Origin of the sequence: Enterococcus sp. PF1-24, from assembly GCF_029893325.1 — a bacterium.
Classification (GTDB): domain Bacteria; phylum Bacillota; class Bacilli; order Lactobacillales; family Enterococcaceae; genus HY326.
Map to the genome: position 1 here is coordinate 1 of NZ_JARXWL010000024.1, position 49,598 is coordinate 49,598.

Consider the following 49,598-nt stretch of genomic DNA (forward strand, 5'->3'; position numbering starts at 1 on the left):
GCTATCTAACTCCACAGGAGTTTGAAGACCTGTCAAAAAAGAAATTGGCATAGCCGTCTCTACTAAAATGTGTCCAAGATATTGACTCAAATCCAATCTGATACAGAGTTTTTTTATGAACATATCATATAACGGAGTTATTTATTACGTAGCAAATTTAAATGATATTCAATATGCGTTAAAGGGGCAATTTGAAACTCTTAATAAAAACTCACGACATACAATAACTTTAATGTCGTGAGTTCTTTGCTATTTACTTAATGAAAATGGTAATTCTTCAGCAGTATATTTTTTAGAATTAGGGACAATACCTAATTGATAATTGATTTCGCCGCCATTCATCAAATCTTGATGTTGGAAGAATAAATTGTGATGTGTTTCACCATTGCGTTTGATTTCATGAATAAATTGTTGCTGTGGTTTATTTGGTGTAGATTCAATAGATAAGTCTTTACCATTGGATAATTTAAGCGTGACTTTATCTAGTAAAGGCATACCAATTACATATTCTCCAGAGCCAGGTGTTACTGGATAAAAGCCTAGACAATTGAAAATATACCAGCCAGCCATACTACCGTTGTCCTCGTCGCCGGGATAACCATTGATTGAATCATCAAAAGTTTGTGTTAATAATTGTTTAATTAGTGGTTGCGCCATTTCTGGTTTACCTAAATAACTAAATAAATAAGGATAGTGGAAACTAGGTTGGTTAGAAATAGCTAACTGCCCAAATTCAATTGCCGCCATTTCGCTCATTTCATGAATTTCAGAACCATAACCTTCAACATTAAAGCTAGGTGATTGATTACATAACTCGATTAATTTTTGTTCAAAAATTTCTGAGCTACCATAAGCTTCGATCAAACCTGCAAAATCTTGATAAACAGCAAAACTACTTTGCCAAGCGCTACCTTCAGCATAATCTTTTCCCCAACGAGTAGCTAAGAAACCTTCACGGAAATTACCTTCTGTATCTTTTGCCCGCATAAATCCTGTTTCAGCATCAAAAATATTACGGAAGTTGCCAGCTTGTTTTTGATAATAGTTAACATCGTCAGTTTCACCAAGGGTTTTGGCAACTTGAGAAATACAAAAATCACTGTAAGCATAATCTAAAGTATGATTAACAGATTCATGATATTGACTAGGTACATAACCGTATTTTAAATAATCTGTTGTTCCTTGGCGGCCATAATTTTTATTTTCACTTTGAATAGTCGCACCTTTTTTCATAGCCTCTAAAAATTCAGGCATCAAATCACTGCCAATGCCCTTAACAGCTGCATCAGCGATTACGGCATCAATTAAAGTGCCAGGCATTAAACCACGTTCATCTGGTGATAACCATTTTGGCAAGAAGCCAGTTTCTTTATAACTATTTAAAAAGCCTGCCAACATTTCTTGATATTTTTCTTGGGCGATTAAGGAATATAAAGGATAAACGGTTTTATAAGTATCCCAGAAACCATTGTTGGTATATAAAATACCTGGTCGAACTTGCTGACTATAAGTATCGTAATGAATTTTTTCACCAGCTTGATTTACTTCATAAAAAGTTTGTGGGAATAAAAATGTTCGATATAAATTATGGTAAAAAGTGCTAAGTTGTTGTTTATTTTGATGCTCCACTTGGATTCTATCGAAATAATTTTGCCATTCATTTTGGCTGTTGACTAAGTAGTCAGGAGCAGTTTGCTGAATTTCTCGCTGCAAATTCAGTTCAGCTTGCTCTAAACTAATAAAAGAAGTTCCTAATTGAATCGTTTGTTTAACAACATCACCAAATGAGCAGGGGATAAAGCCATTTTCGCCATGAGCTTTGGTGATTTCTGTTTGTAAAGGCTCAGAAAAATGTAAAGAAAAATAGAATTTTAAATCAGGATCTTCGCAGCCATGATGATTAATCACATAGCCTTTTAGTTGATAAGGTGTCGTGCTTTCAATAAAATATTTTCCAGGTAAATGTAAAAGAAAACTATTTTGTTTTTGTTGATAGTTGATAGTAAAAATACCACCATACATACTTGGTATTAATTGCGAAGTAATTTGATAGCGTTGTTGCGTAATCTGTAAATGAGTGGGTTGAAAAATACTGTCTTCAGGGCGATAAGAACTTTTAACGTGTTCAAAATCATTTTCCACCAAATTGCCACTATAAGGAGTCAAAACGAGCTGACTGAAATCAGCCATCCAAGGACTTGGTTGATGGGTTAAACGATAACCTAAGAAAGTATGATCTTCTGGATGAAACCACCAACGTTCTTCTTCTTTGGTTTGCGGACAAAAATAATTCATGCCAAACGGCACACCTGTATAAGGTAGGCAATTTCCATGAGAAAAACTGTAATGATTAGCAGTGCCATGACGTGTATCAATTTCGTGAATTTTCATAAAATAGGCTCCTTTTAAATAGCGGTAAGAACTTATCGGAAAAATTTAGATAATTAGTTCTGACGGCTAAAATGTAAAATGATATATCATATTTATATTTTACTATAATACGAAATAGAATGATAGCGTTTTTGTCACTGAGTTAATAAAAAAACACAACTATAACGTTATGTTTTTTAGGATATATCAATTTTTATATTTGCGATTTATCTTGAAATACATTCTCAAAATTCAATGCTGCACCAATCAAGTTTGCATCATTGTGGAATTTGCAGGTAGTAATTGTTGGCATAATCGAACCAACTGTTGCTTCATCCAGCATCTTTTGTAAGCGCGTCGCTAGTTCTTCAGCAATATCTTCACGAGCTGAAATGCCACCGCCTAAAACAATCACCTCAGGATCAATCGAAACTTGAATATCATAGAGTGATTCTGTTAGAGCTTGATACATTGTTTCAACTTCTTCAATGGCTAAGGCTTCTCCGGCATCGAAACGTCGGTATAATTCTTTACCATTAATTTCTTCACCGTTTTTTTCGGAATAGTAGCCAGCTGCTTTAACAACCGTGCCATTTAAACTTAAAGTCCGACCATTTTGATTTCTCATTAGGCCAAATTCGCCACCGAAAAGATGACTGCCTTTATAAATTTTACGGTTGATAAAAATAGCACCACCGACACCAGTGCCAATTACCATAAAGACGACATTTTCAGCGTCTTTGGCAGCACCGATTTCTACTTCGCAAATACCAGCGCAATTGGCATCATTTTCAATAGTAACAGGCAATTGCAGAAAATTGGTTAATTCGTCATAAATTGGCCGATGATGAATATAAGGTACCGCGCTAATACCGTCGATTCGGCGTTCTTTTTCATTAACGGCTCCCGGCGCGCTAATCGCCACACCTTGAAGGTTATCGCCAAATAAAGTAGTGATTTTTTTCATTTCTGACTGCATTTCTGCAAAGGTTGCTGGGGTGGCAAATTTGCCGGTCTGTGATAATTGTTGATTTTCCCAAAGACCATATTTTACAGCTGAACCGCCGATATCAAAAGCTGCTAATTTCATTATGAATCCTCCAAATTTTTAATAAAAAACTTCATTAAAATCCATTATTTTGACTTAATTCTTTATACCAAAGACCACTTTTCTTCAAACTGCGAGCAAAATTGTTATCTAAATCTACACGGTAAAAGCCGTAGCGGTTGCGATAACCATTTAGCCATGACCAGCAATCCACAAAGGTCCAAGTATGATAACCAAAACAATTACTGCCTTCGCTAATTCCTTTATGCAGCTGGGCTAAGTGCTCTTGCATAAATTCAATGCGATAATCATCTTGAATCATACCATGTTCATCCATAAAGCGTTCTTCTTCAGCGACGCCCATGCCGTTTTCAGAAACATACCAAGGAATATTGTGATACTCATTTTTAATCATCATAGCGACATCATATAAAGCTTCGGGATAAATTTCCCAACCACGATAAGGATTCATGCGTTTTTCTGGCCAATCATAAGGGGCAAATAAATCTTCCATTGATTCAGCAGGAACTTTTGCATTAGTTGGTGCTTGAACACGCATTGGCTGATAATAGTTCATCCCTAAGAAATCAATAGGATAGTCTTTTATAAGTTGTTTGTCCTCAGCTAAAGTTGTTGGTGTTAAATCATTAGCTTTTATTAAATCAATTAATTTAGCAGGAATTTCTCCTAAAATACAAGGGTCAAGGAAACTCTTAATGGTAAATAAATCAGCATATTCTTTTGCTTGTAAGTCTTCAGAAGAATTGCTACGAGCATAAGCCGGGGTAACATTTAAAATAATTCCGATTTCACCAGCTAACCCAGTTTCACGGAAAGTTTTGACAGCTGAAAAATGAGCCATTAAAGTGTGGTAACCGACTTGCATAGCTCGTTTCATATCAGAAATTGCTGGGTAGTGAAACTCTTGCAGGTAGCCCGCTTCAATGTGAACAAGTGGTTCATTAAAAGTTGTCCATTTATGAATTAAATCACCGAAATTTTCAAAAGCTACTTTGGCATAAAAGGCAAAGGCATCCACAGATTCACGGGTTTCCCAACCACCTTTTTCCATTAACCACCAAGGCATATCAAAATGAAAAAGATTCATGATGGGCTGGATTTGGTGATCTAACAGGGTTTGGAAATAATCGCGATAAAAAGCGACTGCTTCAGGATTAACTGTTTTACCATCAGGTAATAAACGTGTCCAAGCGATTGAAGTCCGGTAAGAATTCATGCCGATTTCAGCCATCCGTTGAACATCTTCACGATAGACTTCGTAGACATTAGAGGTGTCTTCAGGTCCTTGGTTGGCGTTGAATTTTTCTGGGTTTAAAAGGAACCATTGATCCCAAGTGGAAGGGCTTTTACCATTTTTTAAACTATGACCTTCAGTTTGTGGGGCAGAAGCTGCTGAACCCCATAAGAAATTATCTGGAAATTTAAGCATTTTTTTCCTCCATTAGCTTTATTTATCTTCAATAGCTGAAAGTATACAACTATTAAATGAAGTAATTAAAAGATTTTATTTTTCTTTGGTGCTTTTCCGTTGAATCAAATCAACGGGAATTTTAATATCTTCGGGAATTTGATTATTTTCTATCCAATCAATTAATAATTTACCAGCTACTTCACCTAGTTTAGCAAAATTTTGGGCGATTGTCGTTAATGGTGGCTCTACTAAAGAAGCGGCTTGAATATCATCAAAGCCAATAATCGAAAAGTCTTCGGGAATTTGATAATTATGTTCCTTTAACTGCTTCATGGCTTGAATAGCTACCAAATCATTTTCGCAAACAAAAGCCGTCACTTGATGTTTTTCTATATACTCCAGTAGCGTGGCATTTGTCGCTAATTCATCATCTAGTAAAGTATGAAAAGGTAACTTTTCTTGATTTAAAGCGTTGAGATAACCTAAATAACGCTGCCGTACCGATTGTGGATGTTTTTGATTGCCAAAAAGATAAGCGATTTTTTGATGGCCTTCCTCAATTAAGCTGCGAGTTGCTAAAGCACTACCTTCCAAATTGGCAGATAAAACAGTGGGGAAAGAAAGTTCAAATATTTTTTTATCTAACACGACTACTGGAAAGTTTTTTAAAGAAAATTCAAACAGCAAATCTAAATATTGATCGGTATCTAAAGCATAATAAATTAAGCCATCAAATTCATTCATAATTTCAGAAGCCGTTTTTTGACCTAAAAACTCTAAGGTAGTCATCATCATTTCTGTTTGATTCTTTTGCATAACAGGGGAAAGGCCTTCTGCGAAGTTCCCCACCGATAAATCATTGACAAAAGGCAGTAAAAACAGGATACGGGTAGCTTTTTTAGGATTGCGCATTTGTTTGTCAGGGCTTTTTACGAAACTGCCTTTTCCACGAACACGGTAAATTAAGCCAGCTTGTTCTAACTCCGTTAAAGCTCTTTTGGAAGTAATACGGCTGACTTGATAAGTTTCTGATAATTCTTTTTCAGTAGGAAGTTGGCTACCTACCGGGATTTTTCCGGATTGAATGGCTGCTTGTAGGTCAAAAAGAATTTTTTTATATAAAGGTTGTTGCATAAGCTCGCTCCTCAATTAATAGATTAATTAGTGTAAATATCATTCAGTTAGCTATGTATTTTTGTAATGATATATCATATTGCTATTCTAACATAAAAAGTTATAAAAAACTATTTGAAAACGTGGACAAAAAGTCAGCCAAACAGTATAATGTTCATATAAGATATATCAAATTTGTGAGGAGTGATATTTTGAGTTGTAAAGATATACCAAAGTCAGTAGCAACATTTATGGAAATGATTACCGAAAAATGTGGAACTGCCCATCAAGATTGGGCAGAAAACTTTAATGCGGCTTTTGCTAATACCTTATTAACCACGGTTAAACGCCACGAAGATGGCACTACTTTTTTATTAACTGGTGATATTCCGGCGATGTGGTTGCGAGATTCAACAGCGCAAGTGCGACCATATTTAGTAGTAGCAAAAGAAGATCAAGATTTAGCAGCGATGATTAGTGGCTTAGTAAAAAAACAATTTTTCTACATTAATATCGACCCATACGCTAACGCTTTTAATGAATCAGCTAACGGTGCAGGCCACCAAGATGATCATACAGAAATGAACGATTGGATTTGGGAAAGAAAATATGAAATTGATTCTTTATGTTATCCTGTTCAACTTGCTTATTTATTGTATAAAAACACTGGCAATGTTGATCAATTTAACGAAGATTTCGTTAATGGAGTGAAAAAGATTTTGACTGTTTTTGAAACAGAACAAAATCACGCTAATTCAACTTATCGCTTTATTCGCGATACTGACCGTTTAGAAGATACTTTAAATAATGAAGGAAAAGGCGCCAAAGTTGTGCCAACAGGTATGACTTGGTCAGGTTTCCGCCCAAGTGATGATGCTTGTACTTATGGTTATTTAGTGCCATCTAATATGTTTGCTGTCGTAGTTTTAGGTTATTTGGTAGAAATTTTTACTGAAGTTTTAGCAGATTCAGAAATTGTTGCTAAAGCCCAACAGTTAAAAACGGAAATTCAAGCAGGCATTGATCAATATGCGCATACCAATAATCAAGCTGGCGAAGATATTTTTGCTTATGAAGTAGATGGTAAAGGTAACGGTACGATTCAAGATGACAGCAATGTACCGAATTTAATTTCAGCACCTTATTTAGGTTATGGCAACATGGATGATGAATGTTATTTAAGAACCCGTAAAACTTTATTAAGTAAAGAAAATCCTTATTTTTATGAAGGGAAATTTGCCAAAGGAATCGGCTCATCTCACACCCCGGAAAATTATGTGTGGCCAATTGCCATGGCGATGGAAGGCATGACTACTGCTGATAAGGCTGAAAAAGAGCGGATTTTAAATCAATTAGTAGCAACAGATGCAGGGACTCATTTAATGCATGAAGGTTTTGATGTAGATAATCCTAATAACTATACAAGAGAGTGGTTCTCTTGGGCTAACATGATGTTTTGTGAATTAGTGATGGATTATTTTGATATTCAAGTGGCAAAATAGCAACGACTTTAAATTATTCATAGGAGTATTTTTTCCTATGAATAATTTTTTTGAAAATTTATGATTATAAAGGAGAAAATCAGCTAATGAAAAAGAAAGTGTATATTATTTCTCATAGTCATTGGGATCGTGAATGGTATATGGCTTATGAGCAACACCATATGCGTTTAATTGAATTAATCGATGATGTTTTAGAGTTAAGTGAAAATGATTCCGCTTTTAATAGTTTTCATTTGGATGGACAAACGATTATTTTAGACGATTATTTACAAGTTCGCCCAGAAAAAAGAGCTGCTCTACAAAAAGCTATTACTGATGGCAAATTAAAAATTGGGCCTTTTTATATTTTGCAAGATGATTTCTTGATTAGCTCAGAAGCTAACACGCGCAATATGTTAATTGGCAGAGAAGAAAGTCGTAAATGGGGCACGCCAGTTATGTTAGGCTATTTCCCTGATACTTTTGGCAATATGGGGCAAACCCCGCAAATGATGAAATTAGCTGGTTTATCAGCAGCTGTTTTTGGTCGCGGAATTAAACCAATTGGTTTTGATAATCAAGTTTTAGCTACTGAAAATTATACCTCTCAATTTTCTGAAATGTGGTGGCAAGGACCAGATGGGTCAGAAATTCTCGGTTTACTATTTGCTAATTGGTACAACAACGGCAATGAAATTCCAACTGAAAAAGCAGCTGCCCTACAATTTTGGCAACAAAAATTAGCGGATGTAGAAAAATTTGCTTCTACTAATCATTTGTTAATGATGAACGGTGTTGATCATCAGCCGCTACAAAAAGATATTACGGCTACTATTGCTTTAGCTAATGAGCTATTTCCAGAGTATGAATTTATTCATTCTAATTTTGATGAGTATTTAGCGGCTGTGCAAGCCGATGTATCTGAAAATATGGGAACTGTTAATGGAGAAATAACTAGCCAAGAAACAGATGGTTGGTATACATTAGCAAATACCGCATCAGCAAGAGTCTATTTAAAACAATGGAACACCAAAGTTCAACGACAATTGGAAAATATCACGGAGCCACTAGCGAGTATCGCTTATGAAGTTACTGGCAACTATCCTCATGACCAGCTGGATTATGCTTGGAAATTATTGATGCAAAATCACCCTCACGACAGTATTTGTGGTTGCTCTTTAGATGATGTGCATCGAGGCATGATTACTCGTTTTGAAAATGCTAATAAAGTTGGAGAATATTTAGCAGAAGAGGCATTACGACAAATCACAGAGCAGATTGATACAACCGCTTTTCCTGCAAAAAGTTATCCTTTTGTAGTGTTTAATACTAGTGGTAGCAAAAAAACAGCAGAAGCCACTATTACAATTGAACTTGAACGTAAAAATTTTGCAGAAGGGGTACCTCAAGAATTGTTTGCTGAACTGGAAAAACAAACAACACCAGCTTTCCATGTAGAAAATTTACAAGGAGAAATTATTCCCGCAGAAATTTCAGAGGTACAAGTTCGTTTTGACTATGATTTACCAAAAGATCGTTTTAGAATTCCTTATATGACAAGATATCTAACCGTGACATTACCGATTGCTGATATGCAGGCTCTTTCTTGGGAAAGTTTTGCTTTGGTTGGAGGAGCAAGGGCAGTTGAATCACAAACACTGATTGCAGATGGCGGTAAATCAATCGAAAATGAAAAAATTAAAGTAGTTATTGCTGAAAACGGCACATTAACTGTAACGGATAAAACAGTGCACAAGAGTTTTTCTGACCTTTTAAGTTTTGAAGATGTTGGCGATGTTGGCAATGAGTATATTTTCAAACAACCAGAAGGGGACAAAGCTATTTTGTCTGCTACAACGCAAGCTAAGGTGGAAATCGTTAAAGATACGCCGGAAATTGCCCAAGTGAAAATTAGCCATGAGTTGCAAATTCCTGTGGCGGCTGATGATTTATTAACAAGAGAGCAACAAATGGTGATTGATTTCCGTTATCGCAAAGCTGGTCGCAGTCAAAAGACGGCACCTTTAAAAATTGAAACTTTACTGACTGTTAGAAAGAATAGTAATAAAATTGATTTTGAAACAAGCCTGAATAATCAGATGAAAGATCACCGTTTGCGAGTGCTCTTTCCGACAGAATTAACAGTTACAACGCATGAAGCTGATAGCATTTATGAAGTGGTCCGCAGACCTAACCAAGTTTCTGCTAGCTGGGAAAATCCTACCAATCCCCAACATCAACAAGCTTTTGTTAATTTACATGAAGCAGATTATGGCTTAACGGTGGGAAATTACGGCTTAAATGAATATGAAATTGTTAACCAAAATACAATTGCATTGACTTTACTAAGAGCGGTAGGGGAAATGGGAGATTGGGGTTATTTTTCAACACCAGAAGCCCAATGTTTAGGGGAACATACTTTTAATTACAGTCTTGAAATTCATGGAGCCGCAGATTCTCGCTACCAAACTTATCAAGACATGTACGCCAATCAAGTACCGTTTACAACCGGTCAGTTGGCTCTACAAGAAGGGGCGTTGCCAGCTAAAAAAGCTTATTTAACAGTTGAAGCTGATGCTTTTGGCATAACAGCTTTAAAACGGCGGAAAGAGGATAATTTATTAGTTTTACGAGGCTATAATATGGCAGATGAAGTGGTAGAAGTTAATTTAAGCAAAGAAAAAGCAACGCCTGTTTTATTGAACTTATTAGAAGATGAGCTGCCACAAAAATATTCAAAAGAATTAAAACCTTATGAAATTAGAACAATTGGTTTATAAAGAAAGGTGGAATTAAAATGTACGGAGGAATTGAAGCTGGCGGTACTAAATTTGTTTGTGCTGTCGCTGATGAAAAATTACAAATCATTGAAAAAGTTAGTTTCCCAACTGAAGCTCCTGAAAAAACATTGCAACAAGTCATTGATTTCTTTAAAAAATATCCGATTAAAAGTTTGGGAATTGGTTCTTTCGGGCCGATTGGTATTAATCCACAAAACGAAAATTACGGCTATGTTTTAGCAACTCCTAAAAAAGGTTGGACCGATTTTAATTTCTTAGGCACTTTGAAAAAAATCTTTGATATTCCGATGGTTTGGACAACAGATGTTAATGCTGCTGCTTATGGTGAATTAAAAAAAGGTGCGGCGCAAGGAAAAGATAGTTGTATTTATTTAACGGTAGGTACCGGAATTGGAGCCGGTGTAGTGATGAATCAAGAAATTTTTCAAGGAATCGCTCATCCAGAAATGGGGCATATTCGCGTGAAACGGCTACTTGAAGATACTTATGAAGGTACTTGTCCCTATCATAAAGATTGCTTAGAAGGCTTAGCAGCTGGGCCATCGCTTTTTGCTCGTACTAAGATTAAAGGGGAAGACTTAGCTGAAGATCATCCAATTTGGAAGATGCAAGCAAATTACATTGCTCAAGCATTAATGAATTATACCTTAACCTTAGCACCTGAAAAAATTGTGCTTGGCGGCGGAGTGATGAATCAAGATCATCTATTGCATAAAATTCGTCAAGCTTTTATTGAAGAAATGGCGGGATATATGGAAACGCCGGATGTTGATGAGTATATTGTTCGCTGGGGACTACCAAATGAAAGTGGCATTATCGGTAGTTTAATGTTGGCAAAAGATGCTTTAACAAAAAAATAAAATAGAATTAGCTTTCAGAAAATAGCGATAGTTTCTGAAAGCTAATTTTTTTGAAAATTTAAATAGACTACAATTTTTTTGCGTATCTTATTTTAAAGGATGATTTCAAAAGACAATTTGAAGGGAGCGTAATTAAAGATGTGTAAAAAAGTAATAAAGTGGGTATTAGCTGTAGTTTGTTTATTAGGCATGGGATTTTTGATTCCGGAAAGTTCGGCTTTAGCTGTTACTGAGGCAGATAAACCTATTGGTGGAGCATATGGTGAGGAGGGATTTTGGATATTTGATGGAGATACTTTAATTTTGGACGGTGGAACATTAATGGATGGGTAGCAGAGTCCCTGGAATGAGTATATTCCTGAGATTAAAAAAATTATTTTTGACCATTTAGTAAAAGCACCTAAGGAATCTTCAGGGGTGTTTTATAATTATAACGCATTAGAAAGTATTGAAGGTTTGGATTATTTTGATACTAGTGATGCTGAAAATATGAGTGGCATGTTTGAATCTTGTGAAAATTTGACAAACTTAGATTTAAGTACATTTAATACAAGTAATGTTAAAGATATGAGTTACATGTTCTATAACTGTGAAAAGCTAACAAGTCTGGATATAAGTAATTTTGATACCAGTGTTGTTGAAGACATGAGTGGTATGTTTGAATCCTGTATAAACTTAACAAATCTAGATTTAAGTAATTTCGATACTAGTATGGTTAAGGATATGAAAGGTATATTTTATGCTTGTGAAAACTTGGCAAGTTTAGATTTAAGTGAATTCAATACTAGCAACGTTAAAAATATGAGCGTTATGTTTGAGTTATGTACAAATCTAACCAGCTTAAATATAAGCAGCTTTGATACAGTAAATGTTGAAAATATGAGTGATATGTTTAATTCTTGTATAAATCTAACAAACTTAACTCTTAATAACTTCGATACACATAATGTTAAAGATATGAGCTATATGTTCTATGACTGTGAAAAGCTAACAAGTCTGGATATAAGTAATTTTGATACCAGTGCTGTTGAAGATATGAGTGGTATGTTTGAATCCTGTATAAATCTAACAAATTTAGGTTTAAATGGCTTTAAGACAGCAGAGGTTAAAGATATGAAAGGTATGTTTTATTTATGTAAAAGTTTAAAAAGTTTGGATGTAAGTGAGTTTAATACAGATTATGTTGAAAATATGAGTTCTATGTTTGAATCCTGTGAAAAGCTAACAAGCTTAGATTTAAGTAATTTTAATACCAGTAATGTTACTAATATGAATGAAATGCTTTATTGCTGTTCTAACATAAAAAGCCTTAAACTAGGTGATAACACAAAACTACAAACTAATGTAGCTTTACCTGAAATAGTTGATTCAGAATTTTTCACAAATAGATGGCAAAGAGAAGGAGATAATACTGTTTATTATGAATCTACAGATGCTTTTCTTGCCGCTAGTGCTGCAGGCAATTTACCAGCGGGGGAATATGTTAGAGAAACCATCAAGCCCTACCGAATTACTTTTGATTTATTAGGTGGTGCTGGCGAAGCATCGACTCAAAACTTAGCTGTCGACGAAAAAGTAATACAACCAGCTAATCCTAGCAAAGCAGGAATGAGTTTTGTCGGTTGGTCTAAAGATAAAAATGGTACCACAGTTTATAATTTTGATGAAAAAGTAACAGGGTCAATGACTTTATATGCTATTTGGCAAGTTGAAAATAGTGAAGCTAAAATAATGTATCGTTTATATAATAAAAACTCTGGTGAACATTTCTATACAGGGGATCTTTCAGAACGGAATAATTTACTTGCAATTGGCTGGCAAAATGAAGGTATCGGTTGGACAGCACCTATAGCAGGAGATCCAGTTTATCGTTTGTATAATAAGAATAATGGTGATCATCATTATACAACAAGTTTGGCTGAGCAAGATTGGTTAATCAGTCTTGGTTGGAAAGATGAAGGTATAGGTTGGTATTCTTCAAAAGATAAAGAAGTACCACTATATCGCGTTTACAATCCATATGCTTATACTGCCACTCATCACTATACAGTAAATCTTGGTGAACGTAATTCATTAGTTGAAATAGGTTGGCATGGGGAAGCAATTGGTTGGTATGGCGTTAATCAATAACTAGTAGATACTATCAGATAAAAAGATTTTTCTATTTATAGAGAAGTCTTTTTGTCTTTATCAAGAAAAGTAAAATTTTTATTTCATTAAGCAATTTTTCTTGCTAAAAAAAGTTTCCTGAGTATAATTAGTAAAAAATGAGAGATTGTTAGCTTTATTTATTTTAATTGATAAGGTTTGGGGGCTTTAAATGAAGAAAAAAATAATCGGGATAGCTGGAAATGAAATTCAAGATTCAGGAGAAACACTATATCATTTACCTGTTAGTTATGTGCCTAATGGCTACGTTAAGGCAGTTCAAAAAGCTGGTGGCTTAGCATTTGTTTTACCAATTGGTGAAAAAGTTGAAGCAAAAGACTATATTTCACAAATTGATAAATTAATTTTAACTGGCGGACAGGATATTTCGCCTAAATTTTATGGTCAAGCAACTAGTGATTTAGCTGGTGAAGGATCAGTAGTAAGAGATGAATTTGAGTTAGCATTAATTGACGAGGCTTTATTGCAAAATAAACCAATTTTTGCAGTTTGTCGTGGCATGCAGTTGTTAAATGTTGCATTTGGCGGCACTTTGTTGCAAGATATTAGTTATAAAAGTTCGATTCAACATATGCAATCACCAACACCTAAAGAAGTGCCTACTCATGATATTATGCTTAAAGAAAGTAGTCTTTTAGCAAAAATTTATGGAAATGTGGCAAAAGTTAATTCTTTTCATCACCAAGCAATTGATCAGTTAAGTTCTGATTTTCAAAAAACAGCGTGGAGTTCTGATGATATTATTGAAGGCATTGAAAATCAGCGACAGAATTTATTAGGAGTACAGTGGCATCCTGATTTTGCTTATGATGCGTTACAACAGGAAATGGATCTTTTTAATTATGTGGTTAACAGCTTATAATTTAGCTGAATTCTTTAATGCGAGAAAGGAGTAAGGAATGAAGAAAAAAATTTTTAGTTTACTAGCAGTATCTGCGCTGTTGTTATCGGCTTGTAGTAGTGGAGGGCAAACCACTGACAGTGACACCGCTAATGAAGGTAGCAACGGGAATAATCCTTTAGTTCAAAAAATTGCAGTATCAACAGCTGGTGAACTTTCAACCTTAGATAGTGGTCAATATACTGATGTTAATAGCTCTGATATGATTGGTCAGGTAACTGAAGGACTGTATCGGACGGATAAAGAGGGCAATCCTGAGTTAGCAATGGCTGCGACTGAACCGAAAGTTAGTGAAGATGGATTAGTTTACACTTTTGAAATTCGCGATGCCCAATGGAGTAATGGCGATCCTGTAAAAGCGGAAGATTTTGAATATGCTTTTAAATATGTAGCGAATCCAGTTAATGGCTCCAGTAGTATCAACCAAATGGATGTTATCAAAAATGGAAGTAAAATTCGCCAAGAAGAAGCTAAACCCGAAGATTTAGGCGTCAAAGCTTTAGATGATAAAACTTTAGAAATTGCTTTAGAGAGCCCGATTCCTTACTTGAATCAAGTATTAGTGGGTACGCCATTTATGCCAAAAAATAAAGCTTTTGCTGAAGAGCAAGGAAGTGCATATGGTACTAGTGCAGATAATTTTGTTGGCAACGGTCCCTTTTTAATTGAAGGTTGGGATGGAACGAATTTAAATTGGACGTTAGTTAAAAATCCTGATTATTGGGATGCTGAAAATGTTCAGTTAGAAGAAATTGCTGTTCAAGTTGTCAAAGAAACAGCGACAGGTGCTAACATGTTCGATACAGGTGAGTTGGATTTTACAACTTTAACTGATACTTATGCCCAACAATATCAAGATTCAGAGTATTCTCACTATGTATCAAAGGCGATGGTTGGTTATCTTAGCCCTAATCAAAGACGAGAAGTTACTGGCAATGTAAAAGTTCGCCAAGCGATTATGCAAGCAATTGATAAAGAAGGCTTTGCAGAAAAAATTCTCGGGGATGGTTCTAAAGCCTTAAATGGTTTTGTTCCTGAAAACTTTGCTAAAAATCCTGATACTGGTGAAGATTTCCGTATAGAAAATGGCGAGCTTTTACCTTATGATGTGGAAGCTGCTCAAGTGGTTTGGGAAGAAGCCAAAGAAGAACTAGGGCAAAAAGAAATCACCTTAGAGTTATTGTCGGCAGATACAGCAGCAGCTAAAAAGACGGTTGAATATGTTCAAGGCCAGCTGCAAGAAAATTTACCAGGTTTAACCATTAAAGTAAAATCAGTGCCTTTACAAAATCGTTTAGATTTTCAAACAAAGGGGGAATTTGATTTAGTGTTTGGTACTTGGACGCCAGATTATGCTGACCCGATTAACTTTTTAGAATTTTATGATTCCAAAGGGGGCTTAAATACCGCTGGTTACGTTAGCGAAAGCTATGACCAAGGTCTTGCCGATGTTAAAGTAACTTTAGCGCAAGAACCAACAGCACGTTGGGAAAGAATGAAAGAGTTGGAAAAACAATTAATTCTCGAAGATACTGCTGTTTTGCCACTTTATCAAGGAGCAGTTGCTTATTTACAATCAGATCAATTACATGATTTACAAATTTTCCCATTTAGCCGAACCGTTTCTTACCGCTTGGTTTATGTAGCATAAAAAATAAGACGATAACTAAAATTAGTAGTTATCGTCTTTTTCTGTTTAAAAAAAGTAATATTGAATACTGACAAAAATTCCTAAAATAATGATGGCAGGCAAGAAATTAGAAACGCGAATTTTAGTTAATTTCATAACATTTAAACCAATTGCTAAGATTAAAATTCCACCAATAGCACTGATTTCTGACATTAAAAGATCTAATAATTCTTTAGGAATATATTGCACGAAGAAGTGGGCAAATAAAGCAATCGCTCCTTGATAGAGAAAAACCGGAACCGCAGAAAACAATACCCCAACACCTAAAGAGGCTGTTAGCATAATCGACATAAAGCCATCCATCACAGCTTTTGTATAAAGAGTTTGATGATTACCGGCAACGCCACTTTCAATGGCACCAATAATCCCCATCGAACCAATTAAAAAAATCAGCGTAGCTGTCACAAAGCCTTCAGCAAAATTATTTCCCGATTTAGCAAAGCGTTTTTCTAAATATAAACCTAACTGATTCATTCGATCTTCAATTTTTAACCATTCACCAATCATGGCACCAAGACACAAACTGATAATAATCAAAATGAAAGAATCTGCCTGAATGGCCATCTGCAAGGCTAACGCAACGACACCTAAAGCGATGCCTTTTGTCACAGTATCTTTGGTTTGTTCAGAAATATTCCGCAAAACAGCCCCAGCTAAACTGCCAACAACAATCGCGAGACCGTTAACTATTGATCCTAATAAAAACATTTTTCCACCTACACTTTTCCTAACAACAAATTAATTTTTTATTTTCTAAGCATTATATCATAAATTTTAAATGATTGTTGGAATTTTCTGGCAAATGAAAAGCACTAAACTAAAAAAGTTTAGTGCTTTAAAATTATGTCATATTAATTTTTTTGATCAGCGCGTTCGTTAATTGTCGGTAGGAAGGCTGTTTTTTTCTTGAAGTGTTTACTGAAAATGGGCCAGATAAAGAATAGAAATTGCTGAATGCAAACCGCTAAAACAGTCGCCCAAGTTAAACTTTGTCCTGTAGCAATACCATCTTCAAGAGACAACATTCCACTAGCAAAAATTAATGGTAAATTATTGTTAGCAAAATGTAAAAAAGTCACAGTCCAAATATTATCAGTTTTCATATAAGCATAAGCAAAGAAAATACCTAAAACGATACAAGTTACTATTTGCTGAGTCAGACTTTTTAATCCATCAGCAGGAGTTGCATAATAGAAAAAGTTCAGTGGTAAATGCCAAAGTCCCCATAGAACACCTAAAACAAAAATCCCTTTAAGTTTGCCAAATTTATTTTGAACGATGGGTTGTAGATAATAACGCCAACCATACTCTTCACCAAAATAGGCAGCAAAACCAATGCAGTAAGAAAAAAGAACCGCTGCTAAATTTGAAAAGAAAGTTAAAGAAGTAAAATAATTAATCATTTCTTCGGTTTTCCCCATCAATAAATAACCTAAAATAGTTCTTAGCAGTAACACTCCTACAAATAGTAAGCCAACAAAAAGTGACTTGCGGATATTTTTGTTGCTCAAACCGTATGCGTTACGTCGTTCTTTCTTTTCTGTAAGAAATAGGATGAACAGTATAATATTTCCAATAGGAGTAGTATAGGTCAATATAATGTTTAGCCAAGGAAGTTGTGGCCAAATAATTGAAGCAATTGTCATTAAAGTTAATATGGCTGTAAACAAAATAAAACCAATAAAAAAGCGTTTTGGAATCAGTTTATCTCCTTTTCTAGTAAGGAGAATTGTTAGCATTACTCCGAATGCAGGATAGTACATTTGGATTGCTGCAAATAAGTGTGTAGGGTAAGCGTTGTAATAAGCAACTGCTAGCAAAATCCCTATTAAATAAGGAACACCAAAGGAAATTAACATAAAAATTAAGAGCTGTTTTTTTGAAATATCTTTTTTCATTTTATCGCCTTCTTTCTATGAAAAAAGTATAACAGTTCGCCCCAAAAAAACTTGTGAATTTCCTAAATGGTTGATTTCTGGTCGTGAATGGTGATTTTTATTTAGATCTTTTTTCCTTATCGTCAAAATTTTATTTTTTTAAACTTAATTTCTTTTCGGCAATACTTGTAGTTCTCTTTTATTTGATTTACTATTATAGATAAGAATATGTTGAACTTGAAGGAGGGATTTTTTGAGAGTTTCTGATTTAATGACTTTTTTTCCAAATGCTGAACAAAAAGAATTTCCTTCTTACGATGAAAAATATTTATCCATTCCTTATGGTGAAAAATATCTATGGATTCCTAATGAGTGGCTGAGTGAAAAAGAAAAGAGTTTGATAGCAGCTTTGGCGCCTAACAGTGTTTCTACGAATAAAGAGTTAGGCAATCATTTTTGGTATAAAGTGTTGTTTGGTAACCAAGGAATTCCTCATGAAAAGCGAAGTTATCGCGTGATTCAATTAAAAATGCCTCTTTTAGATGAAAAAAATGATTATCAAAAAATTTGGCAAGAAAGTTTTAAAGCTTTTTTCCCTAAAAAAGTCGATGCTTTTTTCTTATCTAATGTTGATTATTTATTAATTGAAGAATTAAGTGACCAAGCCTTGTACATGGAGGATTTGGAAGGGATTTTTACCACTTTAGATATGGACTTTGGAATTACCACCTATGCTTTTATTGGTGAGTTTTACGAAGATACTCAAAATATCAATCGTTTATTTCATGAAGAGCGTAAGATTTTTCAACAAGAAAGTGAAATTTTACATGGCAAGCAAGTTTTTCGTTTTGCGGATGTGGCTTTGCATTATTTTACGAAAGATAAGATTGGTGATAGCCGGATTATCGAATATACTAAAGAGAAAATTTTACATGAAGATGAGGCATTTCGCCAGTTAGTTCGGATGATGTGGAAACATTTTGGTAATATCACTTCTGTATCGAAAGAAATGTATACTCATCGTAATACAATTAACTATCGAATTGACCGTTTAGCAGAGCAGGCGGGGATTAATTTGAAGAATCCCGATGATTTAATGTTGTGCTATTTGATTTTATTAGACGAGTAAAAGCTGTAATCTGCAGAGATGACAGCTTTTTTCTTAGCTATTTTTTGATTAAAAGGTGAGATTTAAGCGCTTTTAGTTAAAGTGCCAAGAGAAGACTTTTTTCTTTGTGCACTTTTACATTGTTCATGAAAGCGTTCTATCATATACTCAATTCATAGAAAGAAAGGAATGAATTAAATTATGGTAGGGATTCAACTTAATCACGTTCACAAAAAATATGATAACGCTACAAATTACTCTGTAACAGATTTCAATTTGGATATCCAAGATAAAGAATTTATCGTTTTTGTAGGACCTTCAGGTTGTGGTAAATCAACAACATTACGGATGATTGCGGGTCTTGAAGATATTACGGAAGGTGAATTAGTTATTGATGGCAAAGTCATGAATGATGTAGCACCTAAAGATCGTGATATCGCCATGGTATTCCAGAATTACGCTTTATATCCTCATATGACTGTATATGATAATATGGCATTTGGGTTGAAACTTAGAAAATATGATAAAGAAGAAATTAAAAAACGGGTTGAAAATGCCGCAGAAAGCTTAGGCTTAACTGAATACTTAAAACGTAAACCAGCCGCTCTTTCTGGTGGTCAGCGACAACGGGTTGCCTTAGGCCGTGCGATTGTGCGGGATGCCAAAGTGTTCTTGATGGATGAACCTTTATCTAACTTGGATGCAAAATTACGGGTTGCTATGCGTGCTGAAATTGCTAAAATTCACCAAAATATTGGTACAACAACAATTTACGTAACCCATGACCAAACAGAAGCCATGACTATGGCGGATCGTATTGTTATTATGAAAGATGGCTTCATTCAACAAATTGGTTCACCAAAAGATGTTTACAATGAACCAACTAACGTTTTCGTGGCTGGCTTCATCGGTTCACCTGCTATGAACTTCTTCAACGTAACAATGAAAGATGGTTATGTTATTGCAGAAGATGGTCAAATTAAATTACGCGTTCCAGAAGGTCAATATAAAGTTTTACGTGAAAAAGGATATGAAGGCAAAGAAGCAATCTTTGGTATTCGTCCAGAAGATATTCACGGAGAACAAATCTTCTTAGAAACAAATCCAGAATCTAAAGTTCACTCTCAAGTAGTCGTTTCTGAATTACTTGGTGCTGAAAGTATGCTTTATACTAAAGTTGGGGACCATGAGTTTATTTCAAAAGTTGATGCTCGTGACTTCCACCAACCAGGTGAAGCTGTTGATTTAGCATTTGATATGAACAAATGTCATTTCTTTGACAAAGAAACAGAAGAAAGAATTCGCTTTTAATTCTTCGCGTGAAGAGTAATCTTTACAAGGGGAACTAAAATAAATTTCTCCACCCCCTAACAAAAACACTTTGAGCAAAAGCACAGTTGATTTATTTCAACTGTGCTTTTGTTCGTTTAAAAAACTTGTAAGCTGATTTCTTTACAAGGGTATACCTATGGGGGTATACTGCAAAGAGTAATCTTTATGAAAAATAATTATTTTGTTATTAGTTATCAATTTGACAGATAAATATTAAACTATCGGAGGAACTTAATGTGAAAATTGTGATTATTGGTGGCGTGGCGGGTGGTATGTCAGCCGCTACTAGGTTGCGACGCTTAATGGAAGACGCTGAAATTATTGTTTTTGAAAAAGGACCATTCGTTTCTTTTGCTAATTGTGGTCTGCCTTATTATGTTTCTGGGGAAATCGCTACAAGAGAAAGTCTGTTAGTGCAAACGCCGGAATCATTAAAGGCTCGTTTTAATTTAGATGTACGACCTTTTCATGAAGTGATTAAAATCAATCCAGAATTGAAACAAGTTGAAGTTGTAAAAGCAGGGGAAGTTTTTACGGAAAGTTATGATGTTTTGATTTTATCACCAGGTGCGAAGCCGTTTATTCCTAAAATTGCTGGTTTAGCAGAAGCTGATAATGTATTTACTTTAAGAAATGTGCCTGATTTGGATAAAATTATGGCTAATTTACAAATGGAAAACACTAAAACAGCGACAGTCATTGGTGCTGGCTTTATTGGTTTAGAGATGGCGGAAAACTTAAAAAAACGCGGGTTAAAGGTTACCTTAATTGAAAAATCACCCCATGTTTTACCACCGTTAGATGAAGAAATGGCGGCTTTCATTCAAAGGGAATTAGTAAAAAATCAGGTGCAGGTGATTACCGGACAATCTGCGGTGGCTTTTGAAAATCATGGGAAACGAATTATTTTAGAAGATGGTAGTGTGCTTTCTTCTGATTTGACGATTTTAGCTGTAGGGATTCAACCAGAAACAAGTCTAGCAAAAGCTGCTGGGATAAAATTAGGCTTGCGAGAAGGAATTTTAGTAGATGAAACTTATCAAACGAATGTGCCTGATATTTACGCAGTAGGAGATGCAATTGTTGTTAAGGAACAAATCACACAGTCAGATGCCTTGATTTCTTTAGCTTCACCAGCGAATCGTCAAGGTCGGCAAGTTGCTGATGTTATCGCTGGTTTAAAACGTAAAAATAAAGGCAGCTTAGGCACCGCAATTGTCAGAGTATTTGATTTAACAGCCGCTGCTACGGGATTAACTGAACGGCAAGTCCAAATGGCTAAATTACCTTACCAAGTGGTGCATACAACGGGGAAAGATCATGCCAGTTATTATCCTGAAGCGACAGACATTACCTTAAAATTAATTTTTAATCCAGAAAATGGGGAGCTTTACGGCGCTCAAGGTGTCGGAGCTAAAGGTGTTGATAAACGAATTGACATTTTAGCAACCGCAATTAAAGCAGAATTAACGGTGGCAGATTTACCAGAGCTAGAATTTACTTATGCACCACCTTTTGGTTCAGCTAAAGATCCTGTTAATATGTTAGGTTATGCAGCCTTGAATTTAATGGAAGGCTTGTCGGAAAACATTCAATGGCATCAATTAAAGGCTGCTTTAGCTACAGGTAAAAAATTATTAGATGTTCGCACAACTGAAGAGCTATTAGCTGGACAGTTTAAAAACAGTTTGCATATCCCTTTAAATGATTTACGTGAACGTCTAAATGAATTAGATAAGGACCAATCCTACATTATAAGTTGTCATAGCGGTTTACGAAGTTATGTTGGTGAGCGTATCTTAAAACAAGCTGGCTTTAAGGTGCAAAATTTAGATGGTGCTTTTGCTTTATATCAAACAATCAGACCGGAGGAAATAGTTTATGTATCAGGAAATTAGTTGTGAAGATTTTCGTGTTAAAAATCAACAAGAGAAATTAACGGTTTTAGATATTCGCGAAGTAGATGAAGTTCAAACAGGGGCAATTCCTAATGCTAAAAATATACCTTTAAGCCGTTTCCCTCAAGCTGTAGCAGAATTAAACAAAGACCAAAAATATTATTTAATTTGTCATTCTGGCAGTCGTTCTCATATGTTAGGAAATTATTTAACAGAAGCTGGTTATGATGTTGTGAATGTTCTTGGGGGCATGATGGCTTGGTCAGGCGAGGTTATTTAAATGCAAGTGGATGAGAAAAAAGTTTTAAACCGATTGAAACGGGCAGAAGGGCAGTTACGTGGTGTTCAAAAAATGGTGGTAACTGATAAGGAATGCCTGGAAGTTATTACTCAGCTAACGGCTGTACGTTCAAGTATTGATCGCTTAATCGGCATGATCGTTGCTGAAAATTTGAAAAACTGTTTAGAAGATCCTGTTGCTAATCCGCAGGAACAAAGCGAAAAAATTGAACAAGCGATTCAAATGATTATGCGGAAATAAAATAATTAGCGTCTGAAGTAGAAGTCAATTCAATGACTAATTACTTCAGACGCTTTTTTGTAGAAATTTTTAACTAAAAAAACATCGAAGTCGGAATTTTTCCTAACTTCGATGTTCATAAATTTTAAAATCTAATGAGTTAAATCCCTAACAACGGTTGTGGATTTACATAACCACTCCAAAAACCAGTGGATACGCCAAAGTGAAGATGGACACCAGTTGAACTACCTGTTGTACCCATGCCGCCAACTTGTTGACCAGCAGCAACTGTTTCACCAGCAGTAACGTTAAAGCTACTTAAATGCATGTAGTAAGAGTAGTAGCCATCAGGATGTTTAATAATAACAACATTTCCGGCACTACCGTTATATTCAGCACAGATTACTTCACCACCGCGGGAAGCTAAAACAGGCATTCCTGAAAATCCTGCGAAATCGACACCTTGATGGAATTCAACGCTTGGACCGCCAAAAGGATCTTGACGTGGACCAAAAGGACTGGTTACTGTTAATGAAGCTAAGGGATAAGACCAACCCGTTGCAGAAGCTTGACCACTATTGCCAGGACTAGGCATAGCTACTGATCTTGTAGTAGCACTACCAGCTAACTCAGTTTGAACTTTTTCAATTTCAGCTTGTCTAGCTGCGTGAGCGGCAAGTTCTTCTTTACGACGTTGTTCAGCTTCTTCTTTTTCTTTTTCGAAAGCTTGTTTTTGGTCTTCTTCAGTAGCTAATTGAGCGGCTAATTCGTTAACTTTAACTTCTTGATCTAAACGAGCTGCTACTAAATCTGATTCTTTTTGATGCAATTCAGCTGTTTGTTCATTGATGCGTTCTAAACGAATCTCAGCATCTTTTTGTAAAGTTTCTAATTCAGCTTTATCTTGAACTTGCGCATCCATTACAGATTGGTTAGCACTAATTAAAGTATTCATAGCAATTGTTTTAGAAATCACATCGTTAATAGATTCTGCATTAAAAAGAAGTTCTAAAAAGTTTGATGAGCTTTGAGCTGTTTGCACATCTCTTGCTTGATTATTAATTTGTGTTTCACGCTTTTCAATGGTTACTTGTAAGCTATCAATTTGAGTCGTTAATTCACTTAATTTAAGTTCTTCAGCCATTTTTTCAGCTAAAACTGTTTGAATATCTGATTCAATTTGTTTAACGTCAGCTTGAATTTGCTCTAATAATGTTTTTGCTTCACTACCTTGCGTTTCCAGAGCTGCAATTTTTTCAGTTTGGGCATTGATTTTATCTTCAATAGATTCAGCACTTGCGACTGTTGGACCAGCTAGTAGAGCAGATAACAGTACCAAGGCAGAAATACGTTTGATGTTTTTCATAAAAGCCTCACTTGTCAATTTTTGTTTTAACCTTTATTATTGTATTAGATAATTGTGTTTTTTGTGTGAAGATAACGATTTTTTTATCAGATTGCAACAATTTAATGGAATTGCAACATAGTTTAGCGGCAATTTGACTCTAAAATAACCAGAAGGAGTATAAAAAATGAAAATTTTGGGGCTGTTCATGAATGATAGTTATGTTAAATTATTTGAAAAACAAGGCTATTCTGTTTTTAAGGAAGAAAATGACTTGCTACAGCAGTTTTTACAAGAGACAGTGATTGTTTTAATTGATGAACTTGCTTTTTTACGAATATTGAAAAAGAAAAACAAGGCTGAGTTACTTGAAGCCAAGCAAGTGTTATGGATTGTTTTGACAGACAAGACGAAGAGCGCTGAGCGAATTCGGTTATTAGAAAAGGGAGCTCATCTAGTTTGGTCTAATCAGCTGACAGAGCAAGAGCTTGCAGCAAATTTGCAGGGATTAAGTCGCTTTTTTGGTGAGCAGCTAAGCAATCAAGTGCCACAAAAAATAATTGTAATTGATGAAAAACAAAAACAAGTTTTTGTAGAAGGTCATGAAGTGCTACTGACGGCTTCCGAATATTTGATTCTGCAAAGAATGATGATGCATGAAATGCGGATTTATGAAAGAGAAGAGTTAATGCAGTTGGTGAGTAATAACGAATCAGGCAGTACCGTGCGGGTGATTGATACGCATATCAAGAATTTACGAAAGAAGATTGAAAAAGATGCACGTCATCCGCGTTTTATTAAAACGGTTCATGGACGAGGTTATCGTTTTGAACCTAATTGGGAAGAAAAATAATTGCAATTTCTTTTGTTTTTTGTAGGATTGAACAAAGTGAATCAGTGATGAAAAGGATGGTTTTTATGGTTTGGAAAAATGAAAAAGAGAAGCAAGAAGCTTATGAACTCTTATTATTGCAACAAAAGGGTTTGTTAGAAATTGAAAAAGATTTAATTGCTTCTTTAGGTAATTCTTCAGCTCTTTTAAATCAAACACTGCCTGATACGGTTTTTGCAGGTTATTATTTATTGAAGGAAAATGAATTGGTTTTAGGCCCATTTCAAGGCCATGTTTCTTGTACTCGAATTAAGCTGGGAAAAGGGGTTTGTGGCGAGTCAGCTGAAAAGCGCACTACGCTAATTGTCGCTGACGTTCATCAACATAAAAATTATATCGCTTGTGATTCAGCGGCGATGTCTGAAATCGTTGTTCCGATGGTGAAAGACGGTCAATTAATCGGAGTGTTAGATATTGATAGCAGTTTGGTTGCTAGTTATGACCAACTGGATCAAAAGTTTTTAGAAAAATATGTGGCGTTGTTATTAGCGGAAATCGAACTTAATTAAATAGCTAGATTTTTTTAATAGGACTAGTCAAAAGCAATTTATTTTGCTTTTGACTAGTCCTTAATTTTTAAACTTGGCTCCATTTTGCAGCTGGTAAAAGCTCAACGTGGCGCAGGAGTTCGTAAGGAACAAATTGTTCTGACAGATAAATTCCTTCAGAGCTATAACCGGTTAGTTTGCCTGTGAGGTCTTTTGAATGCTGACCTTCTTGATTGACTGTCTGGGTTTGAATAGCTACAGCTAAAGATTTTTGTAGAGCTTTTTCAAAAACTTCATTCATTTCTGTCAAAGACATTTCTGGCTTTTGTGGAAAAATTTGCGCTTGATGCTCTTTGATTTTAGTATTTAAAGCGGTGTGCTCTGATAAATAGAAGCCTTGCCATTTCAACATTTTGCGATCTTGATAATGTTCAAAAAAATTACTCATAATTATCTATTCCATCCATTCCTCCCGCGTGACCACCTACTAAATTGGCACGAGCAATACTACGGCTACCAGGTAAAATACTTGTGCCGTGAACAATTGCGGTAAAGCCGTATTTTTGACGAATACGATCAATAATAGTATCTAAACGTTCATCTGCCAAAATTTTTTCAGGAGCTTCAAATAAACTTAACTGTATGCCAGTCGTAAAAATCAATTTAGAGTAAGTAACACCTACGTGTCGAACAACTTGACCTTGATAATATTTGCGAAAAAGAAAAAGGCAATGCTGAATAAGTTCTTTTGTATTGTCGGTTGCGGGAATTTTCATTTGGTGACTAAAACTTTTTTTAGTTTCGGTTTTTGAAGCGCCAATATATAAATGAACACATTGGGTCTGACAACCATGCCGGCGAATACGAGCCGCCACTTGTTCCGCCATTTCTTTTACTACCACTTCAATTTCTGCTTGCAAATAGTAATCGCGGTGGAGAACTTGATTGTTGCCATAAGATTTTTCTTTAGGGACTAAGCCTTCAGAAATAATCGTACGATCAATGCCATTGGCGTGACAATAATATTGTAACCCCATAATGCCAAAGCGTTCTTTTAATAAATAAGGATTACTATGAGCCAACTCTTTAACGGAATAAATACCCATTTGTTCAAAATTCTTCTTCATTTTACGATTAATTCCCCAAAAATCAGTCAAATTTGCAATCTGCCATACTTTTGTAGGGACATCTTGATAGGTCCATTCAGCAATTCGCTGTGCTGTTTCTTTGGCTTCATTATCAAGGGCTAGTTTTGCCAATAAAGGATTGTCACCGATGCCAACGGTAATATAAAGATGTGTTTCTTGATAAATTTTATCAGCGATTATTTTCGCTAACTTTTGGCGCTTTTCACTACGTGTCAGAGTTTCATCAGGGATAAACAAATTAAGGGTTTGGGTGACATCTAAAACCGACTCATCAATTGAATAAACTAACAAATCTTCTTCTGCTACAAATTGGCGGAAGATATTGTTTATTTTTGAATTTTCACGAATATAAAGTTTCATACGAGGTGGCACTTTATATAATTCAGGATGATCTGGTAAATTATTGGCGCGAGTGACGTTGGAGATACCAAGGACCTCTTTTGCTTTAGGAGAAGAGGCCAAAATTAAGCCACTGCCGGTGTTTTCGGCAGTTGACATTACTACCAACATAGTTTGTAAAGGATCTAAATTACGAGCGGCACATTCTACCGAAGCATAAAAAGATTTAATATCAATTAAAAAAATATCTCTTAGTGGTTCTTTTGAATAATCAATTTCCTCCATAATCATCATCTCTTTCATTGTAATCGCATTTTTTTTCATAATTTAGTAGGGAAGATAACTACTTATTAAATACATTATACGAACAAATGTTCTGTTTTGTAAAGCGAACAAAAATTTAAGATTTAAAAATATTCAGAGACGGAGAGTGCTAGAAAATATAAAGCATGATTTTTTCTAAAAATTCTTGTATACTTATGGTTATTAGATTAAAGATTTCAGAAGTGAGGAAAGTTGTATGGATCGGTTTTTCGCATATATAAATGCTGGGCAAATATCAGTTTCTAACTTACTGTTAGCAAACTATAGCAAATTAGGTTTAACTAATGAAGAAATGATGTTATGGCTTCAGCTGGTTCGTAAAAATATGCAAGGAGATAATTTTCCTGATTTAGTTTCATTAGCAACGGAAATGGGAATTACCCAGGATCGGGTTTATTTACTGTTAGAGCAATTGCTAGAGAAGCAGGCAATTACGATTAATAGTGGCGTCAATGAACAAGGGCAACAAAATGATTATTATGATTTAAGCCAAATTTATAGTCAGTTGGCTCTACTTTTAGAAACACAAGAAAAAGAACAAGTGCAGCAAACGCAAGCTACAGCGGAACAAAGCTTATATCAAAGTTTTGAAGCGGAATTTGGCAGACCTTTATCACCAATGGAATATCAGCAAATTGGTCAGTGGATAGATGATGATGAATATAGCGTTGATTTAATTATATTGGCTTTAAGAGAAGCCGTTTTAAATCAAGCGTATAGTTTAAAATATGTTGATCGAGTTTTGCTATCTTGGGAACGTAAAAATATTACTACTAAAGCCCAAGTTCAAGCAGAACAACAAAAAAGAAAAGAAATATTATTACAAAAAGAGGAAAAATTTGTACCGCAAAAAGATTTACCTAAAGTTAGCCTGTACAATTGGTTAGATGAGGGGGAGAAAAAAGGTGATTAGTAAAGCTAAAACTCAAGAAGTATTAGCGATTATGATGGAATTATTTCCTGAAGCCCATGGTGAATTGGTTCATAAGAATGCTTTTGAGCTGTTAATTTCAGTTATCTTAAGTGCACAAGCTACAGATGTTTCTGTAAATAAAGCTACACCAGCGCTATTTGCGGCTTATCCAACACCACTAGCTTTGGCACAAGCGCCAATGGATGATGTTATTGCAAAAATTAAAACGATTGGCTTATATAGAAATAAAGCCAAAAATATTAAAACTTGTAGTCGCCAATTAATTGAAAACTTTGGTGGAGAAGTTCCGCAAACGCGCGAAGAATTAATGTCGTTAGCAGGGGTGGGGCGCAAAACGGCAAATGTCGTTTTAGGCGATGCCTTTGGGATTCCGGCAATTGCTGTGGATACCCATGTTGAGCGAATCTCTAAGCGCTTGAGAATTTGTAAACAATCAGCTACTGTCATGGAAGTTGAAGAAAGCTTAATGAAAAAAATTCCTGAAGATTTATGGATTAAAGCTCATCATACGATGATTTTTTTCGGTCGCTATCATTGCTTAGCGCGGGCACCCAAATGTGAAATTTGTCCGTTACTATCAAGATGTCAAGACGGCATGTCGCGCTTAAAAGTGAGTTAATTAATTTTTTAGTGAGGTGTTATTTTGCTAATAAGAGAAGTGTTAAAAGACGACTTATTAGATTTATTGCAGCTTTACACTCAACTACATGATAATCAAATGCCTAGTCAAGATTCACAGCTTGCAACGATTTGGGAAAAAATTATGGCTGATGATAATCATCATATTTTAGCTGGTTTCGTTGGTGGAAAATTGATTGCTTCCTGTGTGATTGTCGTTATACCTAATTTAACGCGAAAGCAACAGCCTTATGCTTTGATAGAAAATGTAATTACTGATATCGCTTATCGAAAAAAGGGCTACGGGACACAGTTGCTTGAAGCAGCTGCTGAAATAGCCAAGGCTGCCAATTGTTATAAAATAATGCTCTTAACGGGGGCAAAAGAAGAAAGCACTCTGAATTTTTATCAAAAGGCTGGTTATAACCAACAAGATAAAACAGCTTTTATTCAATGGCTTTAGTTAATTAAAAGAAAAGTAAAAGCATGAAATCAACTTGAGAAGTTGATTTCATGCTTTTTTGCGTAATTCTTTTAAAGAGCTATTCTATTATTGGCTCTGGAACAGGTTCGGGTTCTGGTTCCGGATCAGGTGTTGGCTCTGGAACAGGCTCTTCTGAAGAAGAAGGTTCAGTGGTACTACTAGAACTGCTAGAACCACCGCTACTAGAAGAAGGTTCTTCCGTTGTCGTAGATTCAGAAGTTGTTTCACTAGAATCAGTTTCTGATGTTTCGGTAGTGGATGAGCTAACAGAACTGCTTGGAGAATAGTTTCCTTGATTTTCATAACCTTTCAGATAAAGTTCACCACGAATTTGAGTTAAGCCATTTGGCATTTCCCAGTCTTCATTTTCGGTATTTTCAGATAAATATTCCATATACTCCCGATAAAGATGCATCGCAACATTTTGCCCATTGGATAAAATTGGATGTTGTTTATCATTATAACCCGTCCAAATAGCTAAAGAGTAGTATTTGGTGTAGCCTACAAAGTTGCTATCAGGTACGGCACCATAAGCATAAGGCACCGTTAAATTTGCAAGTTCATCTTCGGTATAATTAGAAGTTCCGGTTTTACCGGCATGATTTAGGTTCCAAATTTGCGCTTGTGCACCAGTTCCTAAAGTAAAGACATCTTTTAGCATATCAGTAATCATATAAGCGGTTGTTTCTTCCATGGCTTTAGTACCTGTATCTGGGTTAACTGAACGACTACCATCTTGATAAACAATTTCACTAATATAAGAAGGTTTATAATAAGTACCACCATTAGCGAAAGCCGCGTAAGCCGCTGCCATTTTTTCAGAAGAAGCACCGTATTTGGTATCATCTTGAACAGCAGTGTTACTTGAATAAGCATTAGCATCTTGAATTTGTGAATATTCAATTCCTAAGCCTCTTAAGAAACCAGAAACTTGATCTTTGCCAACTTCTTCAAAGAGTTTAGCAGCAGGGACATTTCGAGAGTAGTATAAAGCCGTTCGCATAGTAATATCGTATAAATAACTACGATCGTCATTATTCACATCGAAGCCAGAGCTTTTAAACTTGAAAGGTTCGTCACGAATGATTTTTCCTGTAGAATAGTTTAAAAATTCAATAGCTGGAGCATAATCAGTAATTGGTTTTACTGTTGAACCGAAATCACGACCAGTGTTAACCGCTAAGTTCAAACCATAAGTAACATCTTCAGCAATATGGCGTCCACCAATTTGAGCCACTACATTACCAGTATTAACATCAACAACGGTTGCACCAACTTGCATTTCATCATCTGGAAAGGCAACATATTCGTCAGTATTAACCATATCATATAATTTTTCTTGAGCGGCATAATCCAAATTAGTATGGATTTCTAAGCCATCTGTATAGACATTTTTATTATATTTTTCTTCAGTTTCAATAATTACTTGTTTTAAATAAGGATCAATAACTTTTTGCTTATGGACATCTTCTGGTGTTGTACTTTCCATTGGAAGCAAGCCTTCTTCAACGGGTGTAGCTACCGCTTGTTGATATTCAGCTTCAGTAATTTTTTCATTGTTTTTCATAGTTAAGAGAACAATATCTCGTCGTTCTTTAGTGCCTTCAGGATTAAGATAAGGATTATAATCACTAGGTGCTTGCGGGATTCCTGCTAAAGTTGCTGCTTGGGCAATCGTTAAATTGTTTAGCGCATCTTCACCATAATATTTTTTAGCAGCAGTTTTCATGCCATAATAGTTGTTTGACATAAAGACTTTATTACTATAATAAGTAATAATTTCTTGTTTGGAAATTTGTTGTTCTAATTGATAAGCCATCCAAGCTTCTTGAATTTTTCGCGCTAACGTTTGATCAGAAACATCAGTAGAGAAGAAGGAAAGCTTAATTAATTGCTGAGTTAAGGTACTACCACCTTGTAAACCACTGCTACTACCAGAGACATTGCTGACTAAGGCACCTGCGATTCGAATCGGGTCAACCCCAGGGTGATTGTAAAAACGGCGGTCTTCCACTGAAACAATTGCATCAATTAAAACTTGTGGCATCTCATCGGCTGAAAATTTCTCGCGTTTATTTGCCCCTAAATCCTGTAATAAGTTTCCTTGATTATCGTAAATTTTAGAAGAAACCGTATCATCTAATTTATCAAAAGAAAGTTCTGGAGCATCTTTGGCATAGTACCAAAAAACACCAACTCCGGCGATAAAAGCGACACAGGCAATTAAAAAGAGCCCAATAAAAATTCGGAGGATAATTCCACCCATTGTTTTTTTCTTTTTAGGTTTTTTATTTTTTTTCACTGATTTTGACGGGCCACTAGAACTTTTTTTCGAGTCATTTCCATGGCGAGACATACGTGAAGTCATTTGATCGTCAGACATATTGTTAGCTCCTTTGGTAAATTTGTTTATAAGTTACTCACTTTAAGTGTTAATTTTTACTTGCAATAAATTGATCAACAGCCTTTAAATAAGGCAGAACCGGGGCAACCCCCATCGTAATTTCAAAACCTTCTTCTTCAATTTGCTTTAGATAAATTGAACTTTTTCCATCTGGTAAGTGCCAATAATTGATTAAAATTTCAGCGCTTAAGAAAAAACAGCGGTTTAAACTTGAAAACCACATTAAAACAAAACAAATTCCTTTTTGTGCAAGGCAATCTTGCATATGTTTAATTTGGTGTTCATGAAAGTTTTTTAATGGAAAAGAAGTTTTATTTTTCGTTTCTTTGGCTTCAAAATCAAGATAAAATCCTTGATAAACGCCGTTATAATCAGTTGTTGAAGCATGACGGAAATAAGCTTCTTTAATAACTGCTGCACTGCGCCGTGGATAATCAACTTTAACAATTTGAATCGGCGTTGGTTTTTTATGAATAACAGCGATTTGATGATTCAAATAATAATCGTTGCTTTGATTAATTGCTTCTTCAAAATTCATGCCGCGATTGGCAAAATTTATTTTTTCTTTTGCTTGAGATTTCCTAAGGTTTGCTGCATTATTGAGATGAGGCTGACCGTTAGGATAGTGAAATACCATAAATATCATACTTTCATTGTAATGTATTTGAAATACTTACTGATTATTATACCAAAAAAGTGATTAGAAAGGAAACTGACTAAGATGAAGATAATAAAAACCTTAATAATTTCTGGGTATCGTAGCTATGAATTAGGAATTTTTAAAGAAGATGACCCTAAAGTAGCTGTGATTAAGAGTGCTTTGCAAAGTCAGTTGCAAACTTTAGTAGAAGAAGGGCTGGAGTGGGTGTTAGTTGCCGGCCAATTAGGCGTGGAAATGTGGGGAGCTGAAGTTGTTTTAGCGATGAAAGAAGACTATCCTGAATTACATTTAGGAGTGATTTTACCCTTTGCTGATTTCGGTAATCAATGGAAAGAAAATAATCAAGAGAAATTGACAAAAATTAAGCAACAAGCTGACTACGTCAATAGTACCAGTAATCAAAGCTATCAATCTCCACAACAACTCCGCAATCATTCACGTTTTTTATTAGAGCATTCGGGTGGGGTGTTATTGGTTTATGATGAAGAGTCTCCGGGTAAAACATCTTTCTTTTTAAAAGAAGCTAAACAGTTTCAAGAGAATTATCCTTATGAAATTTTTCAAATAACTTTTGATGATTTACAAAATGTGGTAGCTAGCCAAGAAGAATTTTACGAAGATAATTAAAAAAACTAGCGGAGCCTATTGGGAAAACCTAATTAATATTTGCTTTTCTAATGATTTTTCGTTACAATTGTACGAGGTAGTTAGTCTGGAATTAATTAAAATGAAAGATTATTTGAAACTGAAAAAAAAGTTTCAACAATAATATGTTTAATGAGGTGTGGAAATGGCAAATTTAATTTATTCTCCAAAAGATATTTTGCAGCAAGAATTTAAACAAAAAATGCGTGGCTATGATCCAGTTGAGGTGGATGAATTTTTAGATAATGTAATTAAAGACTACGATTCTTTTAATAAGCAAATTCTTGCTTTACAAGAAGAAAATGATCGCTTAAGCGCTAAACTTACACAATCTGGTAAAGGCGGTGTGATGCCAAGTGCAGCTGCACCAACTCGTCCAGCAGCTCCAGAACCAAAAAGTTCTGCGGTAACAAATTTTGATATTTTAAAACGTTTATCTAATCTTGAACGAGAAGTATTCGGTAAAAAATTAGATAATAATAACTATTCTTCACCTTCAGCTACTGCGGAAACAACAAAACGTGATAGCTTAAGTGATAATAATAGTTCTGACATGGAAAAAACCCGTTTATTTTAAACGAAAGCAATAACGTTTTTATGATTTTCAGGTAATCGCGGTTTGTTTGAACAAGCTGAGGAAAGTCCATGCTCGCACAAGCTGCGATGCTTGTAGTGTTCGTGCTTAGCGAAACCATAAGCTAAGGTACTCTTTTAGAGTAACGGCAGAAAAAACAGCTAAGGTCTTTGGCTATGCTGGAGTATTCTTGAAAGTGCCACAGTGACGAAGCGTTTGGAGAAATCCAAACGGTGGAACGCGGTAAACCCCTCGAGCGAGCAACCCAAACAATGGTAGGGGCGCTTTTCTAAGTAGGAATTGAACGAAAAGAAGAGCCAGTGAAAACTGGAGATAGATGATCACCACTGAAGTAGATTCTCCCTGAGTCTATTTCGGTACAGAACATGGCTTATAGAAAATCATAATTTCAGGGATTCCTTCCAACAGTGTTGTGAAGGTTTTTTTATTTGCAAAAAGCCCTTTATCTGCGACGAAAAGATAGCCAGCGCCAACAGAATTGTGTATGATAGAGGAAGTATAAAGATAAATTAAAAGATGAGGAAAAAATAGATGGATAAGAATCAAACATTTAGTTTAATAGCAACAGCTGCTAGTGGTATTGAAGCATTAGTGGGTAAGGAATTAAGAGATTTAGGTATTGAGTGTCAGGTGGAAAATGGTCGGGCACGTTTTAAAGGAACGATGGAAACCATTGCAACCACTAATTTGTGGTTACGCACAGCTGATCGGGTAAAAATCGTGGTTGGTGAATTTGATGTTTTTAGTTTTGATGAGTTATTTGAAAAAGTCAAAGCATTGCCGTGGGAAGATTTTTTACCATTGGATGCCAATTTTCCAGTAGCAGGTAAATCAATTAAATCTAAATTATACAGTGTGCCAGATTGTCAGGCGATTACTAAAAAAGCGATTGTTGAACGCTTACGTCAAGTTTATCATCGCCCAGCTAGCGTACCTTTTCCTGAAACCGGTGCTTTATTTCAATTAGAAGTCGCTTTGTTAAAAGATCACGCGATTATTACTTTAGATACTACTGGTCCAAGTTTATTTAAACGAGGTTATCGTTTAGAAAAAGGTGGCGCGCCATTGAAAGAAAACATGGCGGCAGCTTTAATTATGTTAACCAATTGGCGAAAAGATCGACCATTTTATGATCCAGTTTGTGGTTCAGGAACTTTATGTATTGAAGCGGCTTTAATTGGTCATAATATTGCCCCAGGTTTCAATCGAGAATTTGCTTGTGAAAGTTGGTCATGGTTTGCTCCAGAAGTTTTTGAAGAAGTACGTGCGAAAGCGGAAGAGGCAGCTGATTATGATATTGAACTGGATATTGCTGGTTCAGATATCAATGGCAGAATGATTGAAATCGCTCAAGCCAATGCTGAAGAAATTGGTTTAGGTGACTCGATTCAATTTAAACAGCAAGCAGTGAAAGATTTCAAAACTACCAAAGAATATGGCGTAATTGTGGCAAATCCGCCCTATGGTGAGCGTTTAGGGGAAGAAGAAACGGTTCGTCAATTATATAAAGAGATGGGGACCGTTTTTCGTCCGCTAAAAACTTGGAGTAAATATATTTTAACTAGTGATATGGGGTTTGAAATAGCTTTTGGGAATAAAGCCACTAAAAAACGTAAGCTGTATAATGGGGCTTTACGAACGGATTTATTCCAATATTGGGGAGAACGTCCGCCACGTCAACCGCGTGTTGAAGAATAGTTAAACAGATAGAAAAGAGGCAAAGTCATGAAAGAACAAGCATTTTTAGAAAAACTAAAAGAAATTGACTTATTACGGCAAGCATTAGCTGTTTTAGAATGGGATAATCAAACTGGGATGCCTCAAGCTGCTAGTGAAGCGCGAGGAGAAGTTGTTGGTTATTTAGCTGAAAAGCGTTTTAAAGAAGAAGTTGGCCCTGAAATGAAAGCTTATCTTGATTATTTTGCAGAACATCAAGAGGAACTTTCAGAAGTCGGCTTAGCCGCCTATCAAAAAGTTGCTGAAGAATACCAACGTAATCATGCCATTCCTAGTGCTAAAATGTTAGAGCTTAACAAAGCAGTGTCAACAGCTAATAGTGCTTGGTTAAAAGCCAGAGGAGCAAAAGACTTTTCATTATTTGCAGAGGCTTTAACCAAAAATATCAACTTAACAAAAGACTTTATTCCTTTGTGGCAGAAAGATGAAAAGACGCCGTATGATGTTTTGTTGAATCAATACGAACCGGGCTTGACAACTGAAAAACTCGATAAAGTTTTTGCTGAATTATTAGCAGGGATTACAGAGATTCGTCAGAAACTAACTACTGGTAAGGCGCCGCAAAAAGACTTTTTATCTCGAAGAGTACCACGTTATCAACAAGAAAAATTTATTCGTAAAGTTATTGCTGATTTAGGTTTTGATTTTACCCGTGGTCGTTTAGATGATACCGTTCATCCGTTTATGTTAGGTGTTAATCTGGAAGATGCACGAATCACGACACGTTGGAACGAAGAAAACTTTACCGTGGCAATTTTTGGTTTGATTCATGAAGCCGGCCATGGCATGTATGAACAAAACATTGATAAAAAATATGCTTATACTTCTCTTTGTGAAGGAACTTCAATGGGGATTCATGAATCGCAATCCTTATTTAATGAATTAATTATTGGAAGTAATCGTGAATTTTGGAAAAAACAATATCCGTTTTTACAAGAATGTACAGAAGGTACCTTTGATGATATTGATTTTGAAACTTTTTATAAAGCCCTTTATGAAACGAAAGCCAGTTTAATTCGAATTGAAGCAGATAGTTTAACTTATCCGATTCATATTATTATTCGTTATGAAATTGAAAAACTGATTTTTAATGAAAATGTGTCAGTGGCTGAGTTGCCAGCTTTATGGAATCAAAAATATCAAGAGTATTTAGGCGTTACACCGGAAAATGATTTAACGGGTATTTTACAAGATGTTCATTGGTCGGGCGCTAGTTTCGGCTACTTCCCGTCTTATGCTTTAGGTTATATGTATGCCGCGCAATTGCATCATAGCATGAAAAAAGAGCTGGATTTTGATGCTATTTTGGCTTCAGATGATTATTCAGCGATTTTGAATTGGTTAACCAAAAATATTCACCAATACGGTGCTTCAAGAAAACCAAATCAATTAATGATAGACGCTACTGGAGAAACCTTGAACCCACAGTATTTATTAAACTATTTAAAAGGGATTTACTATCCAGTTTATGGCATCACTGAATAATTTGTTAACTTAAAAAGCTTTCCCTGAAAAACAGGGAGAGCTTTTTATTATGGCTGAAAAATAGTATTAGTAAAATTTTATAAATAAAAGTATACTAATCAGTAGTAATAGTTAACAAAGTAGAAAGGGTGATTCAGATGAAAAAACCACGAATTTATAGTATGCCTTTCGCAAGTGTTTATCCACTTTATCTTCAAAAAGCCAAAAAAAAGGGGCGAACAAAAGCTGAAGTCGATGAAATTATTTTTTGGTTAACTGGTTATGAAGCAGAATCCTTACAGCAACAACTAACTGAACAAGTGGATTTTGAAAATTTTTTTGCGGAAGCACCAGCTTTTAATGAAAACGCTAAGCTGATTAAAGGTGTGATTTGTGGCTATCGCGTTGAAGAAATTGAAGATGAATTAATGCAAAAAATCCGTTACTTAGATAAACTAATTGATGAACTAGCTAAAGGCAAAGTTATGGAAAAAATCTTACGAAAATAAATTTTAAAAGGATTAGACTATTTAAAAGGATTAGACTATTATATGGAAGAAAAAATAAAAAAAGTTATCGCATTTACTGAAGAAAAAATGCAGCAAGACAAGACAGGACACGGGATGGACCATATTCAACGAGTGGTTAAATCAGCAGAAAAAATTTTAGTCACGGAACCTAGAGCCAACCAATTAATTGTTTTAGCAGCGGCTTATCTCCATGATACCGTTGATGACAAACTAGTTACTAATGAAAAAAAGGCTTATCAAGAACTACAAGATTTTTTAGTAGCAGCTGATTTTCAAAAAGAAGAAATTGATGAAATTATTCATATTATAAAAAATATGTCTTATTCTAAAGAACTTGATGGTTTAGCTGAGCCATTAAGTTTGGAAGGAAAAATTGTTCAAGATGCTGATCGCATTGATGCTTTAGGAGCATTTGGCATTTTGCGAACCAGCTATTATGGTGGTAGTAAGGGCCATCCAATTTATGATCCAGCAATTTCACCGATTGATTATCAAAATAAAACTGATTATCGCAAGGGTTCAACCGTGATTAATCATTTTTATGAAAAATTATTGTTAATTGCTGATACTATGAAAACTGATTATGGAAAAAAAGAAGCCAAGCGCCGTAAGCAATTTATGGAAGAATTTTTAGAGGAATTCTTTTTAGAGTGGCGAGGAGAATAAATTTTAAGCTGGGAAGTAATTTTTTTAATTACTTCCCAGCTTTTTTAATCCACTTTATAGCATTTTTTTCATTTCTTCATCGCGGACAATAGTAGCGTCTACGCCTTTAACTACGGTTGCAATAAAGGCTTCTTCTTCTAAAGCTAATAAACCAGCTACCGTCGTTCCGCCAGGGGAGGAAACTTTGTCGATTAAGCTCCATGGATTTTCTTTTGAGGATTGAAGCATTTCTGCACTGCCTAAAACAGCTTGCGTTGCATAAGCTAATGCATTTTCTTTCGTTAATCCATGTTTGACACCAGCGCGAGCTAAGCTATCAATAAAAAGATAAGTATAGGCAGGTGAGCTGCCAGCTAAAGCAGTAAAGGCAGAAAAATCTTTTTCGGCAACTTCCCAAGCCTTGCCGACAGTGTTGAATAAATCAATAATGAAGGTAAGCTGTTCTTTGGTTACCGCTAAATTACCAGTTACCGCCGCCGCTCCCGCACCAACCATCGCATTGACATTAGGCATCACTCGCAAGATAGGTGTTTCTTCAGTGCCGATAAACTCTGCTAAGCGATTTAAAGTAATTCCGGCAGCGATGGAAACGACGACAACTTTTTTTGTTGTTATGGTTTCTTTAATTTCTGATAACACTGTTTCAATCATATTTGGTTTCACTGATAAAATTAGAAAATCAACAGCTTCAGCCACTTCTTTAGTAGAAGCACAAGTTTGACTAGCGATTGTTGCAGATAGTTCAGCTAATTTTTCAGAATGAATATCGTATAAATATAATTGTGAACCTTTTATAAATTCTTTAGCAACAATTGCTTGAATAATTGCAGTTGCCATATTTCCTGTTCCAATAAAACCAAGTTTCATGATTAGCACTTCCTCGTAAAATGGTGTATTGCTTCTAAAAGCTATTATAGCGGAAAGTGTGCATGAAACCAAATGAAAGATATAGTTTTGTTTTTTAAAAGCTTTTGCAATGAAGCGCTATATGATAAAATCTTATTTAAGAAGAGAGACAAATTTTTGAGTATAGGAGAAAAAGATGTCAGAATATAAGTTACAACAAAATGAAGCTTTGATTATGAAAAATGAAAGAATTGCTCAAGGTAAGTCATCAACACTTAATGATGAGCTTTTATTAACAAATTTAAATTTGATTTGGATTAGTAAAGGTCTTTTTGGTAAAGTTAAAACTATTCAGCGCTATCCTATTAATCAAATTAAGGTATTTGAAGACCAACCACAAATTTTTTTTTAGAAGAAAAAATGGTTCCATTAATAAATTGGAAATATATTTTATTGATGGAACTTCAGAAGAATTTAGATTTCAAAGTAAAAAAGAGGCAGAACAATATTTATATAATATTTCAGAATTAGTGAATAGATCTTCAGATTTTGACGTGGCTGAAATTAGCCAAATGGCAATTATGGCTGACCAGTTTGCGGGGACTTTAGAGGAGACTGTTGATCGTTTTAAAGAGACTTTTTCTGTTTTAGCTGAAAAAAGTATCTTTACACCAAACGGAACAGTTACATCAGCTCCAAAAAGAAAAAGGAGAGGTGCTCAAGAGGAAAAGGTTGCTAAAAAATGCACATCTTGTGGTGCTCCTATTTCGGGAAATAGTGGTAAAATTGTTCATTGTAAATATTGTGATTCTCAGCAACAACTATAAATTAATGTAAAGCGAGGAGAGTTATTAGTGGCTATTATTAAGAGTATTACTGATGCAATTAGCGGAACGCTGGCAGATCAATGGAAAGAGGTAATAACTGCTGCTCCTTTTGATGAACAATCTGCTGTTGTTCCCGGAGTTATTCAGCAAGCGAACAATGGTAGAGGCAATAATTTTTATTATTCTGATGGTGTAATTTCTAATGGATCAAAAATATTTGTTCCTGAAAATACAGCTGCTTTTATTTTTAGTCGGTCCGGAATTGAAGAAATTATCACAACTCCAGGTGGTTATGAATATCAAAATGGAGAAGCAAGTATTTTTAATGGTGATGGTCTTGGTGCTATTGTTGGTCAAGCCATAGATAGAGTTGGCTATGGAGGACAATCATCTAAACAGAAACAAATTGCTTTTGTAAATTTACGAGAAATTAGAGATTTACGCTTTGGGACGAAAGGACCTATGATATATAATGATTTGTTTTATGGTACCGATCTTGAAATTGTTGCATTTGGAACTTTTTCTGTGAAAGTAACTGATCCAGTGAAATTTATTGAAAATTATGTTCCAGCAAATGTTAACTACTATTCTTTTAATGACCCTAAAACTAGATCTCAAATTCTTTCAGAGTTTTTGCAATCATTTACGTTTGCCTTAAATTCTTTATCAACTGACTATAGAATTTCACAATTACCTTCGCAAGTAAATAATATTGCGTATCAAATATTAAATGACAGCATGAATGCTGGTACTTGGAATGAACGTTTTGGTTTTGAAATAATTCAAGTAGGAATTGAAAGTATTGATTTTTCTCCTGAATCTCGAGAAATAGTTAAACAATTTACTACCACAAAAATGAATTTGAAAGCTTATGATGAAGTAAGTCAAAAAACTTCAAATGTTATGGCACAACAAAATATTTCTCAAGGGATTAAGGAGCGTGGTTTAGGAGATTCAGGTGGTATGCTTTTTGGGATGAATATGGTGCAAAATTTAGGGCTGCAGGGGGAACAGAAACAGCAGTCATTGTCTTTTGATGAACAAATAGAAGCTCTTAAAAAATTGAAAGATTTATTAGATTCAGGAATCTTGACACAAGAAGAGTTTGACAGTAAAAAGAAAGAAATTATGGGACTTTAAATAGAAAAACTGTACAGCAAATTATGCTGTACAGTTTTTTTATTATCTCAATCTCATAAGCTTTTCTTATTAAACTTCAACAACTGAAGTTTCTTCATTTTTTGTAGTTAATTGTTTTAGACTAATAAAATAAAAAGTTCCTGTTAATAAAGCCGCCATACCGTCGGCAAATGGTGCAGCGTGAAGCAAACCTTCTAAGCCCCAAATGTTTGAAAAAATTAAAATTGCTGGAATTAGAAAAATCATTTGTCGCGTTAATGTTAAAAAGATTGCTGAACGAGTACGGCCGGTTGCTTGAAAATAGCTAGAAGCAACGATTTGAAAGCCGATAACTGGTAATAATAGAAACCAAGTTTTTAAAGCGAAAGTGCCGAATTTTAATAATTCTGGTTCACGATTAAACAAACCAACTAAAACTTTTGGGAATAAACGCGTAACAATCCAACCGATAATTACAATAATCGTGGCTGCTGTGATTGCTAATTTTTGTGCCTCTTTCACACGGCTAAATTTTTTTGCGCCAAAGTTAAAGCTGACGATAGGTTGTGTTCCTTGAACTAAACCAGTAATTGGCATAAGTAAAATCGTTTGAATACTGTTAACAATTCCCATACCAGAAACTGCAATATCGCCGCCATAAGCATGTAAGTTAACATTTAAAACAATATTTAATAAGCTGTTGCCTAATTGCATTAAAAAGTTTGGTAAACCCAGTGCGGTAATTTCAAAAAAGATTGATTTTTCAATTTTCATATTTTTGAATTGCAAGCGATGATGGGCTTTTTTACCAAAAAAGTAAATTAGAATCCAAACCATTGAAATAAATTGTGAAAGAATCGTTGCTAAAGCCGCGCCGGACATACCCATGTTGAAAACATAAATAAAAATGGGATCTAAAATAATATTAACGCCCGCTCCCATAAACATGGTAACCATCGCCAACTGTGGCTGACCATCAGCTCGCATAAAATTATTTAACCCCGAGCTAACAATTTGAAAAACTGCACCAAAGAAAATAATTCGCATATATTCAATGGCAAAAGGTAAGACAACTTCACTAGCACCAAACATTTTTAAAACAGGTGTTAAAAATAGTTGGCCTAAAATCATCAGCACTAAGCCGCTGATAACTAATAAAGAAAAGGCATTACCTAAAGCTTTTTCAGCTTCTTGTGGTCGTTTTTCACCTAAGCGAATAGAAAATAAAGTTGCGCCGCCAACGCCAAAAAGCAAACCAACTGCTAATAAGATAATCATAATTGGAAAACCAATAGTAATGCCGGCTAAGCCGTTACCACCTAAACCTTCAGCATTACCGATATAAATTCGGTCAACAATATTATAAAGAGCATTAACTAACATACCAATAATTGCAGGAATTGAAAATTTGATTAATAATTTTGAAATTTTTTCTGTACCTAAGGGATTTTCTATTTCTGTCATTTAATTTTTTTCTCCTTTAAATCTAAATTTTCAAGTTTTTCAACTAATGTTTGTAAAGTATCAAGGATTTCATCTTGTTGATGAAGTGTAAAATCAGCAAGTAGGGTAGCGTTCCAATGATCCAATTCCTCTATCAAGCTGTCACGAATATCAATACTTTTTTTGGTTAAAGAAATTTTATTACAACGATGATCATGAACATCTTTTTCTTTACTAACATAGGCTTTTTTCATTAAAGATTGAATACTGCGAGCCATAGAAGCCTTATCAATCTGTAAATAAGTGGCAATTTCTTCCTGAGTTACACCGTTGTTGTTGTAAAGGTACATAAGAATAGGTTGTTCAGTTGAGGAAATGTCATAAGGTTTTAAAATTTCATTTAGGTAGACTTGATTTTTGCGATAGAGGATGGAAATCAATCTACCAAGGTTATTTTTGGCTTTCATAAACTACTCCTTTTGATTAGTTGACTCATCAACTATCTTACGAGAGGTTAGTTGATTTGTCAACTAATTAAAAAAGAAATTGAAAGCAAGGGAAATAACTTACATCTACATGTCAAGAAATTACTATTATAATAGTAGGAAAGACGGAAATTTTAGAATTATTTTTGGGGAAGAGTGGTGAAAAAGATACCCAAAGAGTTCAGCGACTTTAACTCTTGGATATCTTAATATTACTTATTATATTTTTTTAAGCAGTTGTTGATAATAATTTTTGCGAATTTTTGACAATATATTCTGATAATTTTCTAAGTGAAATTGCCAGTTTAATGAGGGAAGCCATTGAATATTTTTATCATCGTTAAAATAAGGATAATAGTAGTTTAATAATCGACGCCTACGTTCCTCTGGCCAGTTAGCAGAAATAAGTTCCTGCCATCTTGCTTCAGTTGCATAACTGAAGGCATATTCAGCACTATAATTTTCATAATCTGGAGCTTGCCAAGTATTAAAATCGCGATAACCTGTAGTAGCACATATTTCATCAGAAAAATTTTTCCAAGAAATAAAACCAACTTTCTCCCAAATTACTTTTGTTTCAGTAAAAATAATTTTTAAAAGGAGTATTGTACAACTAAAATCAAAATCATCAGGACATAGAAGTAAAGGAATATTCTCACTTTTTTCTGTTAATAGTAGTTTTTGCAAAAAGCGGTCATCGTTTGCTTCGTCTAATGGTGAATCCCAAGAAAAAGCTAATGATAAAATTTCTTTTTCATGAGTAAAGTGAACCAAATAATTTTTTAATGTATGCTGATTAATCAATAGTTCTGCTGTTTTTTGATTGTAATCAAGATAGTCGATTATTTACATCTCCTTGCTTTTCAATTAATCAAAAGAAAAAGAGTTCAGTTTCCTAAACTCTTTGTAGATCTTTTTAGAAATAAGCGATACCCATCGCTTTTTTAACATCATCTAAAGTAGCAGCTGCGACTTTTTCCGCTTTTTGACTACCAGCTTTTAAGATGTTCATAATTTCGCCTTTATCTTTAGCGAATTCTTCACGACGTTGGCGGATAGGCACCAACTCTGCTTCTAAAACTTCTATTAAATAGCGTTTGATTTTGACATCTCCAAGACCACCATGACGGTATTGATCTTTCAACTCTTGAATTTTTTCTTTATCTGTACCAAAAACATCTAAATAAGTAAAGACCATATTGCCTTCTACTTGACCTGGATCTTCCACGTGAATGTGATTTGGATCAGTATACATACTCATAACTTTTTTCTGAACTACATCAGCTGAATCTGCAAGGTAAATACCATTACCTAAGGATTTACTCATTTTGCCGTTGCCGTCAATTCCTGGTAGACGACCCATATTTTTAGGAGGTAAAACCGCTTTTGGTGAAACTAACACTTCGCTGTAAGTTTGGTTAAAGCTATGAACAATTTCTTGAGTTTGTTCAAGCATTGGTTTTTGATCTTCACCAACTGGGACTAAATTAGCTTTAAAAGCTGTAATATCAGCAGCTTGAGAAACGGGATAAATAAAGAAACCAGTCGGTACGCTATCCCCAAAGTTTTTTTGTTGGATTTCTGCTTTAACAGTCGGGTTGCGTTTTACTCGTCCTACACTAACTAAGTTTAAAAAGTACATTGTTAATTCAGAAAGCTGGGGAATTTGTGATTGAATAAACAGTGTGGTTCTTTCTGGATCTAAACCAACAGCTAAATAATCTAAAGCGACTTCCGAAATATTTTCAGCAACTTTCGCTGGATTTTTAGCGTTGTCGGTTAACGCCTGCATGTCAGCAATCATGATGTTCAATTGATTATTTGAATCCTCTTGCATTGCTACCCGTGTTTTTAAAGAGCCCACGTAATGACCTAAATGTAGGCGACCAGTCGGACGATCACCAGTTAAAATAATATTTTTCACCCTGTACACCTCATATATAAACATAAAATTTTTTGAAAAAGTTTGCCAGTACAAAAATATCCTTGAAAAGCTATTTTACGAGAAACATAGCTATTGAAAGCAAAAATATTTTTTACGCTAGACAAGCTTTACAGTCTACTTTCATCTTACCTTTTTTTTTAGGGATAAACAACTATTTGTATAGAAAAGCTAGCTCTGAAAAAAATAATTTTCAAATTATTAGAAAATAGCTAAAAAAAGTTTTTATAATTTAAAACTTTACAATTTCTTTCTAATCTGTTTATAATGTTAATTAATAGTTCGAAAATTAGAATTGTTCTTATTTTTGAAAAATAGATTATAGGAGTGTGGGAAGTATGGCAATGATCGAATTTAAGAATGTGGAAAAATACTATGGGAAATTCCATGCGTTAAAAGATATTAACTTATCTTTTGAAAAAGGTGAAGTTGTTGTTGTAATTGGTCCTTCTGGTTCTGGTAAGAGTACCATGCTGCGCTGTATCAATGGTTTAGAGCAGATAACTTCTGGAGAATTACTATTTCACGACAAAAAGGTCAACAGCAAAGAGATCAAATTGACAGAAGTTCGTAAAAACATCGGCATGGTTTTTCAGCATTTTAACTTGTATCCACATAAAACGGTAATGGAAAATATTACCTTAGCTCCGATTAAAGTGTTAAAACAAGATGAAGCGACAGCAATCAAGAATGCCGAGAAGTTTTTGAAGAAAGTTGATATGTATGACAAAAAGGATTCATATCCTTCTATGCTTTCTGGGGGACAACGCCAAAGAATTGCGATTGCTCGTGGTTTAGCGATGAATCCTGAATTATTACTGTTTGACGAACCAACTTCAGCTTTGGATCCAGAAACGATTGGTGATGTTTTGAAAGTTATGAAAGACCTTGCCAAAGAAGGCATGTCAATGATTGTGGTTACGCATGAAATGGGCTTTGCTAAAGAAGTGGCCGACCGGGTAATCTTTATGGCGGAAGGGCAAGTTTTAGAAGAAAGCCGCGATGTGGATGCTTTCTTTGCACAACCAAAAGATGAACGTGCGCAACAATTTATTAGTAAAGTAATTAATCATTAAGAAAGGGTGTCTGTTGATGAAAAAAATAAGTAAAATATTTTTTAGCTTTGTAGCTACCCTGACGCTGTTGACTTTAGCTAGCTGTAAAGGACAATCCGTTGCAGAATTGGATGTTTTAGAGCAAGCCAAAGAAAACAATGAGATTTTTTGGGGCGTGAAATATGATACGCGGCTTTTCGGAATGATGAATATTGCTACGGGAGAAACAGAAGGTTTTGATATTGATATTGCGAAGGCGATTACCGAAGAAATTTTAGGAGAAGATGGCCAAGCGACCTTTGTAGAAGTTACTTCTAAAACGCGGATTCCTTTGTTAAAAAATGGTAATATTGATAGCATTATTGCAACTATGACCATTACCGAAGAACGCCAGAAGCAAGTTAATTTTTCAGATGTTTACTTTAATGCTGGGCAATCATTATTAGTGAAAAATGATTGCGAAATTACTAGAGTAGAAGATTTAACAGCTGAACATACGGTTTTAGCGGTAAAAGGTTCGACACCAGCTGAAAATATTAAAATAGCTGCTCCTGATGCTAAAGTTTTAGAGTTAGAAAATTATGCAGAGTGTTTTACGGCTTTACAGTCAGGTCAGGGCGATACCATGACGACCGACAATGCCATTTTGTTAGGGATGTCTTCTGAAAATCCTGATTATGGTTTAGTTGGCGGGACGTTTACCGAAGAACCTTACGGAATTGCCATTAATAAAGGGCAAGACAACTTCACTAAAGCAGTGAATGATGCTCTGGCTGCTATGCACGAAAATGGCAAGTATCAAGAAATTTATCATAAATGGTTTCCCGATAATGATGATGGCATGGCCTAGCAATTTTTTATTGAGCTATTTTTGTTAGTCGTGTTTTTCAAAAATGAAATGGAGGGTCAATATGGTTGAATTATTTCAAAATTATTCATCAGTCTTTTTAGATGGATTTAAATATACACTGATGGCAAGTTTAATCGCCTTGTTTTTCAGTTTAATCATCGGGACGTTAATGGCAATTCTGCAATTGTCCCACAACAAATTGATTAAATTTTTAGCGAAGGCTTATGTGGAGTTTTTCCGCAATATTCCTTTGATTATTATTGTGATGTTTTTCTACGTGGTTATCCCAATGTTTTTAGGCGTTACTTTTGATGGCTTTCAAGCTGGCGTAATCGGCTTAACGATTTACACTTCTGCCTTTATTGCTGAAACAGTGCGTTCAGGGATTCAAACGGTACCGGTGGGGCAAATGGAAGCTGGATTATCGCAAGGTTTTACATATACGGAAACGATGACTTATATTATTTTACCGCAAGCTTTTAAAATTGTGGTGCCACCTTTAGGAAGCCAATTTATCAATTTAGTGAAAAATTCTTCCATTTTAGCAATGGTGGCGGGCTTAGATATTATGTACCAAGGGGATATTATTGCAAGTGAAACTTTTAACACCTTTGATACCTATATTATTGTCGGACTGTTTTATTTATGTATTACTTTACCCGTTTCTTATGGCATGACTTATTTAGAGAAGCGTTGGAATAAAAAAGGATAGAAGGGGGAAACCGAAATGGATTTTATTGAAGCTTTTTCTTGGGTAAACATCAAGTTTTTATTAGAAGGTTTAAAAGTAACTGTTGAAGTTTCTCTGTTTTCAATTGTTTTTAGTTTCATTATCGGAGGAATTATGGGAAGCTTACGCTTTGCTGAGATTCCTTATTTTTCAAAAATATTAGGCGTAGTAATTGATGTAATTCGTAATTTACCTTTATTGCTAATTATTTTCTTCACCTATTTTGCTTTACCACAAGTAGGGATTAAATTTGATATTTTCTGGTCAGCAGTAGTCGCCTTAACTGTTTTTGAATCTGCGATGCTATCAGAGATTTTCCGAGCGGGGTTAAATGCGGTGCCTAAAGGGCAAATGGAGGCAGGTTTATCCACTGGTCTAAGTTATCTGGAAACGATGATTATCATTATTTTTCCGCAGGCTTTTAAATCAATGATTCCAGCGATTTTAAGCCAATTAATTTCCTTGATTAAAGATACCTCTTTAGCAGTTATTATTTCGCTACCAGAGCTAACTCACAATGCTAAAATTGTTTACGGTCAAAATACTAATTATGTTATTCCGATGTTTTTGATGATGACAATTATGTATTTTGCTGTCTGTTATACGTTATCTGTTTTCTCTAAAATTTTAGAAAAACGCAATTACAATTATTAATTACTATAAAAGTAGCCAAAAATTAGCTATGGCTGATATTTTGGCTACTTTTTTCGTTTCTATTGGAAAAAAATACTTTAAAAAAAAGATGGTTATGATATAGTATAGGGGAACAAAAAAACTTTTTTCGGCTAAAATCGTAACTCAATGAAAGGGTTTACGGTTGCAACAATATATTTCATTTGAAAGAGGGAAAAGACTTATGACATTAGCAAAAATTGTTTATGCAAGTGCAACAGGTAACACAGAAGGAATTTCAGAAATTTTAGAAGATACGTTTAAAGATTTAGATATCGAAGTAGAACGCGTGGAAGCTGATGATGCTGATGCAGATTTCTTCGAAGATGCTGATATTTGCGTTTTAGCTACTTATACAGATGGCGACGGCGAACGTCCTTTTGATTTAGAAGATTTCTACGAAGAATTACCAGAACAAGATTTAGCTGGCAAAGTTTACGGTGTTGTAGGTAGTGGTGATAGCGAATTATATCCAGACTACTTCTGCCAAGCGGCAATTGATTTCGCTGAAGCTTTCGCTAAAACTGGTGCCAAAGCTGGTGCTGAAACAGTTAAAATCGAAAATGAAGCAGACGACGAAGATGAAGAAGTTTTGAAAAAATTCGTAGCCGCTTTAGTTGCAGCAGTTTAATCATGTAGATAGAAATAGGATATTTTCATTTAATGGCTAGTTAAGCTATTAAATAAAATATCCTATTTTTTTGCTTAGAATGTAAGATATTGAACAAATACTTATCAGTGAATTTTGTTATTAAAGTAAATTTCTAAAAAAATTTAAAAATATTTTTTCTGTTATAGAACAGAAATGCAAGGAATCTGTTATTTTAAAATAATCTTAGTTAAATAAATGACTGGTATATGTTTATTCTGTTCTATAAAATATAAAATTATGAAAATTAGTTTTGTATTTTAATAGCCAACTATAGAAAACGGATTCAAGGTTGAGAATTTTCTGTAAATTTAGTATAATGATTATGTTATCTATTGTGAATATTTTAACTTGGAAGGTGATTATTATGACAGAAAAATACATGAATTATGTTGGTGAAGTACTTACGGATGTAGATTACCATGCAGCAGGCGACCCAACAGACTTTCTAGAAGTTTTAAGTGAAGGTTTGCCATTTCGTTTGTATTGCCGGATGAAAGAAAATGACTGGGAAGAAGTAACGGCAGAAGAACGAGAAAACTTAATTAATAAATATAAAGATCAAAAATCTAGCTATTCAAGAAGCGACCATCGCTACTATGTAATGGACTTTTATCTTGCCAGCTTAGGCGTAAGATAGTTTTTTGGTTTGAATAATAATGATTAAGAGGAATCTGCGAGGCAGGTTCCTCTTATAGTTTATTTGATTATTTAAATAACTAGATAGGTTAGCTATTATTGCAATAGAAATCCGATGAATAATTATGGTACAAAATTATCTTCTAATATAGGATAAGCTTGCTTATAGTCATATTTTATGGAGTCAATTATGTTTGTTGTTTCCTCATAAGAGTATTCAGCTATATTGTATTCACATAGTTTGTCAAAAAGTTTATCATTAGGATAATGATCTATATCATAGACAGGCACATAAATATTTACAGTTTGAGAATCAGTAGAAACTAAGCTAGTATTTTCTTTGAAAAAATCAATTCTATAGGTCATAGATAGTGGATTTGAGTCAATATCTTGGACACATTTTAGTAGAGACGGCTATGCCAATTTCTTTTTTGACAGGTCTTCAAACTCCTGTGGAGTTAGATAGC

48 protein-coding genes and 1 other RNA gene are annotated in these 49,598 nt (G+C 34.9%); 33 read left to right on the forward strand and 16 right to left on the reverse strand.

Translation table 11 applies throughout. The features are described 5' to 3' along the window. Positions 1–249: 249 nt before the first annotated feature. From M2139_RS10585 to M2139_RS10600, 4 genes are all read right to left on the reverse strand, one after another. Positions 250–2,391: a GH92 family glycosyl hydrolase gene (locus tag M2139_RS10585; RefSeq protein WP_280738862.1), complete on the reverse strand. Its 2,142-nt coding sequence runs from the start codon at positions 2,389–2,391 to the stop codon at positions 250–252. A gap of 193 nt (positions 2,392–2,584) precedes the next feature. Continuing rightward, on the reverse strand, positions 2,585–3,460 hold the full coding sequence (locus M2139_RS10590; RefSeq protein ID WP_280738861.1) for an ROK family protein: 876 nt from the start codon (positions 3,458–3,460) through the stop codon (positions 2,585–2,587). Positions 3,461–3,494: 34 nt separating this feature from the next. Then, positions 3,495–4,868 (reverse strand): glycoside hydrolase family 1 protein, encoded by a 1,374-nt coding sequence (locus M2139_RS10595; protein WP_280738860.1) that lies wholly within the window; start codon positions 4,866–4,868, stop codon positions 3,495–3,497. A 75-nt stretch (positions 4,869–4,943) separates the two neighbouring features. Further along, positions 4,944–5,984, reverse strand: coding sequence for a substrate-binding domain-containing protein (locus M2139_RS10600; protein ID WP_280738859.1), 1,041 nt, complete (start codon positions 5,982–5,984; stop codon positions 4,944–4,946). Positions 5,985–6,175: 191 nt separating this feature from the next. Between M2139_RS10600 and M2139_RS10605 the strand changes: the two genes are divergently transcribed. From M2139_RS10605 to M2139_RS10635, 7 genes are all read left to right on the forward strand, one after another. Continuing rightward, a complete protein-coding gene (locus M2139_RS10605) occupies positions 6,176–7,465 on the forward strand; it encodes a glycoside hydrolase family 125 protein (RefSeq protein WP_280738858.1) in 1,290 nt (429 codons plus the stop codon). A gap of 86 nt (positions 7,466–7,551) precedes the next feature. Beyond that, positions 7,552–10,224: an alpha-mannosidase gene (locus M2139_RS10610; RefSeq protein WP_280738857.1), complete on the forward strand. Its 2,673-nt coding sequence runs from the start codon at positions 7,552–7,554 to the stop codon at positions 10,222–10,224. A gap of 17 nt (positions 10,225–10,241) precedes the next feature. Beyond that, complete coding sequence (locus M2139_RS10615) at positions 10,242–11,105, forward strand: ROK family protein (protein WP_280738856.1); 864 nt, start codon at positions 10,242–10,244, stop codon at positions 11,103–11,105. 138 nt (positions 11,106–11,243) lie between these two features. Next, on the forward strand, positions 11,244–11,438 hold the full coding sequence (locus M2139_RS10620) for a hypothetical protein (protein ID WP_280738855.1): 195 nt from the start codon (positions 11,244–11,246) through the stop codon (positions 11,436–11,438). A gap of 84 nt (positions 11,439–11,522) precedes the next feature. Next, positions 11,523–13,235 (forward strand): BspA family leucine-rich repeat surface protein, encoded by a 1,713-nt coding sequence (locus tag M2139_RS10625; protein WP_280738854.1) that lies wholly within the window; start codon positions 11,523–11,525, stop codon positions 13,233–13,235. A gap of 190 nt (positions 13,236–13,425) precedes the next feature. Continuing rightward, entirely contained in the window at positions 13,426–14,136 is a 711-nt protein-coding gene (locus tag M2139_RS10630) for a gamma-glutamyl-gamma-aminobutyrate hydrolase family protein (RefSeq protein WP_280738853.1), read from the forward strand. Positions 14,137–14,173: 37 nt separating this feature from the next. Next, entirely contained in the window at positions 14,174–15,826 is a 1,653-nt protein-coding gene (locus M2139_RS10635) for a peptide ABC transporter substrate-binding protein (protein ID WP_280738852.1), read from the forward strand. Between the two features lie 45 nt (positions 15,827–15,871). On the opposite strand, the gene M2139_RS10640 is transcribed toward M2139_RS10635, so the two are convergent. Together M2139_RS10640 and M2139_RS10645 are read right to left on the reverse strand one after the other, a co-directional pair. Next, positions 15,872–16,573 carry a DUF554 domain-containing protein gene (locus M2139_RS10640; protein WP_280738851.1) on the reverse strand — a complete coding sequence of 234 codons (702 nt, stop codon included), beginning with the start codon at positions 16,571–16,573 and terminating at the stop codon, positions 15,872–15,874. Positions 16,574–16,716: 143 nt separating this feature from the next. After that, a complete protein-coding gene (locus M2139_RS10645; protein ID WP_280738850.1) occupies positions 16,717–17,763 on the reverse strand; it encodes a type II CAAX endopeptidase family protein in 1,047 nt (348 codons plus the stop codon). A gap of 232 nt (positions 17,764–17,995) precedes the next feature. Between M2139_RS10645 and M2139_RS10650 the strand changes: the two genes are divergently transcribed. The 5 genes from M2139_RS10650 to M2139_RS10670 all read left to right on the forward strand — a co-directional run bounded on the left by M2139_RS10650 (position 17,996) and on the right by M2139_RS10670 (position 22,621). Then, on the forward strand, positions 17,996–18,871 hold the full coding sequence (locus tag M2139_RS10650) for a helix-turn-helix domain-containing protein (RefSeq protein WP_280738849.1): 876 nt from the start codon (positions 17,996–17,998) through the stop codon (positions 18,869–18,871). 180 nt (positions 18,872–19,051) lie between these two features. After that, entirely contained in the window at positions 19,052–20,161 is a 1,110-nt protein-coding gene (gene ugpC, locus M2139_RS10655) for a sn-glycerol-3-phosphate ABC transporter ATP-binding protein UgpC (protein ID WP_280738848.1), read from the forward strand. Positions 20,162–20,418: 257 nt separating this feature from the next. Then, positions 20,419–22,080 carry an FAD-dependent oxidoreductase gene (locus M2139_RS10660; RefSeq protein WP_280738847.1) on the forward strand — a complete coding sequence of 554 codons (1,662 nt, stop codon included), beginning with the start codon at positions 20,419–20,421 and terminating at the stop codon, positions 22,078–22,080. Further along, entirely contained in the window at positions 22,064–22,360 is a 297-nt protein-coding gene (locus tag M2139_RS10665; RefSeq protein ID WP_280738846.1) for a rhodanese-like domain-containing protein, read from the forward strand. Before M2139_RS10660 ends, M2139_RS10665 begins: the two co-directional genes overlap by 17 nt. After that, on the forward strand, positions 22,361–22,621 hold the full coding sequence (locus M2139_RS10670) for a metal-sensitive transcriptional regulator (RefSeq protein ID WP_280738845.1): 261 nt from the start codon (positions 22,361–22,363) through the stop codon (positions 22,619–22,621). It begins immediately after the preceding gene. A gap of 139 nt (positions 22,622–22,760) precedes the next feature. Here M2139_RS10670 and M2139_RS10675 read toward each other — a convergent pair whose 3' ends face one another. Further along, positions 22,761–23,966, reverse strand: coding sequence for a peptidoglycan DD-metalloendopeptidase family protein (locus M2139_RS10675; RefSeq protein ID WP_280738844.1), 1,206 nt, complete (start codon positions 23,964–23,966; stop codon positions 22,761–22,763). Between the two features lie 166 nt (positions 23,967–24,132). Between M2139_RS10675 and M2139_RS10680 the strand changes: the two genes are divergently transcribed. Together M2139_RS10680 and M2139_RS10685 are read left to right on the forward strand one after the other, a co-directional pair. Then, a complete protein-coding gene (locus M2139_RS10680; RefSeq protein ID WP_280738843.1) occupies positions 24,133–24,798 on the forward strand; it encodes a response regulator transcription factor in 666 nt (221 codons plus the stop codon). Between the two features lie 65 nt (positions 24,799–24,863). After that, on the forward strand, positions 24,864–25,346 hold the full coding sequence (locus tag M2139_RS10685; protein ID WP_280738842.1) for a GAF domain-containing protein: 483 nt from the start codon (positions 24,864–24,866) through the stop codon (positions 25,344–25,346). Positions 25,347–25,413: 67 nt separating this feature from the next. Here M2139_RS10685 and M2139_RS10690 read toward each other — a convergent pair whose 3' ends face one another. After that, positions 25,414–25,773: a hypothetical protein gene (locus tag M2139_RS10690; RefSeq protein ID WP_280738841.1), complete on the reverse strand. Its 360-nt coding sequence runs from the start codon at positions 25,771–25,773 to the stop codon at positions 25,414–25,416. Next, the gene (locus tag M2139_RS10695) at positions 25,766–27,097 is read right to left on the reverse strand and encodes a Y-family DNA polymerase (protein WP_280738840.1); all 1,332 of its coding nucleotides are present in this window, start codon (positions 27,095–27,097) and stop codon (positions 25,766–25,768) included. Before M2139_RS10695 ends, M2139_RS10690 begins: the two co-directional genes overlap by 8 nt. A 235-nt stretch (positions 27,098–27,332) precedes the next feature. Between M2139_RS10695 and M2139_RS10700 the strand changes: the two genes are divergently transcribed. Genes M2139_RS10700 through M2139_RS10710 form a run of 3 tightly spaced genes read left to right on the forward strand, consistent with a single transcriptional unit; the run spans position 27,333 to position 29,151 of the window. Beyond that, positions 27,333–28,049 (forward strand): DnaD domain protein, encoded by a 717-nt coding sequence (locus M2139_RS10700; protein ID WP_280738839.1) that lies wholly within the window; start codon positions 27,333–27,335, stop codon positions 28,047–28,049. After that, complete coding sequence (gene nth, locus M2139_RS10705; RefSeq protein WP_280738838.1) at positions 28,042–28,689, forward strand: endonuclease III; 648 nt, start codon at positions 28,042–28,044, stop codon at positions 28,687–28,689. The genes M2139_RS10700 and nth overlap by 8 nt, the downstream gene beginning before the upstream one ends. A gap of 24 nt (positions 28,690–28,713) precedes the next feature. Beyond that, a complete protein-coding gene (locus tag M2139_RS10710; protein ID WP_348522607.1) occupies positions 28,714–29,151 on the forward strand; it encodes a GNAT family N-acetyltransferase in 438 nt (145 codons plus the stop codon). A 79-nt stretch (positions 29,152–29,230) separates the two neighbouring features. Here the strand turns inward: M2139_RS10710 and M2139_RS10715 are convergent, their stop codons facing one another. Together M2139_RS10715 and recU are read right to left on the reverse strand one after the other, a co-directional pair. Further along, positions 29,231–31,555 (reverse strand): PBP1A family penicillin-binding protein, encoded by a 2,325-nt coding sequence (locus M2139_RS10715; RefSeq protein WP_280738837.1) that lies wholly within the window; start codon positions 31,553–31,555, stop codon positions 29,231–29,233. Between the two features lie 49 nt (positions 31,556–31,604). Beyond that, positions 31,605–32,213 carry a Holliday junction resolvase RecU gene (gene recU / locus M2139_RS10720; RefSeq protein ID WP_280738836.1) on the reverse strand — a complete coding sequence of 203 codons (609 nt, stop codon included), beginning with the start codon at positions 32,211–32,213 and terminating at the stop codon, positions 31,605–31,607. Positions 32,214–32,297: 84 nt separating this feature from the next. On the opposite strand from recU, the gene M2139_RS10725 reads away from it, so the two are divergent. The 7 genes from M2139_RS10725 to M2139_RS10755 all read left to right on the forward strand — a co-directional run bounded on the left by M2139_RS10725 (position 32,298) and on the right by M2139_RS10755 (position 37,874). Beyond that, complete coding sequence (locus M2139_RS10725; RefSeq protein ID WP_280738835.1) at positions 32,298–32,864, forward strand: DUF1273 domain-containing protein; 567 nt, start codon at positions 32,298–32,300, stop codon at positions 32,862–32,864. 163 nt (positions 32,865–33,027) lie between these two features. Then, positions 33,028–33,459: a cell division regulator GpsB gene (gpsB, locus tag M2139_RS10730; protein WP_280738834.1), complete on the forward strand. Its 432-nt coding sequence runs from the start codon at positions 33,028–33,030 to the stop codon at positions 33,457–33,459. A gap of 23 nt (positions 33,460–33,482) precedes the next feature. Continuing rightward, positions 33,483–33,855, forward strand: an RNA gene (gene rnpB, locus M2139_RS10735) — RNase P RNA component class B. A gap of 153 nt (positions 33,856–34,008) precedes the next feature. Next, a complete protein-coding gene (locus M2139_RS10740; protein ID WP_280738833.1) occupies positions 34,009–35,175 on the forward strand; it encodes a class I SAM-dependent RNA methyltransferase in 1,167 nt (388 codons plus the stop codon). Between the two features lie 27 nt (positions 35,176–35,202). Next, the gene (locus tag M2139_RS10745; protein WP_280738832.1) at positions 35,203–36,699 is read left to right on the forward strand and encodes a carboxypeptidase M32; all 1,497 of its coding nucleotides are present in this window, start codon (positions 35,203–35,205) and stop codon (positions 36,697–36,699) included. A gap of 137 nt (positions 36,700–36,836) precedes the next feature. Next, a complete protein-coding gene (locus M2139_RS10750; RefSeq protein WP_280738831.1) occupies positions 36,837–37,187 on the forward strand; it encodes a DUF2200 domain-containing protein in 351 nt (116 codons plus the stop codon). A gap of 42 nt (positions 37,188–37,229) precedes the next feature. Then, positions 37,230–37,874, forward strand: a complete 645-nt coding sequence (locus M2139_RS10755; protein WP_280738830.1) for an HD domain-containing protein — start codon at positions 37,230–37,232, stop codon at positions 37,872–37,874. A gap of 54 nt (positions 37,875–37,928) precedes the next feature. Here M2139_RS10755 and proC read toward each other — a convergent pair whose 3' ends face one another. Then, complete coding sequence (gene proC, locus M2139_RS10760; RefSeq protein ID WP_280738829.1) at positions 37,929–38,741, reverse strand: pyrroline-5-carboxylate reductase; 813 nt, start codon at positions 38,739–38,741, stop codon at positions 37,929–37,931. A 175-nt stretch (positions 38,742–38,916) separates the two neighbouring features. Here proC and M2139_RS10765 point away from each other — a divergent pair, with 175 nt between their 5' ends. The 3 genes from M2139_RS10765 to M2139_RS10775 are packed head-to-tail and all read left to right on the forward strand — an operon-like array spanning position 38,917 to position 40,687. Further along, a complete protein-coding gene (locus M2139_RS10765; RefSeq protein ID WP_280738827.1) occupies positions 38,917–39,132 on the forward strand; it encodes a hypothetical protein in 216 nt (71 codons plus the stop codon). A 25-nt stretch (positions 39,133–39,157) separates the two neighbouring features. Beyond that, entirely contained in the window at positions 39,158–39,547 is a 390-nt protein-coding gene (locus M2139_RS10770; protein WP_280738826.1) for a hypothetical protein, read from the forward strand. 27 nt (positions 39,548–39,574) lie between these two features. Next, positions 39,575–40,687 carry an SPFH domain-containing protein gene (locus tag M2139_RS10775; RefSeq protein ID WP_280738825.1) on the forward strand — a complete coding sequence of 371 codons (1,113 nt, stop codon included), beginning with the start codon at positions 39,575–39,577 and terminating at the stop codon, positions 40,685–40,687. 69 nt (positions 40,688–40,756) lie between these two features. Here the strand turns inward: M2139_RS10775 and M2139_RS10780 are convergent, their stop codons facing one another. The 4 genes from M2139_RS10780 to trpS all read right to left on the reverse strand — a co-directional run bounded on the left by M2139_RS10780 (position 40,757) and on the right by trpS (position 44,518). After that, the gene (locus M2139_RS10780) at positions 40,757–42,130 is read right to left on the reverse strand and encodes an MATE family efflux transporter (RefSeq protein ID WP_280738824.1); all 1,374 of its coding nucleotides are present in this window, start codon (positions 42,128–42,130) and stop codon (positions 40,757–40,759) included. Continuing rightward, positions 42,127–42,576, reverse strand: coding sequence for a MarR family transcriptional regulator (locus tag M2139_RS10785; RefSeq protein ID WP_280738823.1), 450 nt, complete (start codon positions 42,574–42,576; stop codon positions 42,127–42,129). Before M2139_RS10785 ends, M2139_RS10780 begins: the two co-directional genes overlap by 4 nt. 237 nt (positions 42,577–42,813) lie before the next feature. Further along, positions 42,814–43,398: a hypothetical protein gene (locus M2139_RS10790; RefSeq protein ID WP_280738822.1), complete on the reverse strand. Its 585-nt coding sequence runs from the start codon at positions 43,396–43,398 to the stop codon at positions 42,814–42,816. A 112-nt stretch (positions 43,399–43,510) separates the two neighbouring features. Then, positions 43,511–44,518 (reverse strand): tryptophan--tRNA ligase, encoded by a 1,008-nt coding sequence (gene trpS / locus M2139_RS10795; RefSeq protein WP_280738821.1) that lies wholly within the window; start codon positions 44,516–44,518, stop codon positions 43,511–43,513. Positions 44,519–44,874: 356 nt separating this feature from the next. Between trpS and M2139_RS10800 the strand changes: the two genes are divergently transcribed. The 6 genes from M2139_RS10800 to M2139_RS10825 all read left to right on the forward strand — a co-directional run bounded on the left by M2139_RS10800 (position 44,875) and on the right by M2139_RS10825 (position 49,132). Continuing rightward, positions 44,875–45,612: an amino acid ABC transporter ATP-binding protein gene (locus tag M2139_RS10800; RefSeq protein WP_280738820.1), complete on the forward strand. Its 738-nt coding sequence runs from the start codon at positions 44,875–44,877 to the stop codon at positions 45,610–45,612. Between the two features lie 16 nt (positions 45,613–45,628). Then, positions 45,629–46,441 carry a transporter substrate-binding domain-containing protein gene (locus M2139_RS10805; protein WP_280738819.1) on the forward strand — a complete coding sequence of 271 codons (813 nt, stop codon included), beginning with the start codon at positions 45,629–45,631 and terminating at the stop codon, positions 46,439–46,441. Between the two features lie 61 nt (positions 46,442–46,502). Then, positions 46,503–47,153 (forward strand): amino acid ABC transporter permease, encoded by a 651-nt coding sequence (locus tag M2139_RS10810; protein ID WP_280738818.1) that lies wholly within the window; start codon positions 46,503–46,505, stop codon positions 47,151–47,153. A gap of 15 nt (positions 47,154–47,168) precedes the next feature. Further along, the gene (locus M2139_RS10815; RefSeq protein ID WP_280738817.1) at positions 47,169–47,825 is read left to right on the forward strand and encodes an amino acid ABC transporter permease; all 657 of its coding nucleotides are present in this window, start codon (positions 47,169–47,171) and stop codon (positions 47,823–47,825) included. 202 nt (positions 47,826–48,027) lie between these two features. Beyond that, positions 48,028–48,474 (forward strand): flavodoxin, encoded by a 447-nt coding sequence (locus tag M2139_RS10820; RefSeq protein ID WP_280738816.1) that lies wholly within the window; start codon positions 48,028–48,030, stop codon positions 48,472–48,474. Between the two features lie 385 nt (positions 48,475–48,859). Beyond that, positions 48,860–49,132: a hypothetical protein gene (locus M2139_RS10825; RefSeq protein ID WP_280738815.1), complete on the forward strand. Its 273-nt coding sequence runs from the start codon at positions 48,860–48,862 to the stop codon at positions 49,130–49,132. Positions 49,133–49,598 lie beyond the last annotated feature (466 nt).

Coding starts and splice junctions, on each gene's coding strand:
- M2139_RS10600 (WP_280738859.1), bottom strand. CDS start 5,984: ATGCAACAACCTTTATATAAAAAAATTCTTTTTGACCTACAAGCAGCC.
- M2139_RS10595 (WP_280738860.1), bottom strand. CDS start 4,868: ATGCTTAAATTTCCAGATAATTTCTTATGGGGTTCAGCAGCTTCTGCC.
- M2139_RS10685 (WP_280738842.1), top strand. CDS start 24,864: ATGGTTTGGAAAAATGAAAAAGAGAAGCAAGAAGCTTATGAACTCTTA.
- M2139_RS10765 (WP_280738827.1), top strand. CDS start 38,917: ATGTCAGAATATAAGTTACAACAAAATGAAGCTTTGATTATGAAAAAT.
- M2139_RS10620 (WP_280738855.1), top strand. CDS start 11,244: ATGTGTAAAAAAGTAATAAAGTGGGTATTAGCTGTAGTTTGTTTATTA.
- M2139_RS10725 (WP_280738835.1), top strand. CDS start 32,298: ATGAAGATAATAAAAACCTTAATAATTTCTGGGTATCGTAGCTATGAA.
- M2139_RS10825 (WP_280738815.1), top strand. CDS start 48,860: ATGACAGAAAAATACATGAATTATGTTGGTGAAGTACTTACGGATGTA.
- M2139_RS10810 (WP_280738818.1), top strand. CDS start 46,503: ATGGTTGAATTATTTCAAAATTATTCATCAGTCTTTTTAGATGGATTT.
- M2139_RS10640 (WP_280738851.1), bottom strand. CDS start 16,573: ATGTTTTTATTAGGATCAATAGTTAACGGTCTCGCGATTGTTGTTGGC.
- M2139_RS10785 (WP_280738823.1), bottom strand. CDS start 42,576: ATGAAAGCCAAAAATAACCTTGGTAGATTGATTTCCATCCTCTATCGC.
- M2139_RS10630 (WP_280738853.1), top strand. CDS start 13,426: ATGAAGAAAAAAATAATCGGGATAGCTGGAAATGAAATTCAAGATTCA.
- recU (WP_280738836.1), bottom strand. CDS start 32,213: ATGGTATTTCACTATCCTAACGGTCAGCCTCATCTCAATAATGCAGCA.
- M2139_RS10675 (WP_280738844.1), bottom strand. CDS start 23,966: ATGAAAAACATCAAACGTATTTCTGCCTTGGTACTGTTATCTGCTCTA.
- M2139_RS10800 (WP_280738820.1), top strand. CDS start 44,875: ATGGCAATGATCGAATTTAAGAATGTGGAAAAATACTATGGGAAATTC.
- M2139_RS10645 (WP_280738850.1), bottom strand. CDS start 17,763: ATGAAAAAAGATATTTCAAAAAAACAGCTCTTAATTTTTATGTTAATT.
- M2139_RS10690 (WP_280738841.1), bottom strand. CDS start 25,773: ATGAGTAATTTTTTTGAACATTATCAAGATCGCAAAATGTTGAAATGG.
- M2139_RS10615 (WP_280738856.1), top strand. CDS start 10,242: ATGTACGGAGGAATTGAAGCTGGCGGTACTAAATTTGTTTGTGCTGTC.
- M2139_RS10805 (WP_280738819.1), top strand. CDS start 45,629: ATGAAAAAAATAAGTAAAATATTTTTTAGCTTTGTAGCTACCCTGACG.
- M2139_RS10750 (WP_280738831.1), top strand. CDS start 36,837: ATGAAAAAACCACGAATTTATAGTATGCCTTTCGCAAGTGTTTATCCA.
- M2139_RS10665 (WP_280738846.1), top strand. CDS start 22,064: ATGTATCAGGAAATTAGTTGTGAAGATTTTCGTGTTAAAAATCAACAA.
- M2139_RS10820 (WP_280738816.1), top strand. CDS start 48,028: ATGACATTAGCAAAAATTGTTTATGCAAGTGCAACAGGTAACACAGAA.
- M2139_RS10585 (WP_280738862.1), bottom strand. CDS start 2,391: ATGAAAATTCACGAAATTGATACACGTCATGGCACTGCTAATCATTAC.
- gpsB (WP_280738834.1), top strand. CDS start 33,028: ATGGCAAATTTAATTTATTCTCCAAAAGATATTTTGCAGCAAGAATTT.
- M2139_RS10745 (WP_280738832.1), top strand. CDS start 35,203: ATGAAAGAACAAGCATTTTTAGAAAAACTAAAAGAAATTGACTTATTA.
- M2139_RS10740 (WP_280738833.1), top strand. CDS start 34,009: ATGGATAAGAATCAAACATTTAGTTTAATAGCAACAGCTGCTAGTGGT.
- M2139_RS10610 (WP_280738857.1), top strand. CDS start 7,552: ATGAAAAAGAAAGTGTATATTATTTCTCATAGTCATTGGGATCGTGAA.
- M2139_RS10815 (WP_280738817.1), top strand. CDS start 47,169: ATGGATTTTATTGAAGCTTTTTCTTGGGTAAACATCAAGTTTTTATTA.
- M2139_RS10680 (WP_280738843.1), top strand. CDS start 24,133: ATGAAAATTTTGGGGCTGTTCATGAATGATAGTTATGTTAAATTATTT.
- M2139_RS10715 (WP_280738837.1), bottom strand. CDS start 31,555: ATGTCTGACGATCAAATGACTTCACGTATGTCTCGCCATGGAAATGAC.
- M2139_RS10780 (WP_280738824.1), bottom strand. CDS start 42,130: ATGACAGAAATAGAAAATCCCTTAGGTACAGAAAAAATTTCAAAATTA.
- M2139_RS10590 (WP_280738861.1), bottom strand. CDS start 3,460: ATGAAATTAGCAGCTTTTGATATCGGCGGTTCAGCTGTAAAATATGGT.
- M2139_RS10700 (WP_280738839.1), top strand. CDS start 27,333: ATGGATCGGTTTTTCGCATATATAAATGCTGGGCAAATATCAGTTTCT.
- M2139_RS10695 (WP_280738840.1), bottom strand. CDS start 27,097: ATGGAGGAAATTGATTATTCAAAAGAACCACTAAGAGATATTTTTTTA.
- M2139_RS10635 (WP_280738852.1), top strand. CDS start 14,174: ATGAAGAAAAAAATTTTTAGTTTACTAGCAGTATCTGCGCTGTTGTTA.
- ugpC (WP_280738848.1), top strand. CDS start 19,052: ATGGTAGGGATTCAACTTAATCACGTTCACAAAAAATATGATAACGCT.
- proC (WP_280738829.1), bottom strand. CDS start 38,741: ATGAAACTTGGTTTTATTGGAACAGGAAATATGGCAACTGCAATTATT.
- M2139_RS10755 (WP_280738830.1), top strand. CDS start 37,230: ATGGAAGAAAAAATAAAAAAAGTTATCGCATTTACTGAAGAAAAAATG.
- M2139_RS10670 (WP_280738845.1), top strand. CDS start 22,361: ATGCAAGTGGATGAGAAAAAAGTTTTAAACCGATTGAAACGGGCAGAA.